Origin of the sequence: Micromonospora sp. WMMD730, from assembly GCF_049178955.1 — a bacterium.
GTDB classification, from domain to species: domain Bacteria; phylum Actinomycetota; class Actinomycetes; order Mycobacteriales; family Micromonosporaceae; genus Micromonospora; species Micromonospora wenchangensis.
In genome coordinates, this window is sequence record NZ_JBMHML010000002.1 from 6,529,433 (window position 1) to 6,585,761 (window position 56,329).

59 protein-coding genes, 1 tRNA gene and 1 pseudogene (2 of these 61 cut by a window edge) are annotated in these 56,329 nt (G+C 74.6%); 25 read left to right on the plus strand and 36 right to left on the minus strand.

The annotated features are described in order from the left end of the window. Window positions 1–266, minus strand: partial view of a methionine--tRNA ligase gene (gene metG / locus ACN265_RS27730; protein ID WP_421410555.1) — the 5' portion only. 1,537 nt of this gene lie to the left of the window's left edge; only the first 266 of its 1,803 coding nucleotides appear in the window; its start codon is at window positions 264–266; its stop codon lies off the left edge, out of view. Window positions 267–409: 143 nt separating this feature from the next. Here metG and ACN265_RS27735 point away from each other — a divergent pair, with 143 nt between their 5' ends. Then, entirely contained in the window at window positions 410–1,273 is an 864-nt protein-coding gene (locus ACN265_RS27735; RefSeq protein WP_372444634.1) for a hypothetical protein, read from the plus strand. A gap of 13 nt (window positions 1,274–1,286) precedes the next feature. Here ACN265_RS27735 and rsmI read toward each other — a convergent pair whose 3' ends face one another. Beyond that, window positions 1,287–2,126 (minus strand): 16S rRNA (cytidine(1402)-2'-O)-methyltransferase, encoded by an 840-nt coding sequence (rsmI, locus tag ACN265_RS27740; protein WP_421410557.1) that lies wholly within the window; start codon window positions 2,124–2,126, stop codon window positions 1,287–1,289. 92 nt (window positions 2,127–2,218) lie between these two features. Here rsmI and ACN265_RS27745 point away from each other — a divergent pair, with 92 nt between their 5' ends. The 6 genes from ACN265_RS27745 (at window position 2,219) to ACN265_RS27770 (ending at window position 9,573) form a co-directional block, all read left to right on the plus strand. Further along, entirely contained in the window at window positions 2,219–4,015 is a 1,797-nt protein-coding gene (locus ACN265_RS27745) for a dolichyl-phosphate-mannose--protein mannosyltransferase (RefSeq protein WP_420118723.1), read from the plus strand. 583 nt (window positions 4,016–4,598) lie between these two features. Then, window positions 4,599–5,879, plus strand: a complete 1,281-nt coding sequence (locus ACN265_RS27750; protein ID WP_420118724.1) for a VWA domain-containing protein — start codon at window positions 4,599–4,601, stop codon at window positions 5,877–5,879. Further along, the gene (locus ACN265_RS27755) at window positions 5,879–6,658 is read left to right on the plus strand and encodes a peptidase (RefSeq protein WP_421411658.1); all 780 of its coding nucleotides are present in this window, start codon (window positions 5,879–5,881) and stop codon (window positions 6,656–6,658) included. The genes ACN265_RS27750 and ACN265_RS27755 overlap by 1 nt, the downstream gene beginning before the upstream one ends. 167 nt (window positions 6,659–6,825) lie before the next feature. Continuing rightward, a complete protein-coding gene (locus ACN265_RS27760; RefSeq protein WP_421410558.1) occupies window positions 6,826–7,482 on the plus strand; it encodes a 4'-phosphopantetheinyl transferase family protein in 657 nt (218 codons plus the stop codon). Window positions 7,483–7,536: 54 nt separating this feature from the next. Next, window positions 7,537–8,550, plus strand: coding sequence for a hypothetical protein (locus ACN265_RS27765; protein ID WP_421410560.1), 1,014 nt, complete (start codon window positions 7,537–7,539; stop codon window positions 8,548–8,550). Window positions 8,551–8,697: 147 nt separating this feature from the next. Then, complete coding sequence (locus ACN265_RS27770; protein ID WP_420118726.1) at window positions 8,698–9,573, plus strand: S1 family peptidase; 876 nt, start codon at window positions 8,698–8,700, stop codon at window positions 9,571–9,573. 76 nt (window positions 9,574–9,649) lie between these two features. Here the strand turns inward: ACN265_RS27770 and ACN265_RS27775 are convergent. The 6 genes from ACN265_RS27775 to ACN265_RS27800 all read right to left on the minus strand — a co-directional run bounded on the left by ACN265_RS27775 (window position 9,650) and on the right by ACN265_RS27800 (window position 16,239). Then, window positions 9,650–9,726, minus strand: a tRNA-Ala gene (locus ACN265_RS27775). 236 nt (window positions 9,727–9,962) lie between these two features. Further along, window positions 9,963–10,766: a hypothetical protein gene (locus ACN265_RS27780; protein ID WP_204927382.1), complete on the minus strand. Its 804-nt coding sequence runs from the start codon at window positions 10,764–10,766 to the stop codon at window positions 9,963–9,965. A 178-nt stretch (window positions 10,767–10,944) separates the two neighbouring features. After that, window positions 10,945–11,547, minus strand: coding sequence for a GNAT family N-acetyltransferase (locus ACN265_RS27785; protein WP_421411660.1), 603 nt, complete (start codon window positions 11,545–11,547; stop codon window positions 10,945–10,947). 91 nt (window positions 11,548–11,638) lie between these two features. Beyond that, window positions 11,639–12,931: a gephyrin-like molybdotransferase Glp gene (glp, locus tag ACN265_RS27790; RefSeq protein WP_204927381.1), complete on the minus strand. Its 1,293-nt coding sequence runs from the start codon at window positions 12,929–12,931 to the stop codon at window positions 11,639–11,641. Then, window positions 12,928–13,929 carry a UTP--glucose-1-phosphate uridylyltransferase gene (locus ACN265_RS27795; RefSeq protein WP_357928963.1) on the minus strand — a complete coding sequence of 334 codons (1,002 nt, stop codon included), beginning with the start codon at window positions 13,927–13,929 and terminating at the stop codon, window positions 12,928–12,930. Before ACN265_RS27795 ends, glp begins: the two co-directional genes overlap by 4 nt. 9 nt (window positions 13,930–13,938) lie before the next feature. After that, window positions 13,939–16,239: a diguanylate cyclase gene (locus ACN265_RS27800; protein ID WP_421410564.1), complete on the minus strand. Its 2,301-nt coding sequence runs from the start codon at window positions 16,237–16,239 to the stop codon at window positions 13,939–13,941. Window positions 16,240–16,324: 85 nt separating this feature from the next. On the opposite strand from ACN265_RS27800, the gene ACN265_RS27805 reads away from it, so the two are divergent. Next, the gene (locus tag ACN265_RS27805; RefSeq protein WP_420118221.1) at window positions 16,325–16,969 is read left to right on the plus strand and encodes a 5-formyltetrahydrofolate cyclo-ligase; all 645 of its coding nucleotides are present in this window, start codon (window positions 16,325–16,327) and stop codon (window positions 16,967–16,969) included. A gap of 130 nt (window positions 16,970–17,099) precedes the next feature. Continuing rightward, window positions 17,100–17,240: pseudogene (locus tag ACN265_RS27810) on the plus strand (FmdB family zinc ribbon protein); the annotation flags it as partial. Between the two features lie 14 nt (window positions 17,241–17,254). Here the strand turns inward: ACN265_RS27810 and ACN265_RS27815 are convergent. Next, window positions 17,255–17,503, minus strand: a complete 249-nt coding sequence (locus ACN265_RS27815; protein WP_421411745.1) for a hypothetical protein — start codon at window positions 17,501–17,503, stop codon at window positions 17,255–17,257. Window positions 17,504–17,788: 285 nt separating this feature from the next. Between ACN265_RS27815 and ACN265_RS27820 the strand changes: the two genes are divergently transcribed. Further along, on the plus strand, window positions 17,789–18,337 hold the full coding sequence (locus ACN265_RS27820) for a flagellar biosynthesis protein FlgA (RefSeq protein WP_421410566.1): 549 nt from the start codon (window positions 17,789–17,791) through the stop codon (window positions 18,335–18,337). A gap of 140 nt (window positions 18,338–18,477) precedes the next feature. On the opposite strand, the gene ACN265_RS27825 is transcribed toward ACN265_RS27820, so the two are convergent. Together ACN265_RS27825 and ACN265_RS27830 are read right to left on the minus strand one after the other, a co-directional pair. Then, window positions 18,478–18,669 carry a hypothetical protein gene (locus tag ACN265_RS27825; RefSeq protein ID WP_372444632.1) on the minus strand — a complete coding sequence of 64 codons (192 nt, stop codon included), beginning with the start codon at window positions 18,667–18,669 and terminating at the stop codon, window positions 18,478–18,480. Between the two features lie 1,150 nt (window positions 18,670–19,819). Further along, complete coding sequence (locus ACN265_RS27830; protein ID WP_204927522.1) at window positions 19,820–20,302, minus strand: DUF2231 domain-containing protein; 483 nt, start codon at window positions 20,300–20,302, stop codon at window positions 19,820–19,822. Between the two features lie 166 nt (window positions 20,303–20,468). On the opposite strand from ACN265_RS27830, the gene ACN265_RS27835 reads away from it, so the two are divergent. Continuing rightward, complete coding sequence (locus ACN265_RS27835) at window positions 20,469–21,323, plus strand: oxygenase MpaB family protein (protein ID WP_421410568.1); 855 nt, start codon at window positions 20,469–20,471, stop codon at window positions 21,321–21,323. Window positions 21,324–21,359: 36 nt separating this feature from the next. Here ACN265_RS27835 and ACN265_RS27840 read toward each other — a convergent pair whose 3' ends face one another. The 10 genes from ACN265_RS27840 to ACN265_RS27885 form a co-directional block, all read right to left on the minus strand. Next, window positions 21,360–22,196: a RecB family exonuclease gene (locus tag ACN265_RS27840; protein ID WP_421411662.1), complete on the minus strand. Its 837-nt coding sequence runs from the start codon at window positions 22,194–22,196 to the stop codon at window positions 21,360–21,362. A 126-nt stretch (window positions 22,197–22,322) separates the two neighbouring features. Next, on the minus strand, window positions 22,323–22,937 hold the full coding sequence (locus ACN265_RS27845; RefSeq protein ID WP_421410570.1) for a MarC family protein: 615 nt from the start codon (window positions 22,935–22,937) through the stop codon (window positions 22,323–22,325). Window positions 22,938–22,977: 40 nt separating this feature from the next. Next, window positions 22,978–23,844, minus strand: coding sequence for a PHP domain-containing protein (locus ACN265_RS27850; protein ID WP_421410572.1), 867 nt, complete (start codon window positions 23,842–23,844; stop codon window positions 22,978–22,980). Between the two features lie 24 nt (window positions 23,845–23,868). Continuing rightward, window positions 23,869–25,059 (minus strand): TolB family protein, encoded by a 1,191-nt coding sequence (locus ACN265_RS27855; RefSeq protein ID WP_421410574.1) that lies wholly within the window; start codon window positions 25,057–25,059, stop codon window positions 23,869–23,871. 56 nt (window positions 25,060–25,115) lie between these two features. Continuing rightward, on the minus strand, window positions 25,116–25,949 hold the full coding sequence (locus ACN265_RS27860) for a SigE family RNA polymerase sigma factor (RefSeq protein WP_421410575.1): 834 nt from the start codon (window positions 25,947–25,949) through the stop codon (window positions 25,116–25,118). Between the two features lie 103 nt (window positions 25,950–26,052). Further along, window positions 26,053–26,919 carry a PH domain-containing protein gene (locus ACN265_RS27865; protein ID WP_204927372.1) on the minus strand — a complete coding sequence of 289 codons (867 nt, stop codon included), beginning with the start codon at window positions 26,917–26,919 and terminating at the stop codon, window positions 26,053–26,055. Window positions 26,920–26,925: 6 nt separating this feature from the next. Next, the gene (locus ACN265_RS27870; protein WP_165942702.1) at window positions 26,926–27,084 is read right to left on the minus strand and encodes a hypothetical protein; all 159 of its coding nucleotides are present in this window, start codon (window positions 27,082–27,084) and stop codon (window positions 26,926–26,928) included. A 116-nt stretch (window positions 27,085–27,200) separates the two neighbouring features. Then, window positions 27,201–27,902 (minus strand): DUF6758 family protein, encoded by a 702-nt coding sequence (locus ACN265_RS27875; RefSeq protein ID WP_421410576.1) that lies wholly within the window; start codon window positions 27,900–27,902, stop codon window positions 27,201–27,203. A gap of 151 nt (window positions 27,903–28,053) precedes the next feature. Then, window positions 28,054–28,677: a TrmH family RNA methyltransferase gene (locus ACN265_RS27880; protein ID WP_204927371.1), complete on the minus strand. Its 624-nt coding sequence runs from the start codon at window positions 28,675–28,677 to the stop codon at window positions 28,054–28,056. A 97-nt stretch (window positions 28,678–28,774) separates the two neighbouring features. Beyond that, the gene (locus ACN265_RS27885; protein ID WP_421410577.1) at window positions 28,775–29,266 is read right to left on the minus strand and encodes a hypothetical protein; all 492 of its coding nucleotides are present in this window, start codon (window positions 29,264–29,266) and stop codon (window positions 28,775–28,777) included. 669 nt (window positions 29,267–29,935) lie between these two features. Between ACN265_RS27885 and trxA the strand changes: the two genes are divergently transcribed. The 4 genes from trxA (at window position 29,936) to ACN265_RS27905 (ending at window position 32,761) form a co-directional block, all read left to right on the plus strand. Then, window positions 29,936–30,298, plus strand: coding sequence for a thioredoxin (gene trxA, locus ACN265_RS27890; protein ID WP_088647038.1), 363 nt, complete (start codon window positions 29,936–29,938; stop codon window positions 30,296–30,298). Between the two features lie 85 nt (window positions 30,299–30,383). Then, a complete protein-coding gene (locus ACN265_RS27895) occupies window positions 30,384–31,430 on the plus strand; it encodes an Rv2578c family radical SAM protein (protein WP_204927369.1) in 1,047 nt (348 codons plus the stop codon). A gap of 96 nt (window positions 31,431–31,526) precedes the next feature. Then, window positions 31,527–31,934 carry a CoA-binding protein gene (locus ACN265_RS27900; protein ID WP_421410578.1) on the plus strand — a complete coding sequence of 136 codons (408 nt, stop codon included), beginning with the start codon at window positions 31,527–31,529 and terminating at the stop codon, window positions 31,932–31,934. Window positions 31,935–32,050: 116 nt separating this feature from the next. Then, window positions 32,051–32,761: a DUF4190 domain-containing protein gene (locus ACN265_RS27905; RefSeq protein WP_421410579.1), complete on the plus strand. Its 711-nt coding sequence runs from the start codon at window positions 32,051–32,053 to the stop codon at window positions 32,759–32,761. On the opposite strand, the gene ACN265_RS27910 is transcribed toward ACN265_RS27905, so the two are convergent. After that, window positions 32,762–33,598: an SDR family NAD(P)-dependent oxidoreductase gene (locus tag ACN265_RS27910; RefSeq protein WP_194823078.1), complete on the minus strand. Its 837-nt coding sequence runs from the start codon at window positions 33,596–33,598 to the stop codon at window positions 32,762–32,764. A 185-nt stretch (window positions 33,599–33,783) separates the two neighbouring features. Between ACN265_RS27910 and ACN265_RS27915 the strand changes: the two genes are divergently transcribed. Continuing rightward, window positions 33,784–34,344, plus strand: coding sequence for a DUF4190 domain-containing protein (locus ACN265_RS27915; RefSeq protein WP_363791383.1), 561 nt, complete (start codon window positions 33,784–33,786; stop codon window positions 34,342–34,344). A 126-nt stretch (window positions 34,345–34,470) separates the two neighbouring features. Next, window positions 34,471–35,295, plus strand: a complete 825-nt coding sequence (locus ACN265_RS27920; protein WP_421411665.1) for an SDR family NAD(P)-dependent oxidoreductase — start codon at window positions 34,471–34,473, stop codon at window positions 35,293–35,295. Between the two features lie 25 nt (window positions 35,296–35,320). Here ACN265_RS27920 and ACN265_RS27925 read toward each other — a convergent pair whose 3' ends face one another. From ACN265_RS27925 to ACN265_RS27940, 4 genes are all read right to left on the minus strand, one after another. Then, window positions 35,321–37,537, minus strand: coding sequence for an APC family permease (locus tag ACN265_RS27925; protein ID WP_421410580.1), 2,217 nt, complete (start codon window positions 37,535–37,537; stop codon window positions 35,321–35,323). A gap of 106 nt (window positions 37,538–37,643) precedes the next feature. Continuing rightward, window positions 37,644–38,606 carry a DMT family transporter gene (locus ACN265_RS27930; protein ID WP_204927362.1) on the minus strand — a complete coding sequence of 321 codons (963 nt, stop codon included), beginning with the start codon at window positions 38,604–38,606 and terminating at the stop codon, window positions 37,644–37,646. A gap of 128 nt (window positions 38,607–38,734) precedes the next feature. Beyond that, the gene (locus tag ACN265_RS27935) at window positions 38,735–39,268 is read right to left on the minus strand and encodes a hypothetical protein (protein WP_421411667.1); all 534 of its coding nucleotides are present in this window, start codon (window positions 39,266–39,268) and stop codon (window positions 38,735–38,737) included. Between the two features lie 61 nt (window positions 39,269–39,329). Next, window positions 39,330–40,199: a PhzF family phenazine biosynthesis protein gene (locus tag ACN265_RS27940; protein ID WP_421410581.1), complete on the minus strand. Its 870-nt coding sequence runs from the start codon at window positions 40,197–40,199 to the stop codon at window positions 39,330–39,332. Window positions 40,200–40,232: 33 nt separating this feature from the next. Between ACN265_RS27940 and ACN265_RS27945 the strand changes: the two genes are divergently transcribed. From ACN265_RS27945 to ACN265_RS27955, 3 genes are all read left to right on the plus strand, one after another. Next, window positions 40,233–41,537, plus strand: a complete 1,305-nt coding sequence (locus tag ACN265_RS27945) for a magnesium transporter MgtE N-terminal domain-containing protein (RefSeq protein WP_204927359.1) — start codon at window positions 40,233–40,235, stop codon at window positions 41,535–41,537. After that, window positions 41,530–42,153: a DUF1003 domain-containing protein gene (locus tag ACN265_RS27950; RefSeq protein WP_204927358.1), complete on the plus strand. Its 624-nt coding sequence runs from the start codon at window positions 41,530–41,532 to the stop codon at window positions 42,151–42,153. Before ACN265_RS27945 ends, ACN265_RS27950 begins: the two co-directional genes overlap by 8 nt. Window positions 42,154–42,287: 134 nt before the next feature. Continuing rightward, complete coding sequence (locus tag ACN265_RS27955) at window positions 42,288–43,436, plus strand: Mrp/NBP35 family ATP-binding protein (RefSeq protein WP_204927357.1); 1,149 nt, start codon at window positions 42,288–42,290, stop codon at window positions 43,434–43,436. Between the two features lie 161 nt (window positions 43,437–43,597). On the opposite strand, the gene ACN265_RS27960 is transcribed toward ACN265_RS27955, so the two are convergent. After that, window positions 43,598–44,023 carry a preprotein translocase subunit TatB gene (locus ACN265_RS27960; RefSeq protein WP_204927356.1) on the minus strand — a complete coding sequence of 142 codons (426 nt, stop codon included), beginning with the start codon at window positions 44,021–44,023 and terminating at the stop codon, window positions 43,598–43,600. Window positions 44,024–44,096: 73 nt separating this feature from the next. After that, the gene (locus ACN265_RS27965; RefSeq protein ID WP_421411669.1) at window positions 44,097–45,446 is read right to left on the minus strand and encodes a S1C family serine protease; all 1,350 of its coding nucleotides are present in this window, start codon (window positions 45,444–45,446) and stop codon (window positions 44,097–44,099) included. A 329-nt stretch (window positions 45,447–45,775) separates the two neighbouring features. On the opposite strand from ACN265_RS27965, the gene ACN265_RS27970 reads away from it, so the two are divergent. Beyond that, complete coding sequence (locus ACN265_RS27970; RefSeq protein ID WP_204927355.1) at window positions 45,776–46,384, plus strand: O-methyltransferase; 609 nt, start codon at window positions 45,776–45,778, stop codon at window positions 46,382–46,384. Window positions 46,385–46,479: 95 nt separating this feature from the next. Here ACN265_RS27970 and ACN265_RS27975 read toward each other — a convergent pair whose 3' ends face one another. Both ACN265_RS27975 and ACN265_RS27980 read right to left on the minus strand, forming a co-directional pair. Next, complete coding sequence (locus ACN265_RS27975) at window positions 46,480–47,949, minus strand: leucyl aminopeptidase family protein (RefSeq protein WP_421410582.1); 1,470 nt, start codon at window positions 47,947–47,949, stop codon at window positions 46,480–46,482. Between the two features lie 142 nt (window positions 47,950–48,091). Beyond that, on the minus strand, window positions 48,092–48,259 hold the full coding sequence (locus ACN265_RS27980) for a DUF3117 domain-containing protein (RefSeq protein WP_007455245.1): 168 nt from the start codon (window positions 48,257–48,259) through the stop codon (window positions 48,092–48,094). 191 nt (window positions 48,260–48,450) lie between these two features. Here ACN265_RS27980 and ACN265_RS27985 point away from each other — a divergent pair, with 191 nt between their 5' ends. Beyond that, window positions 48,451–49,269, plus strand: coding sequence for a PaaX family transcriptional regulator C-terminal domain-containing protein (locus tag ACN265_RS27985; RefSeq protein WP_088647021.1), 819 nt, complete (start codon window positions 48,451–48,453; stop codon window positions 49,267–49,269). Between the two features lie 4 nt (window positions 49,270–49,273). Next, complete coding sequence (locus ACN265_RS27990) at window positions 49,274–50,065, plus strand: enoyl-CoA hydratase/isomerase family protein (protein WP_204927353.1); 792 nt, start codon at window positions 49,274–49,276, stop codon at window positions 50,063–50,065. Window positions 50,066–50,100: 35 nt separating this feature from the next. Here ACN265_RS27990 and ACN265_RS27995 read toward each other — a convergent pair whose 3' ends face one another. From ACN265_RS27995 to ACN265_RS28015, 5 genes are all read right to left on the minus strand, one after another. After that, window positions 50,101–50,853 (minus strand): SDR family NAD(P)-dependent oxidoreductase, encoded by a 753-nt coding sequence (locus ACN265_RS27995; RefSeq protein ID WP_357928912.1) that lies wholly within the window; start codon window positions 50,851–50,853, stop codon window positions 50,101–50,103. Window positions 50,854–50,917: 64 nt separating this feature from the next. Then, on the minus strand, window positions 50,918–51,502 hold the full coding sequence (locus tag ACN265_RS28000; protein ID WP_357928909.1) for a hypothetical protein: 585 nt from the start codon (window positions 51,500–51,502) through the stop codon (window positions 50,918–50,920). Further along, entirely contained in the window at window positions 51,499–52,095 is a 597-nt protein-coding gene (locus ACN265_RS28005) for a DNA-3-methyladenine glycosylase I (protein WP_204927350.1), read from the minus strand. The genes ACN265_RS28000 and ACN265_RS28005 overlap by 4 nt, the downstream gene beginning before the upstream one ends. Before the next feature lie 80 nt (window positions 52,096–52,175). After that, window positions 52,176–52,694: an SRPBCC family protein gene (locus ACN265_RS28010; protein WP_204927349.1), complete on the minus strand. Its 519-nt coding sequence runs from the start codon at window positions 52,692–52,694 to the stop codon at window positions 52,176–52,178. Beyond that, a complete protein-coding gene (locus ACN265_RS28015; RefSeq protein ID WP_421410583.1) occupies window positions 52,691–53,305 on the minus strand; it encodes a DivIVA domain-containing protein in 615 nt (204 codons plus the stop codon). Before ACN265_RS28015 ends, ACN265_RS28010 begins: the two co-directional genes overlap by 4 nt. Before the next feature lie 189 nt (window positions 53,306–53,494). Here ACN265_RS28015 and folP point away from each other — a divergent pair, with 189 nt between their 5' ends. Then, a complete protein-coding gene (gene folP, locus ACN265_RS28020; protein WP_420116758.1) occupies window positions 53,495–54,364 on the plus strand; it encodes a dihydropteroate synthase in 870 nt (289 codons plus the stop codon). Window positions 54,365–54,447: 83 nt separating this feature from the next. Here folP and ndhC read toward each other — a convergent pair whose 3' ends face one another. Next, on the minus strand, window positions 54,448–54,825 hold the full coding sequence (gene ndhC, locus ACN265_RS28025) for an NADH-quinone oxidoreductase subunit A (protein WP_145917741.1): 378 nt from the start codon (window positions 54,823–54,825) through the stop codon (window positions 54,448–54,450). 142 nt (window positions 54,826–54,967) lie between these two features. Here ndhC and ACN265_RS28030 point away from each other — a divergent pair, with 142 nt between their 5' ends. Then, on the plus strand, window positions 54,968–56,329 hold the 5' portion of the coding sequence (locus ACN265_RS28030; protein ID WP_421410584.1) for a hypothetical protein. Its footprint extends 84 nt past the window's final position; 1,362 of the gene's 1,446 nt are visible here — the first part of the coding sequence; the start codon lies at window positions 54,968–54,970; its stop codon lies beyond the right edge, outside the window.

Consider the following 56,329-nt stretch of genomic DNA (forward strand, 5'->3'; position numbering starts at 1 on the left):
TACGACAGGCCCAGCGCCAGCAGGTCCTCGGCGATCACCCGGTTGTACCGGTCGGCCAGCTCGCGCGGGGTGACCCCCTCGGCGTCGGCCTGCACCTGGATCGGGGTGCCGTGCTCGTCGGTGCCGGAGACCATGAGCACGTCGTGACCGGCCATCCGCATGTACCGGGCGAAGACGTCGGAGGGTACGCCGAAGCCGGACACGTGGCCGATGTGGCGCGGACCGTTGGCGTAGGGCCAGGCGACCGCGGCGAGAACGTGACTCATGACCAGCAAGCCTAGTGACCCGGGTCGGCGGCCGGCGAACCAATAGGGTCACCGCGCCACGCCGACGTCGAATCGCCGTCGCCGGGAATTGCCCACCGACACGCGGAGTCAGCTCACGGACACCGACCGCCACCCGGTGTCCAATGGCTGACGTGACGGGCAGACGATCGGGGCACGACGAGTCGACGGCGGGCACCCGACGACCACGCCCCGGCCCCGGGGACGCTCCGCCGGCACGCGGCTCGGCCGTCGCGCCGCAGCCGCGCCCCGGCCCCGGCCCGGACGACGCGGCCGTGGAGGTCGAGCCGACCACGGGCGCGCCGGTCGACGCGGTGCCCCGGCGGGTGCCGGTCCGCCAGCCACGGGCCCTCCGGCGGGCCGGGGAGAAGCCGGACGACGACGGGTTCTTCTGGGCACCGATCGAACAGGTGCACTGGGACGGCACCCCGCTGCGCAAGGAACCGAAGCAGCGGCTGCGGACCCCGCGCCGACGTCGCCCCGCCCGTACCCCCGCCCCGCCGGACCCGATCCGGGGGCTCGCCGTGCTGCTGGCGTTGAGCCTGGTCGCGGCGTTCTTCGCCTGGGTGAGCGCGGGGCCGCTCTGGCTGGCCGTCGGGCACTCCACGGCCGGGACGGCGGTGGTCACCGACTGCTCGGGCGGTGGGCTGACCCAGCGCTGCCGGGGCATCTTCACCGCCGACGCCGACCGGTTCCGCACCCACGGGGTACGGGTCAGCGGGGTGCCGGCCGAACGCACCGCCGCCGGCTCGACCCTGCCGGCGCGGGTGACCGGACCGGACGCGGACACCGCGTACGCCGACACCGGGGTGGGCCGGCACCTGCGCTGGCTGCTCGGCCTGCTGGCGGTGGCCGGCTGCGCGGCGGGGATCGTCAGGTGGACCGGGGCGACCCTGCTGGCCGACCCCCGGCAGCGCCGCTGGGCGACCGGCGGCGGCTACGCCGGACCGGTGCTGATCACCCTGGGTTTCCTGGTCGCCGCCTGGTGAGCGCCGGCCCGGCCTACCGGTGCACGACGGCGTAGACGTCCCGGCGGCGCAGCCCGTACCCGGTGGCGACGTCGCTGATCGCGTCCCGGCGGGACATCCCGGTGGCCTCCCGCTCGGCCACCTGGGCCCGCAGGGTGTCGTCGTCGGGGCGTTCGGCGGGGGTCTGCGGCGCTCCGGCGACGACGAGGGTGATCTCGCCGCGCGGTTCCTCCCGGGCGGCCCAGTCGGCCAGCTCGCCGAGCGGCCGGCGGACGACCTCCTCGTAGGTCTTGGTCAGTTCCCGGCACAGCGCGGCCGGCCGGTCCGCGCCGAACGCGGCGGCCAGGTCGGTCAGCGCGGCGGCGATCCGGTGCGGGGCCTCGAAGAACACGAGGGTGCGGGGTTCGGTGGCGAGGGCACGCAGCCGGGCCCGCCGCCCGCCGGGCGAGCGGGGCAGGAAACCCTCGAAGCAGAACCGGTCGCAGGGCAGCCCGGACAGGGCCAGGGCGGTGGTGACGGCGCTCGGGCCGGGGGCGGAGGTGACCGGCACCCCGGCGTCGAGGGCGGCGGTGACCAGCCGGTAGCCGGGGTCGGAGACGCTGGGCATGCCGCCGTCGGTGACCAGCGCGACCAGGTAACCCTCCCGGAGCACGTCGACCAGTTCCGGGGTACGCCGTTCCTCGTTGCCCTCGAAGTAGGAGACGATCCGCCCGCCGACGGTGACGTCGAGGTCGCGGGCGAGCCGGGCGAGCCGGCGGGTGTCCTCGGCGGCGACCACGTCGGCGGTGGCGAGGACGTCGCGCAGCCGGGCGGACGCGTCGGCCGGGTTGCCCAGGGGCGCGCCGAGCAGAATCAGGCGCCCAATCTCGGACATTTCACCCACGTGGCGCGCTCCTTCATCGATACTCGTACCAATCTCGGGGACGACGGGCGCCACCGGGCACCTTCGCAGCCTACGATCGCCGGGTGACGAGTGCGTCGACAGCACAGAGTGCGAGCGCGGACCGGACCGACCCGGAGGCACCCCCTCCCGAGGGTGGAGGGGGCGGCGTGCCGGCGATCGTCCGGCGACGACTCGCCACCGTCGAGTCCCGGCTCGACGTGAACTCGTGGATCGCCACCGCAGTCGTGGTGACGATCGCCGCCGTCCTGCGGCTGCTCGGGCTCAGCAGCCCCAAGGGCAAGATCTTCGACGAGATCTACTACGCCCGTGACGGCTACGGCCTGATCGACAAGGGCGTCGAGTGGAACTACAAGGACAACGGCCCGTCGTACGTGGTCCACCCGCCGCTGGGCAAGTGGCTGATCGGGCTCGGCGAGTGGGCCTTCGGCTACCAGGACGCGGAGACCAACATCTCCGTGCCGGGCCACCTGATGACCACCGCCCCGGAGTTCGGCTGGCGGATCGCCTCGGCGGTCGCCGGCATCCTCACGGTGCTGATGATCACCCGCATCGCCCGCCGGCTGTTCCGCTCCACCACACTCGGCTGCGCCGCCGGCCTGCTGCTCGCCCTGGACGGCTTCCACCTGGTGCTCTCCCGCACCGCGCTGCTCGACATCTTCCTGCCGCTGTTCATCCTGGCCGCCTTCGGCGCGCTGGTGCTCGACCGGGACGCCCGCCGGCGGCGCTGGGCCCGCGCGCTCGACGCCGGCCTCGACCCGACCGCAGCCGGCCGGGCCGGTCGCCCCGCCGGTGGCTGGCGGAACTGGCCCTGGTGGCGGCTGCTCGCCGGGGTGCTGCTCGGCTGCGCATGCGCGGTGAAGTGGAGCGCGATCTGGTTCGTGCCGGCCTTCGGGCTGCTGGTCCTGTTCTGGGAGGTCGGCCTGCGCCGGTCGGTCGGGGTCCGCCGGCCGTGGCGCGACGCGCTCCTGGACGAGCTGCCCTGGCTGGTGCTCGCCGGGCTGCTGGTGGTCGGCACCTACCTGGCCACCTGGTCCGGGTGGCTGCTCTCCGACCAGGGTTACTACCGGATCGCGTCCCGGTACCCGAACGTGCCGGGGCTCAGCGACACCCCCGTCATCGGCGCGCTGACCAATCTGTTCCAGTACCACAAGGCGGCGTTCGAGTTCCACACCGGCCTGGAAACCGCACACAAGTACCAGTCGTGGCCCTGGCAGTGGTTGCTGCTCGGCCGGCCGGTGGCGTTCCACTGGTCCGGCGACGGCGCGTGCGGCGCACCCACCTGCGCGTCGGAGATCCTGCTGCTGGGCACACCGCTGCTCTGGTGGTCGTTCCTGCCGGCCCTGGCCGCCACGCTCTGGCTCGGCATCGCGCGCCGCGACTGGCGGGCCGGGGCGTTCCTGGTGGCCGTGGCCGCCGGACTGCTGCCCTGGTTCTGGTACGCCCTCGACGGCCGGACGATGTTCTCCTTCTACGCCGCCCCGGCACTGCCGTTCCTGGTGCTGAGCGTGGTGTACGTGCTCGGCGCGATCGCCACCCCCACCGTCGGAGAGCGCGCCACCCCGGCCGGTCGGGTCGGCACCGCACCGGACGATGCGGCGCGCGACGGCACGGGACCGGACGGCAGTCCACCGGACACCGGCGAGCCGGCCGAGCCGAAGGCCGTCGTGGTCGTCGCGGAGGCTGACGCGGCGGCGGCGGAACAGCTCGCCGACCGGCGACTGGTCGGCGGGGTCATCGTCGGCGCGTACGTGCTGCTGGTGGCGCTCTGTTTCGCCTACTTCTACCCGATCTTCGTGGGCAACATCCTGCCCTACGACGACTGGTCCGCCCGGATGTGGCTGGACGGCCGCTGGATCTGACCGGCCCCCGCACCCGCCGCCCGCCCCACCGTCCCTGCCGCCCGGGTTCCCAACCCCGTCGGCAGGAGCCGGTGGGGCGGACGTCTTTCCGGGCACCCCCGCCGTCGCGGCTCCCCAGTGGACGCGACGCGGGTTGCCGGCTCCGACCCGGGGCCGGGCAGGGGGAGCGGGAGCGGGAGCGACGCCGGCAGGGGCTCTCAGGGGGCCACGCTGACGGGGGCGGGGAGCCCGACCGTGGGCGGGGGATCGACGACGCCGGGAGGTGTCCCACGCGCGTGCCGGAACAAAAGGGCGCGCCCCGATCGCCTGCCACGGGGGAAGCGGGCGATTGGGGCGCGCAAGGAGAGCTTAACCACGTTGTGCCACCGGCACAACGGGTCGACTTGGGTCAGATTTCCGACCGATGCATCGCGCGGCAAATGGTTTACATCTAGCATCTAACGGACGGTCACGACCCTCGTCCGAACGACGGGCCGGGCGGTCGACCGAACACCCGGGGTGCCGGCTGGTTGATCCCGTCGTCGAGACTCCCACCGCCGCACCCCGGTGGGGCTCCACTATGGATCTCACTACACTTCGCCCGGTGATCAACACGAGACGACGATCGACGGCCGTCCTGATCGGAGTGTTGGCGGCGACCACGCTGACCGGCCCCGCACCCGCCCGCGCCGAAGGTGAGGAGCCCACCGAGCCGCCCAAGGTCGAGCTGGTGCTCGACGTGAGCGGTTCGATGCGGGCCAACGACATCGACGGACGCAGCCGGATCTCCGTCGCCCAGCAGGCGTTCAACGAGGTGGTCGACGCGCTGCCCGAGGAGACCCAGCTCGGCATCCGGGTGCTCGGCGCGACCTACCGGGGCAAGGACAAGAAGCAGGGCTGCCTGGACACCCAGCAGATCGTGCCGGTCGGTCCGGTCGACCGGACGGCGGCCAAGGCGGCCGTGGCGACGCTGCGCCCGACCGGCTTCACCCCGGTCGGGCTGGCCCTGCGCTCCGCCGCCAGGGACCTCGGCACCGGTACGACCGCCCGCCGGATCGTGCTGATCACCGACGGCGAGGACACCTGCGCCCCGCCCGACCCGTGCGAGGTGGCCCGGGAACTGGCCGCGCAGGGCACCAAGCTGGTGGTCGACACGCTCGGCCTGGCCCCGGACGAGAAGGTCCGCCGGCAACTGCTCTGCATCGCCACCGCCACCGGCGGCACCTACACGGCGGCACAGAGCGCCGACGAGCTGACCGGCCGGATCAAGCAGCTCGTCGAACGGGCGAAGGACACCTACACCGCCGCCCCGACCGTCGTCACCGGGCGGGGCGAGTGCGCGGACGCGCCACTGCTCGCCCCCGGCGTCTACGCCGACCGGGAGGCGTTCTCCGAGCACCGGTGGTACCGGGTGCCCGTCCGGCCGGGGCAGGAGCTGCGCGCGTCGGTCAGCGTGGCGCTCGACCGCCCGGTGAACCCCGACCACGCCGTGCTGCTGCGGGCCACCGCCACCGACGGGCGGGAACTGGTCCGGGGCGTCGACGCCGGCAGCGGCCGTACCGACGTCGTGTCGGCGGGGCTGCGCTGGTCGCAGACGGAGGACGGGGCGTCACCGAGCCCGTCGGCGACCGACACGCCGGTGCCGGCCACCACCGTCTGCCTGGTGGTCAGCAACGCCTTCGCGCCGCGTCCGGGAACCCGGGCCGAACCCGGCATGCCGATCGAGTTGACCATCGACGTGGTCGCCTCGTCACCCGCACCGACCGCACCGGACCTGGGGCGCGGCTGGGTGCTGCTGCTCCTGCTCACCCTGGCCGGCCTGCTCACCGGCCTGGTCGTCGGACTGCTCACCCGCTGGTGGGTGGCGACGTGGAGGACGAACTGATGCGTACCCCGATCATCCGGGGCGGCGCGGCGCTGGCCGCCGCCGGCCTGACCCTGCTCGCCGCCCCGGCCACGGCCACGGCCGCGCCCACCCCCTCCCCCGGGGCCACCCCGGTCACCCGGGCCGGGACGTCGTTCCTGACCGCCACCGGCATCACGGCCGGCCAACCGGTCCGGGTCGACGCCTCCACCGGCGACTTCCTGTACTGGTCGTTCCCCGCCTCGGCCGGGCAACGGCACGAGATCGTTGCGACGGTGTCGCTGCCCAAGGCCCGCACCGGCGCATCCACCTGGACGGTGGAGGTGTTCGACGGGCTGCGCCGCCGGCAGGCGTGCACGGCCGGGGCGCAGACCCCGACGGTCGCCGCCTCGGCGGGCAGCGTGGCGCTGGGCTGCACACTGCGGCAGGTGCGCTCCTGGGCGGAGCCGTGGTCGGCCGACCCGCTGCCGGGCACCTACTACGTCCGGCTGTCGGTGACCGACCTGCCCGAGGCCGACCTGGGGCAGCCGGTCGACGTCGAACTGCTGCTCGCAGCCGACGGCGAGGGTTCCCGCGACGACGGTGAGCTGAAGGCGCCGCTGGTGCCGAACACCCGGGCCGGTGCCGTGCTGACCGGCGACCCGGCGGCCGCCCCCGCCGAGGCCGACGACGACTGGTTCGACGGCGACTGGCTGCCCGCGCTCGGCTCACGCTGGGCGTGGAGCACCATCGGTGGCGCGCTCGCCGCCGTCGCCGGGGTGGTCGGTTTCGCGCTGACCCGCCGGCCCCGCCGACCCTGACCCGCCCGGTGCCCGGTCCCGTCGGGCGTGGCCGCCGCCGCGCCGGAGGGGACCGGGCCGCCACGGGACCCTGCCGTGTCGCCCGGTTGCGGTACGTTCACCAGCCATGGCCGTTGGTCCGCGCACCGGGCGGACCGGGCGTGGTCGTACCGGAAAGGGGTGGGTTCATGCGTGACCTGCTGCCGGCGGCCGTCTCGGTGGCGGTCGCCGGGACCGCCGACTGGGTCGGTGAGCTGCTCCCGGAGGAACGGGCCGGGCTGGGCGAGCGGGCGGTGGAGCGCCGACGGCGGGACTTCACCGCCGGTCGGGTCTGTGCCCGACGGGCGATGAGCGCCCTCGGCCTGGCACCCACGCCGGTCCCCTCCGCGCCGAGCCGGGCACCGGTCTGGCCGGCCGGGTTGGTCGGCACCATCACCCACACCCGGGACTACTGCGCCGCCGCGGTCGCCCGCAGCAGCGACCTGCGCGCGGTCGGCATGGACGCCGAACGGCAGCGCGACCTCGACCCGGGGGTACACCGGATGATCCTGCACCCCGAGGAGAAGGACCGGCTGGCCCGGCTCCCCGGCGGGGTGAGCTGGCCGATCGTGGTGTTCAGCGCCAAGGAGACCGTCTACAAGGTCTGGCATCCGGTGGTGGGCTCCTGGTTGGACTTCCTGGACGCCACCGTCGACCTGGACCCGGACGCGGGGGTCTTCACCGCCCGGATCGCCCCGGCCCGGGTGTCGGCGGCCACCGTGGCGGACCCGCCCACCGTGGTCACCGGCCGGTTCGCGGTCGAGGACGACCTGGTCCGCACCGCGGCCGTGCTGCACCTGCCCTGACCCGTTGCCGCCACCCCGCCTTCCCCGAGTGCCGACCGTCGAACGAGGAGTACGGTGAACCAGCCCCAGCCCCCCTACGGGCCCCAGGACCCGCACCAGCCGCCCCCCGGGGCTCCGCCGCCGTTCCCGCCGGCACCCGGGCAGTACTACCCGGTCGACCCGACCGCACCGCCGCCCCCGGTCCCCGACCCGTCCTACTCCGACCCGTACGCCCCGCCGTCGCCGTACGCGCCGCCGCCGGTGTCGGGGGCGCCGCAGCCGTCGTACGAGCCCGGGGGCACGCCGCCGGTCTCCGGTGCGGGCTACCCGCCGGTGTCGGGCGCGGGCTACCCGCCGGTCTCCGGTGGCGGCTATCCGCCACCGCCCGGCGGGGGTTACCCGCCGCCCGGCGGGGGATATCCGCCACCGCCCGGTGGGCCCGGTTATCCGTTGGGTCCGGCGAAGCCGGCCGGTTCGTCGACCAAGAACGTCTGGATCGTCGTCGGCCTGGTGGTCGCCCTGGTGGCGCTGCTCTGCTGCGGCGGCATCATCGCCCTGGTGGTCGCCGGCGGCAGGCAGGCCGACGACGCGGCCCGGGAGTACCGGCCCTCGGTGCCCACCCCCGGTGTCACGGCGGCGCCGGGGCTGCCCGGTGACCCGCCGTCGGCGGCGCCGTCGTCCACCGACCAGGCGTTCAACCTCAGGGCCGGCCAGACGCTGGTGATCAGCGACGACGACGGCACCATCGAGATCACCCTGCGGAGCTTCAGCACCTCGACGAAGGGCTGCCGCTCGTTCGCGCCGCCGCCCAACAAGGGCATGTACCTGATCGCCGACGTCACCGCCACGGTGACCAAGGGCACCTCGTCGATCAACCCGTTCTACTTCCAGTGGGTGGCCGACGACGGGACCACGGTGAACGGCCTGGCCGGCGCGTTCTCCGGCTGCGGTGGCGACCTGCTCGACTCGGGCAGCGGCATCCCGGCCGGCAGCAAGCGTGCCGGCTCCGTGGTGTTCGACGTGGCCGACAAGAACGGCGTGGTCGAGTACCAGCACAAGTTCAAGGCGGCCGGTTCCTGGAAGCCCTGATCACCGATCTGTCCGACGGGCCGGCCCCTGGCAGGGGGCCGGCCCGTCGGCGTCGCGGGGCCGGGATCGCTGCCGTGTCTTGAATCGGGTCCGGCACCGGCGGATGCTTGACGCATCGACCCACAGCGATCGATTTGGAGGTGGGGGATGCGTCGTCTCTCGCTCGTCGCCCTGACCCTGGCCGTCACCCTGCTGCCGGCGACCCCGGCCGCCGCGTACACCGGCGTCGACCACCAGGCTGCCGCCCACCCCGGCGTCAGCGGCCCACCCGTCCCGGCGGGGCTGGCACAGGTGCGCACCGTCGGCACCGCGTGGGGCCCGGACCCGACGACCGGGCGGCCGACGCTCACCGTCGACGACACCGTCGCGCCGGAGCAGCTACGCGCGCTGCGCGCCCTCGCCGCACGGGAAGGCGCGGACGTGCGCCGTGAACCCGGCCGGCTGCGCCTGCTCATCGCCGGTGGGCAGAGCATCTACGGTGGCGGTGCCAAGTGCTCACTGGGCGCGAACGTGCACAGCGGCAGCACGTACTACTTCCTCACCGCCGGCCACTGCACCGCCACCGCCACCACCTGGTACGCCGACAGCGGTCAGACGACCGCGCTGGGCACCCGGACCGGCAGCAGCTTCCCGGTCAACGACTACGGCCTGGTCCGCTACACCGGCAGGGTCAGCCACCCGAGCGCCGTCTACACGTATCCGGGGCTGCTCACCCTCAACGGCGTCGGCACCGCGTACGTCGGGCAGGCCGTCTGCCGCAGCGGTTCCACCACCGGCGTGCGGTGCGGCACCGTCACCGCCCTCAACCAGACGGTCAACTATGCCGAGGGCAGCGTGTCCGGGCTGATCCGCACCAACATCTGCGCCGAGCCGGGCGACAGCGGCGGCCCGCTCTACGTCGCCGCGACCGGGGTGATCATCGGCATCCTCTCCGGCGGCAGCGGCAACTGCACCAGCGGGGGCAGCACCTACTACCAGCCGGTCGCCGAGATCCTGGCCGCCTACGGCGTCACCCTCCCCTGAGCGGCCCCGTCGACCCGGGATACATGATCAAGGGCGGGCCCCCTGCTCGGAGACCCGCCCTTGATCATGAACTTCCTGGTGGAGCTGTGGGGATTCGAACCCCAGACCCCCTCGATGCGAACGAGGTGCGCTACCAGACTGCGCCACAGCCCCTCCGCCGGTGGACCGGCTTCGGTCCCACCCGGCTTTCACCGGGCGGGCCGGCGCCAAGACTAACAGCCCACCCGCCCCCCGGGCGAATCACCCCTCCCGCCACGTCCCCCGGCGGTCGGCCCGCGCCTGTGGGCCCAGGTAGCGGCATCCGACCGCCCGGAAGCCGCTGTTTCGGCCCCGGCGAGTCGATCATCCGGACGCCCGGTCGATCACCGGGGCAGTGGCCCGGGGCGGGGTCAGCGGGGGTCGCGGCCGGACTGGTAGGGGCGGCCACGCAGGCCGCCGGAGCGGCGGTACGACACCGAGCCGCCCCCGCTGGCCGCAGCCGGCAGGTCGGTCGGCCGGTCCAGGCCCATCGCGGTACGGCGTACCGCCTCGCGTTGCGCGGCGAGACGGCGCTGCGCCTCCCGGCGGGCCGCCGCCCGACGGGCCTGCTCCCGGCGCACCTCGGCCTGCCGGGCGGCCAGCCAGGCGGCCTCCCGGGCCCGGATCCGCCGCCGCCGACGCTCGGCCAGCGCCCGCCGCCGCAGGTGTACGACGTACACCACGAGCAGGGTGGCGGTGACCGAGAAACTGATCCAGAAGCCGGGGCTGACCACGACCACGCCGACCAGCTCGACGAAGTTGAGCAGCAGCAGCGCGGCGAGCACCCGACGCCGCCGGTAGACGGCCGGGGTGTGGTGCCGGGGCGGACGGCGGCGGGCCTGCCGGGCGGTGGGCGGCACGGCCCGCAGGCGACCCGACCGACGCTTGGCGGGCGGGGCGGCGCGGCGGGCCGGCGGCGCGGAGACGGGGACACCGAGGTTCCCGGTGGCGGCGTCCTCGGCCAGGGTGACCACGAGCGCGCGGGGCTGGTTGACCGGCCGCCGCCCGGGGACAGTACGACGCCGCCGGCGGCGCTGGAGCACCCGCGCCGTCGACTGCGCCCGCTCCGCCACCAGCCGCTCGGTGGCGTCGTACCGGCGGACCAGCGCCGGCGCGAGGGCGAGCAGACCGGCGGCGGCGAGGACGGCGAGGAGCACCGAGGTCGGCACCCTCACCCCTCCCGTCACCGAATTCGGGGCAACCGCCGTTCGACAGCAGGATCTTCCCCGAAATCTCGCCCTGGGCGCAGATCCTGCGGCCGGGCAGCGCTTGCCGCAGCTTGCAGTTACTTGAGGTTACGGGCCGCCGACCGGGATGCCGACACGCCGCGCCGCATCCCACGCGTGGGACGATTCACCCGGCGTCGTGACGCATCCGGTGCCAGCGGGCCAGCAGACCGCCCTCGGCGGCCACCTCCTCGCTGGTCATCGCGTATCCGATGTGGTCACGCCAGGCACCGTCGATATGCATGTAGCGGACGTGGTACGCCTCCTCACGGAAGCCCAGCTTCTTCACCACCCGCCGGGACGGCTTGTTCTCCGGCCGGATGTTCACCTCGACCCGGTGCAGTCCACCCGCGCCGAACGCGTGGTCGACGGCGAGCGCCATCGCGGTGGGGATCACCCCGCGCCCGGCCACCCGGGAGTCCACCCAGTAGCCGACGTACCCGGAGCAGAACGCCCGCCGGACGATGTTGCCCACGTTCAGGTGCCCCACCAGCTGCTCCCGGCCGTCCTCACGCAGGCAGACCGCGAACGGCATCCCCTCGCCGGTACGCGCCGAGCGCCGCTGGTCGGCGTGCACGTAACGGAACGCGGCAGGCGAGTTCGTCTCGTCCCAGTTGCCCGGCAGATGCGACTCCCAGGGTGCCAGCCAGGCCCGGTTCGCCCGGCGCACCGACGACCAGGCGCCGGCGTCGGATCGGCGGTACGGCCGCAGCACCACCGGACCGTCCATCAGCACCACCGGCCATCCCGGTGCCCGCCCGAACCAGCTCACCGCGCCGACCTCCCGTCCGCCACCGGGGCGTCGGCACGCCCGGGCCGGCTCACCGCCGCCGGTCCAGCAGCAGCACGTCCACGGTGGAGCCGGCCGCCGCGGTGGTCACCCGCTCGCCGAGCACCATCAGGCCGTTCGCCTCGGCCAGCCCGGACAGGGTGTACGGCCCACCGCTGAGCGGCTGCACCGTGTAGCCCCCGCCGCGCCGCTCGGCCACGTGCGCGGGCCGGAACTCGCGCAGCCCACCGGGGGACGAGATGGTCTCCAGCAGGTGCGCCCGCACGCTCGGCCGGAACACCGGCTCCGCGCCGGCCAGCAGCTGGATCGCCGGCCGGGCCAGCACCTCGAAACCGATCAACGCCGCACCGGGCTCACCGGGAAGACACACCACCGGCACCTCCTCGGCGCCGACGGTACCGAACCCGAGGGCCGTGCCGGGGTACAGCGCCACATCGGTGAACGTCACCGGCCCGGCCCGGCCGCCCTCCCGACGGGACAGGATCCGCCGGACCATGTCGCCGGGGCCGGTGCCGGTGCCGCCGGTGGTGATGATCAGATCGGCCCGCAGGGTCTGGTCCTCCAGCAGGCCGCGCAGCCCCTCCGGGTCGTCGTCGCAGATCCCCACCCGGTACGCCAACGCGCCCACCTCGGCGGCGGCGGCGGTCAACGCGTGCGAGTTGGCGTCCACCACCTGACCGGGCTGGCTGCCCCGGCCCACGTCGACGAGTTCGTCACCGGTGGCCACGATGACCACCCGGGGGCTGGGCCGGACCACCACGTGCCCGATGCCGGTGGCGGCGAACACGGCCACCAACGCCGGGGCGACGTAGGTGCCGGCGCGGGCGAGGACGGTGCCGGCGGGCAGTTCCTCGCCGGCGCGGCGGACGCCGTACCCCCGCTTGGGGGTACGGAAGATCTCCACCGCGGCCATGCCCTGGTCGGTCCACTCCACCGGCACCACCACGTCGGCGGCGATCGGCATGGGCGCACCGGCGGCCACCGAGAAGCACGAGCCGGGGGTGAGCCGGACCGGTCGCCAACTCGCCGCCCCCAGGTCACCGACCACGTTGAGGCGTACCGGACGGCCCGGCCCCTGCGTGGGGACCGGGCCGTACCCGACGAGGTCCTCCCAGCGCGCGGCGTACCCGTCCACCGCCGCCTGGTCGAAGGCGGGGAACGAGTGCGGGGCGACGACGTCCGAGGCGAGGACGTTGCCGTACGCCTGGGTGAGGTCGAGGTCGAGTGGAGGCAGCGCGCGCAACCTGCGCAGCACGCTGCCCAGGTAGTCGGCGAGCGGCGTCAACTCGTTCGCGGCCGCCTCGGCGTCGGCCGTCGAGGTCATGTACCGGAGCCGCCCGCCGCGTCGCGTACCCCGTTGAGGACCGCCGCCGTGACCGTCTCGTCGCCGTTGTTGACGAACTCGGTCAGCCAGGCGCGGAACTCGGTGCCGAGGTCCTCCCGCTCGGCGGCGATCTGCACGACTGTCTGGAGGTAGCCCAGCGGCATGCCGGTGTCGTAGCGGGTGCCCCGGTAGACGATCGCGTGCACCGGCACCCCCTCGCTACGCAGCAGTTCCATCGCGTCGGTCAGCTGGATCTCCCCGCCGCTGCCCGGTTCGGTACGCCGGATCGCGTCGAAGATCCGCCCCGGCAGGACGTACCGGCCGAGGACGGCCAGGTTGCTCGGGGCGTCCTGCGGCTGGGGCTTCTCCACCATGCCGGTGACCTTCACGACCTCGCCGATGTCGGTCAGCTCGGCCTCGGCCGGGGCGACCGAGGCGATGCCGTACCGCTTGGTCTCGGCCGGGTCGACCTCGAAGAAGGCCAGCACCACCCCGCCGGTGCGGGCCTGGAGCTCCAACATGGCCGGCAGCAGCGGCTCGGACGGCTTGACGAACTCGTCGCCGAGGAGCACCGCGAAGGGCTGGTCGCCGACGTGCGACTCGGCGTAGCCGACGGCGTGGCCGAGACCGAGCTGCTCCGGTTGGCGGCAGGTGTAGATCTCGGCCAGCTCGCTGGGGCGCTTGACCGCGGCGAGCCGGTCCGCGTCGCCCTTGGCCTCCAGCCGGGCCTCCAGGTCGGGGCGACGGTCGAAGTGGTCCACCATCGACGTCTTGCCCCGGCCGGTGATCAGCAGCACGTCACCGATGCCGGCCTGGGCGGCCTCCTCGACGATGTACTGGAGCACCGGGCGGTCGATCACCGGTAGCAGCTCCTTGGGCACCGCCTTCGTGGCCGGCAGGAACCGGGTGGCCAGGCCGGCGGCCGGGATCACGGCCTTGACCGCGCGGGCGCGACCGGTCGCGGCGGTCGTTGAGGGGTTCGCTGAGTGCTCCGACATGCCGCGAGACTATCGGCCACGGCTCTGCCGCGGCGGGTGAGGACCGGAAGACGCGCCGCCCGGCTGCGTCACACCGGGAGCGCCGACGGCGTGCCGACCCGTCGACCCGTCGACCGGCAGGCCGGTCGGCAGGTCGTCGACGGGAGCCCGGTCGGCGGGCGGCCGGCGGGCGGATGGCTCGTCGATGGAGGGCGGGTCGGTGGGAGGCGGGTCGGTGGGAGGGCCGGCGCGGGGCAGGCCGTCGGCCGGGCTGGTCGCCCCCGCCGGTACGACGATCTCCTCGACCGCACCGTCCCCGACCGGCGTCGGTCGGGGCCGCGCGGTCGCCACCCGGTAGCCGTCGCGGCCGGCGCCCTTGGCCGCGTACAACGCCTCGTCGGCGGCGTCCAGCACCTCCACACCGGTGCTGGCGTGGTCGGGATAGACGGCGATGCCGATGGAGACCGACACCGCGATCGTCGTCGGGCCGCCCGCATGGCCCGGCACCACGACCGGGGTGTCCCGCACCGCCGCGCCCAACCGCTCGGCCACGGTCGCCGCGCCCCGGGCGTCGGTCTCCGGCAGCAGCACCACGAACTCCTCGCCGCCCTGCCGGAAGGCGAGATCCACCTCGCGGATCTCGCCCCGCACCCGGCGGGCGAACTCGGCGAGCACCGCGTCCCCGGCGGCGTGTCCGTAACTGTCGTTGACGGTCTTGAAGCGGTCCAGGTCGAGAACGAGGATGCTGAGCATCCGACCGAACCGGCTGGCCCGCTCCACCTCCCGACGCAACGACTCACGCAGGTAGCGGTAGTTCCACAGCCCGGTCAACGGGTCGGTCAGCGACAGCCGCTGCGCCTCCTCGTGCACCCGGACGTTCTCCACCGCCACCGCCGCGTGCCCGGCGAAGGTCCGCAGGGTGGCCAGGTCGTCGTCGTCGAACTCGTCGCCGCCCAGCCGGTCGTAGAGGACCAGCACGCCGACCGCCGGCTCCCGACCGGTGGCGTCCCCGCCGGGTGCGGTGAACGGCACCGCCACGTACGTCTCGCACCACGGTTCGCCGGGCGGCGTCGCCCCGGGCGACACCCGGCCCCGCTGCGGTTCGCCCGTGGCGGCGACCGCACCGACCACCCCCGCGCCGACCGGCACCCGCAGCTCCTCCGGCTCGGTGCCCGCCGGGCAACGCCCGGCCAGCCCCTCCGCGCACCGCCCGACGAGCGTCGCCGCGTCGTCGCGCAGCAGCACCGCCCCGGCCCGCGCCCCGGTCGCCGCGATGGCGCTGTGCAGGATCACCCGCAGGATGCGTTGCAGGTCGTGGGTGCTGGCCAGGGTGTCCCCGAGCACCCCGAGATGCCCACGCAACTGGTCCCGGCTGCTGGTCAGCGCGGTCACGTACCCGGCGGTCTCCCGGATCATCCGGTTGAACGCGGCGGCGAGCCGGCCGATCTCGTCCCGGCTGCGCACCGGCACCCGGGTGGTCAGGTCACCCTGGGCCACCCGGTCCACCGCCCCGGCCAGCTCCACCAGCGGCCGGGTGGTGACCCGGGCCAGTCGCCACGCGGTCAGCACGGCCAGCACGGCGGCCAGCAGCACCGCCCCGACCAGCGCCGCCGGCAGACCCGACGGCCGCTCACCGGCGACCGAGAGCACCAGCGGCAGCGGCTGCCCGGGGGCCGGCCCGAGCCGCCTGACGTACCGGCCGTCGGGGGTCGCGGTGACCCGGTCGCCGTCGAGGGAGCCGGCGGCGGCGAGCACCGCCTCGCGTACCCGACGGGTCTCGGTGGTGTGGGTGATCCGGTCGGGGCCGTCGGTGTCGTCGAGCAGGGTGACCGCGACGCCGGTCGCGGCGGCCAGTCGGGCCACGAACGCCGGGTCGACCACCTCGGCGGCGGCCACTGTGCCGAGCGGCGTGCCGGCCGGGTCACGCAGGTCCACCCGGGCGCTCAGCGCCCGCACCGGTCCGCCGCTGCGGGCCGTCCCCGTGCAGTCCTGCCAGGGGGTCGCCGGTCCGCCCGGGGTGGCGTACGTGGTGCTGCCGGCAACGTCGGTGACCAGCACGGCGGCGGCCAGGCCCCGGCTGACCACCTGACCGGCCGTGCCCGCCCGGGTCGCCGGGTCGGGGCGCAGGGCCACCGCGTCGGCGGCGGCCCGCAACTGCTGGCAGAGCGCGTCGATCGAGGTACGCACGGCGGACGCGGCCAGGCCGAGGCGCTCGGTGGACCGGCTGCGGTCCACCGTCGACAGCGTGGTGCCGACGAAGACCGCGCCGAGCAGCACCGGGCCGAGCACCACCGTGAGGAAGGCCGCCGTCAACCGCCCGCGTAGCGTCAACGCTGTCCCCCCGGAAGTTCCAGGCCCGTTCCTGCGATGCTGACACAGAGCAACCGTGTTGACAGCGTTGCGTCAGGAGTGTTGCGTGCCCGATTTTTCTGATGAAGCGGAAGCCGTCCACGCGGCGAAACGCGAGACGCGGGTCGCGCTGCTCGCCCGCCGTCGGGCGCTCACCGCACCCCGGCGGGCCGCCGCCGCGGCGCGCGTCCAGGCCGAGCTGACCGCGCTGGTACGCCGGCTGCGGCCGGCCCGGATGACCGGGTACGTGCCGGTCGGCTCCGAGCCGGGCGGTCCCGACCTGCCCGACGTGCTGCGGGCTGCCCTGCCGGCCGGGGCGGAACTGCTGCTGCCGGTGCTGTGCGACGACCTCGACCTGGACTGGGCCGCCTACGCCGGGCCGGGCACCCTGGTCGCCGCCGGCCGGGGCATGCGCGAGCCGGACGGCCCCCGGCTCGGCCGGACGGCGATCGTCGGAGCCACCCTGGTGGTGGTGCCCGCGGTGGCGGTGGACCGGCGCGGCCTGCGGCTGGGGCGGGGCGGCGGCTCCTACGACCGGGCCCTGGCCCGGGTGCCGGCGGCCACCCTGACCGTGGCGCTGCTGCACGACGGCGAACTGCTCCCGGCGCTGCCCGCCCGGCCGCACGATCGACCGGTGGGTGCCGCGCTCACCCCGTCGGACGGGCTCCTCGCGCTTCCGGCACCGACCTCCGTTGATCATCCGGCGGGTTGACGCTGCGGTCCGGGGACGCCCGGTGGACGGAGGACGATCACGTCCGCTGGACGAATCCGGGTCCGATGACGCACCATTGGCACTCGAATACGTCGAGTGCCAACCGGCCGTACCAGATCCGGAGGAGAACGTGCCCACGTACCAGTACGCCTGCACCGCGTGCGGCCACCAGCTCGAGGCGGTGCAGTCGTTCTCCGACGAGCCGCTGACCGAGTGCCCCGCGTGCGAGGGGCGGCTGCGCAAGGTCTTCAACTCGGTCGGGGTCGTGTTCAAGGGCTCCGGCTTCTACCGCACCGACTCCCGGGCCTCCGGCAGCGAGGGCAAGAGCGGCGCGGCGAAGTCGCCGAAGTCGGAGGGTTCCTCGTCCGGCGGAGACTCCTCGGGTTCCGGCTCGTCGTCCAACTCGGGTTCGTCGTCCAGCTCGGGCGGGTCGTCCGGCTCGGGCGGGTCCTCGGCGTCCGGCTCGGGTTCGTCGTCCGGCTCGGGCGGGTCCCCGGCGTCCGGCTCGTCCAGCTCCACCAAGTCCCCCGCCACCAGCACCTCCTCCTGACCCCCACGCCCAGCACCCACCCCCGCCAGCCCGGGTTGATCAAGAGATTCGCGTCAAGTGGATCTCTGCGGATGACGCGAACCTCTTGATCACCGCCCCCGGGTCCCGGCCGGGGGCGGTCGGGGCGGGCCCGGGGCGGGTGGGTTTTCCACAGGGCGAGCCGTTGTCCACAGGCTGTGGACAACGGCTCGTAAGGTGTGTGGTTTCCGCCTAGCCTGCTGAGCCGGGACGCCACCGGGGCATCCCGGTGGAACAGGTGGAGGTGGGTCATGGCGGCCAGGGGCACGGGCGGCGACGGCTCGCTACGACCGTTCCGCTGGCCGCGTCGTCCGGGTGGGGCGACCCTGGTGCGCGCGGTACTGGTCGCCGTTCTGCTGGGTCTGGCGGTGATCGTCCTGGACGCGGGCCGGCCCGACCCCACCACATCCCACGGGCGTACGGCTGCCGACGGGATCGCCACCCCACACGGGCAGGACGCTGACCGACCCGATCCAGCTCGTGATCGAGCCGCCGACGGGAAGGCTCCAGGTGCGCTGCCACTGCCGAGCGGCTTCGTCGGAGTGCCCGTACGCCTGGCCGAGCCGGCCGCCCTCGCGGTCCTGCGCCCCGGCGCGCGGGTCGACCTGCTCGTGCTCCCGGCGGGACGGAACGCCGGTGAGACGGTCCTGTTGGCAGCCGACGCGCTGGTGCTCGACGTGGTGGGTGGGAACGCGGTCGACGGCTCGTCCGCGCTCTACCTGGCGGTCCGACCCGATCAGGCGCAGCGCTCGGTCGGCCAGCCGGAGGGCAGCCGCTTCAGCGTCGTCATCCGAGGATGATCCCGTCGTCGTCGTCGACGGCGGTTCGGGGCGCGCAGCGGGGCCGATGTTGCGGCATCGCCCACCCCGGATACCGCAACATCGGCACCCTTGAGTGGATCTTGCCGACGACCGTGCCCGGTCGGGCGGGCCCCGGGGGGTCAGCTCCAGTGCGGGGGACGCTCGGCGAGCAACCAGTCGTCGTTGCCGCCCCGGCGCTCACCCCAACCGAAATCGGTGTCGTCGGTGGTCTGCTCGGGCAACACCACGAAGTCGTCGCTGAGGTCGACCGTGCGGTCGTCGTCGCCGGGCACGCCATGCCCGGCCGGGTCCTCGGGGATCACGATCGGCAACACTACCCCGCGCCGGTCCCACCCCGGCGCACCACCGAAGGCGCTTCTCCGGCACCCACCCGGACCGCAGCGGGCGGGGTGCAGCCGACCGAACCGTCACCAGCGCCGGGGGATGCCGGTCGAAGATCGCCGCGTCGGACCGGCTGACGGGCTCCTCGCGTTGGTAGCGTCGGACGGCGTGACGACGCCCAGCGGTGCCAGCCCCGAGGACGAGTACTGGCGACGCCCGCCCACCCCCTCCCCCACCGGACCGACGCCCCCGTCGAGCGACGCGGAAACGGCGGAACAGGCGGACGCGGCCCCGCCACCCGCTTCCTCCCAGCCGCACCCGCCCGTCACGGACGGGTCGAGTGAGGCCGGCGCGGGAAGGGGAGCGGAAGCCGGCACGACAGAGACAGAGCCCGCAACCGGCCCGGGAGGCGTAACTGCCGAAGCCGGCCCGGGAGAAGGAACGGGAGCCGGGTCCTCAGCCGGCCCGGGGGAGGGAACGGAAGCCGGGTCCGCAGCCGGCCCGGGGGAGGGAACGGGAGCCGGGTCCGCAGCCGCGACGGATGCGAGGGCCTCGCCGGTACCGTCGCTCTGGGCCAGCCCGGCCGACGGGTCGGCGTCGGGCCTTCCGGCTCGGTCGTCCGCTGCACCGCCCACCCAACCCGGACAGCCCGGCCCACAGCCCGGCCAGCCCGCTCCGCCACCCGCCCAGCCCGGCCAGCACGCTGCGGGCGCGCCCTCCGGTGCGGGACCCGGCCCGGGGGCGTCCGGGCCGGCAGCAGGCCCGGCGGCACCGGAAACGGGCGGGCCCTTACGACAGACGGGCGGGCCGGTACCGCAATCGGGCAGGCCGGCGTCGAATACGGGCAGGGCGGCATCAGGCCCGGGGTGGGCGGGCGCGGGGCAGGCGGGGACGGCCGGTTACGCCGGGCCGCCGCCGACCACGCCCCCGCCGCCGGGCTGGCGTCCTCCCGTACACCTGGCGGCGACCCCGGCCCGCACCCTGCCGGCGCAGGACATGGAGGCGATGGACGCCGCGGAGCAGCAGGCGCAACGGATCACCTGGAGCGTCGGCGCGGTGGTCGGGGTCGTCCTGCTGGTGTTGCTCTGCCTGCTCTGCTCGCGGGCGCTGTTCTGACCGCCGCCCGACGGGGGTCACCGGTCAGAACGTGTTACTCCACACCGAGGCGGCACCGCTGTCCCCGGTGAGATAGACGTAGACCAGGGCGAACACGGCCAGCACCACGGTGATCGCGGTCAGCACCCAGGGCGTCCAGGCGGGCAGGTCCGGGGTACGCACCCGGTTGCTGGTCACCGCCAGCAGCAGCAACGCCGCCACGGCCAGGCCGATGGTGAACCACTGCAGCGTCTCGCCGTACTCGGAGTGCTCGTGGATCTTGGCGAGCAGTTCGGGCGAGTAACCCTTCGCCCGCAGCGCCTCCTCGAAGGCCTCCCCCGACTCGGTCGCCACCCAGGCGAGGACCGGGGTGATCACGGCCAGGACGGCCACCGCCCAGTCGAGGCGGGGCCGCCAGCGGGGCATCAGCCCGTAGGCGCTGGCGAGCAGCGCGAGCAGCGGCACGAAGACCACCACGGCGTGGACCACCAGGACGTGACCGGGCAGACCGTTGATCTCCTTGAACACCGACACCTCCGAGGGTGGAATGCGGGTTGCGGCAGACAGCGTACGTCGCGACGTGCCCCGCAGGAGTACACGCGGCGAAGACCGCTCAGGTTCATCCCGCCCGGTGGCGTCCCGGGCAGCGCCCCGACGACCGGCGGTTCCCGGCCGGGCGTGGCACTGTTGACGGGTGGACACCGACGATCTCGGCCTCTTCGGTCCCGGTTCGGTCACCTGGAAGGTGCACGACGAGCCGATCCTGATCGTCGCCGGCCTGCGTTCCCTCTACCTCCAGACCCTGCACCCCCGGGCGATGGCCGGGGTGGCCCAGAACAGCAACTACCGGTCGGACGCCTGGGGGCGGCTGGTCCGCACCGGCACGTACATCGACACGGTGAACTACGGCACCACCGCCGAGGCCGAGGCGGCCGGCCGGCGGCTGCGGGCCCGGCACGCCCGGCTGCACGCCACCGACCTGTTCACCGGGGAGCGGTTCCGGATCGACGAGCCGGACCTGCTGCGCTGGGTGCATGTCACCGAGGTCGAGTCGTTCGTGAGCACCGCCCGCCGGGCCGGCCTGGCGCTGACCGACGCCGAGGTCGACGGGTACTACGCCGAGCAGCGGCGGGCCGCCGCGCTGGTGGGGCTGGACCCGGCCGGGGTGCCGGGCAGCGCCGCCGAGGTGGCCGACTACTACCGGGCGGTCCGGCCCGAGCTACGGATGACGAAGGAGGCGGCCGAGACCGCGCTGTTCCTGACCGCCCCGCCGATCCCGTGGAAGCTCAGCCGACCGGCCCGCCTGGGGCTGAATCTGGGGCCGCCACGCTGGGCGTACTTCGGGGTGGCCGGCACGGCGCTCGGGCTGCTGCCGCCGTGGGCGCTGCGGCTCTACGGCGGCCTGGGGCTGCCCACCACCGCGCTGTCGGCCGACCTGAGCGTCCGGACGTTGCGGCTCGCCCTGGCGGCGCTGCCCCGCAACTGGCGGGAGAGCCCGATCCAGCAGGCGGCGAAGACCCGTGCCGCCCGCCGCACCGCCGCCGCCTGACCACCCCGGACGGGTCGCCCCGACGCGGACGGCCGGTCAGTCGGCCACCGGAGCGGCGGGACGGTCGATCGCCGACCACGGCTCACGGCCGGGGGTCTGCGCGCCGACTGGGCAGGTACGGCGGTAGTCGCACCAGCCGCAGCGGGGCCCGGCCACGGTGGGGAACGCCTCGTCCGGGTCGGCCCCGTCGGTGACCGCCCGCTCGGCGGCCATGATGTCCCGGGCGGTGTCCTCGGCGCGGCTGAGCTGCCGGGCCAGCGACTCCTCGCTGTGGTCGTGCCCGGCGACGGTGCCGGTCGGCAGGTGGTGCAGCTCCACCCGGCGGCAGGGCCGACGGAACGTCCGCTCGGCGGCGTACGCGTAGAGGGCGAGTGCCTGCGAGCCGCGTGCGTCGTCGGCGTCCAGCCCGGTACGGCCGGTCTTGTAGTCGACGATGACCAGTTCGGGGCCGTCCGGGCCGGGGCGGGAGTCGATCCGGTCGGCGCGCCCGTTGAAGGCCAGCACTGCCGTCTTGACGGCGACCACCCGTTCCACGCCCAGCGGGTCGTCGCCGGGGTCGAGGGTCGCGACGTAGCCTTCCAGCCAGCCCAGCGCCCGTTGGTAGGCCGCGCGCTCCTGCTCGTCGTCGCGGTAGCCCTCGCGGACCCAGGTGCCCTTGAGCAGGGCTGGCAGCGCCTCGGGACGCCGACGGTCGGCAGGCAGCGCATACCAGTTCTTCAGGGCGGTGTGCACGCTCGCGCCGAGCGAGTTGTGCGCCCACGGCGGGCCCTTCGGCGGGGCGGGCCGGTCGACGTAGGCGTAACGGTAGCGCCGGGGGCAGTCGGCGTACGCGCCGAGTTTGCTGGGTGTGCAGGTGAAGAGCCGTTCGGGCATGCCGGCGAAGCCGAGTTGCTCGGGTTGGCCGGAGCGGGACCGGGGAGTACCGGCGGAGGAGGCTCGTCGCACCCCGGTGATCCTGCCAGCCCGGTACGACAGCCCGCCGGCGGCACGACGGGCGGATCAGCTCATGTTCACGTACTGGGTGACAAAGGCGGCCACCGCGTCGGCGATGAGCTGCACGGCGATGGCGGCCAGCAGCAGGCCGGCGATCCGGGTCAGCACCTCGATGCCGCCCGGCCGCAGGATCTTGACGATCCCGCCCGAGAACCGCAGCACCACCCAGACCGCCAGCATCACCGCGACGATCGCGGCGGCGATCGCCGAGACCTGTCCCAACCCGTCGGCCTGCTGCACGAACAGCATGGTCGCCACGATCGCGCCGGGCCCGGCCAGCAGCGGAGTGCCCAGCGGCACCAGGGCGATGTTGGAGGTGGCCTGCTGGCTGGGGTCGTCGGCCTTGCCGGTGAGCAGTTCCAGCGCCACCAGGATCAGCAGCAGGCCGCCGGCCGCCTGCAAGGCCGGCAGGTCGACGTGCAGGTAGGCGAGGAGGGTCTGGCCGGCGACGGCGAAGACCACGATGACGCCGAGCGCCAACGCGACCGCCTGCCAGGCGGCCCGGTTACGGTCACGGGCCGGCAGGGGTCCGGTCAGGGCGAGGAAGATCGGCATCATGCCCGGCGGGTCGACGATGACCAGCAGGGTCACGAAGACCTCACCGAAGAGCTTGAGATCCACCGGACGAGGGTAGCGGTGCCGCTGGCAGGCGAAACGCGGATCACCCGGAAGCGACGCCGGTCACTCCGCAGGACGCCGCGACGATCCGCTCGTACGCCTCCGGCGCGGTGGTGTGCGCGCCCAGCCGGACGGTCTTGTGGCTGCCGTGGAAGTCCGACGAGCCGGTGACCAGCAGGCCCAGGTCGGCGGCGAGCCCCCGGACGTGCGCCGCCTCGGCGGGGGTGTGGTCCTCGTGGTCGGCCTCCAGGCCGGCGAGCCCCGCGTCGGCCAGCTCGGCGATCAGCGAGTCGGGGACGATGCGCCCCCGCCGGCTGGCCCGGGGGTGGGCGAACACCGGCACGCCGCCGGCCGCCCGGACCAGGGCGACGGCCCGGAACACGTCGATGTCCTCCTTGGGCAGCCGGTACCGCTGCCCCAGCCACTGCGGGCCGAACGCCTCGGTGGTGGTGGCGACCAGGCCGGTCCGGATCAGCGCGGCGGCGATGTGCGGGCGACCCACCGTGCCCCCGTCGGCGGCGGCCATGATCTCCGGCCAGCTCACGTCGATCCCGTCGGCCCGCAGCAGCTCGACGATCCGTTCCCCGCGTGCCTCCCGGGCCCGCCGTACCCGGGCCAGCTCGGCGACCAGCTCGGGGTGTTCCGGGTCGAACAGGTAGGCCAGCAGGTGCAGCGGCAGCGCCGGTTGGGCGCCCTGCCAGCGGCAGGACAGCTCCGCGCCCCGTACGAGGCTGAGCCCGGCCGGCAACGCGTCGACCGCCGCCGCCCACCCGGCGGTGGTGTCGTGGTCGGTGATCGCCACGACGTCCAACCCCGCGTCGGCGGCGGCCCGGACCAGTTCGGCCGGGCCCAACGTGCCGTCGCTGGCGGTGGAGTGGGCATGCAGGTCGATCAACGGGCGCGCGGGCATGATCCCGACGCTACCCGGGCAGGGTCACCCCGGGTCGGTGCCGGTCACCAGCACCGGCCGGACGCCGTCGGCGACCCCGGCGACCGGGGTCGAGGCAGCCCGCTGGCCCGCCAGCGCCTCGGCGGGGCGCAGCCGGACCAACGCGCCGTCCCGGTCGACGTACCCCGCCGTCCGGGTGTCCGTCCAGGTCACCACTCCGTCGATCACCGGGCCGGCGGTCCGCGACGGCGGGGCGGTGCCGGTCAGGTCGACCAGGACCGCGCCGTCCACCCCGGCGACCCGGCTGTTGACCAGCAACCAGCGCCCGTCGGGAGAGACCGCACCCCGGCCGTCGGCGGCGGGCGTCGGCGTTCCCCGGGTGGTGGCCGGGGTGAGGTCGGGGTCGAGCAGGGCCAGGTCGCTCCGTGCCCCGGCACGCACCCGGGCGGCCAACCGGCCGTCCGGCATGATCCCGTAGACATCGAGGACGTCCGGGGCGACGGGCCCGGGCGACCCGCCCGGCGTCGGCCGCCACCACCGGTGACCACCTGCGGCACCGGCCCGCAGCAGCACCCGGTCGCCGACGAACCGGACCGGCACCGCGTCGGCGGGCGGTCCGGTCACGGGGGCGATGAGCTGACCGGCGACGATCACGGCGGCGAAGAGCCGGCCGTCGTCACGCCAGGCCACCTGCCGCCCGTCGGGCGACAGGGCGATCTCGTCCGCCCCGGCGAGCAACGCCCGGGGCTCACCCCCGGCGGGCACCACCCAGAGGGTACGGCCGGCCGCAGTGACCGCCCCGGTCAGCAGCCAGCCGCCGTGGTCGGGTAGCCGCTGCGCGCGTTCGACCGGCCCGACGCCCAGCTCGTACCGTTGCCCGGCGGCGGTGACCAGGGTGCCGGCGACGACCAGGTCGACCCCGCCGTCGGCGGGTTGCTGCGGCGGGGCGGGCGCGACCGGCCCGGCGGACAGGCTGGCCACCCCGCGCGGGTCGCCGAGCACCACGGTCGGCGTGGTGGGGCGGTCCGGCTGCCCTCCGAGCTGGGTCATCCCCCCGGTGACCAGGGCGGTCGCCACGCCGGCCAGGGCGAGCCCGGCGACCGTACGCCGTCGTCGCACCCGACGGGCCCGCCCGAGCGCCACCCCGGCCGGGTCGGCGGGCAGCCGGTGCGGTACGGCGACCCGCTGGACGAGGGTCTCCCGCAGCGCCTGCTCCAGCGGCTCGTCGTGCGTCACGGCGAATGGACGCTCGGGGGCACCCGTCTGGTTGTCCGACCGGGGTGAGGAGGGTTTCATCGGCTCTCCGCAACGACCGCGGTGGTCGGGTTCGGTCGGGTGCCCGCGCCGACCGGCTGGGCCGTCGCCGGATCGTCGCCGGTCCCGGCGGGTGCCGCTCCCCGTGGGGAGGCTCCGACCCGGGTGGGCGGCCCATCGGCGAGGGCGGGCGGCGGGCCGGCGCGCCGCCCCCCACGGACCGGGGTCCGGCCCGGCGCGGGTGTCCGGGTTGTGCCGGTGGCCCGGTCGGGCGTCGGCGTACGGGCGGCGAGGGAGGGCCGGGCGGTGGCGGCCGGGCGGGCCGTCGGGACGGCCGGGGCGGGGCGGCCGGTCGGGTCGGCGGCGAGGTCGTGCAGCCCTTCGGCGGCGAGCCGGCGGCGCAGGGTGTTCAGTGCGCGCGACGTCTGGCTCTTCACCGTGCCGGGGGAGATCTCCAGCAGGGCCGCCGTCTGGGCCTCGGACAGGTCCTCGTAGTAGCGCAGCACCAGCACCGCCCGCTGCCGGGCCGGCAGCATGCGCAGGTGTCGCCAGAGGGCGTCCCGGTCGAGCTGCTGCTCGATCTCGTCCACCCCGGCCCGCTCGGGCAGCACCTCGGTGGGGCGCTCACCGTGCCATCGACGCCGCCACCAACTGGTGGACGTGTTGACCATCACCCGTCGGGCGTACGGCTCGACCGCCTCGATCCCGCCCAACCGCCGCCAGGCCAGGTACGTCTTGGTCAGCGCGGTCTGGAGCAGGTCCTCGGCGGTGGCCCAGTCCCCGGCGAGCAGGTACGCGGTACGCAGCAGGGCGCCGGAGCGCGCCGCGACGAAGTCGCGGAACTCGTCCTCCAGCGGATCCCGGTCGGCCACCGCTCACCTCCGCACCCCGTCCTGTCTGGCAGGCTGTCACGCCGGGCAGGGTCCGGTCGACGGCGGAAGGTGGGCAGTTCGCCCGACGTACGGACGAAAACGTTCAGGCGCCGTCGTCGGCCTTCGCCTCGTCGGCCTCCTTGCCCAACCGGGCCTCGACCGCCTGCGGCTCGTACATCTCCTCGACGACCCGCAGGTAGAGCTCGTTCGGGTTGGGCAGGTTCTTGATCTCCCGTAGCGCCTGCTCCTGGCCGGCGGACTCCAGCACGAAGGTGCCGTAGTTGAGTGCCCGACCGGTGGGGGTCTGCTCGTACTTCATGTCGGTGACCCGGGCCAGCGGCATCATGGCGACCTTGCGGGTGACGATGCCGTTGACCACCATGACCCGCTTGTTGGTCAGGATGAACCGGTCGTACCACCAGTCGGCGACCTTCCACGCGACCCAGCCCATCACCGCGAACCAGAGCAGCACGGCGATGGTGGTGAGGGCGCCGACGTCCTGCCCGGCGAGGAAGCCGGAGAGGTAGCCGAGAATGAAGGTGGCCGCCACACCGACGACGATCGGGGTGCCGAGGTGGATCCAGTGCCGCTTCCACTCGCCCCGGTAGCGCTCGGTGGGGAAGAGGTAGCGGGCGACCAGGGAGCTGGGCTCGTCCTCCAGGGGGAGCACCCGGCGGGGTGTCATGCCCTGGGCGTCGGACCGCAGGCCGGCCAGTTCCTCTTCGGAGATGACCGGCTGCTGGTAGCCCTCCTCCGGGTCGCGGACCCAGGTGCGCCCCTGGCCACCGAATCCCGGGGCGTCGCCGTAGCCGGCGTCGTCCGAGAAGGACGGTCCGCCGGTGGGTCCCGCCCCGGACCCGTAGGCCGGCCCGTCGTCGGGTCGGTACCTCGGGATCGGCTCGGTGTCCCGCTCCCGGCGGTCCCGGCCGGGATCGTCCGGGTCGAACGGGGGTCCGGAGGGGCTGCCCATCGGGGGTTAGGCGACGAGGCTCGTGAAGAAGTCGCCGAAGCCCTGGGCGATGTCCACGATGCCACCGCCGAGCGACTTGAAGACGTCCGCTGCCGAGTTTGGCCGGTAGGCAACGAAGAAGATCAAGAATGCGATACCGGCCCAGGTGAGGACCTTCTTGACCATAGCGGGCCATCCTCTCGCGCGGCGCCGGGTCCGTTTACCGCAGCGGCACCCAGAGTATCAGCATGATGTCGTAGCGTGAATATCTGCGTCCCATCTCCGACTCGCCCGGAGGACCGTCAGGCCTTTCCGTGCAGGTACGGGGACGGAGCGCCGTACACGAGCTCGGGCGGAGTCCACTCGGTGAGGTCGTGCAGGACGACATCTTCCGCGAGGAGGTGACCCGCGCTCGCCGGCCAGGCTATCGCATGGAGCCACATTCCCCGAGCCTCACCGGCGTACGCGCTTCGATCCGTTGCCGAATTGATTAACCACAGTGGAGTCGGATGGCCGCCGACCCTGATCCGCGCCGGCTCCACATGCTCGGGGTGACCAGGGCCGGGACCGGGCCCGGCCAGCACCTCCGTCAACTCTGGACCGGGGTCCGGGCCGGCCACCCCGGCGAACCGGGTGCCCAGTCCCACCCCCGGCTCCTCGGCCACGAGGACCAACTCGGCCGGTCCACCGCCGAGCGGCGCCGGCCCGGCGCACGCGACGGCCGTGGCGCGGACGCCACCGGCCTCGTCGCCGGCCCAGGCCACCCCGGTCACCGTCCAGCCGGACGGCAGCGGCCACGGGCACCACAGCGGCGGCGCGGGCCGCTGCGGGTCGTTCGCGGCGGCCACCCGGTCCACCACGCTCGCCACGATGTCGGCGTCGATGTGCTCGGGCACGTGCAGCGGGGCCACCGGCCCGCACCTGACGCACCGCGACTCACCGTGCATCAGGTCCGGTGGGCGTACCTGACCCGCACACCTCGGACAACTCACCACGACACTCACATCCCCACCGTGGCCCGGTGACCGCCCGCCGTCAAGCCGCCGCCACGGACGTGCCGCCCCTTTCCCCACCTCAGCGCCCGTACGGCGATTTCCTGCGGTCGGCCTCCACCCGGTGGAGGTGGCGGCCCGGCACGGCGCGGGCGGGCAGGGGTCAGGCGGGCGGGGCGGCGGCGTGGGCGCGTACCCAGGCGTGCATGGCGATGCCGCTGGCCACCCCGGCGTTGATCGACCGGGTCGAGCCGTACTGGGCGATCGAGAAGAGCTGGTCGCAGGCGGCGCGGGCGGCGGCGGACAGCCCCGGTCCCTCCTGGCCGAAGATCAGCACGCAGCGCCGGGGCAGGGTGGTGGTCTCCAACGGCCGACTTCCGGGCAGGTTGTCGATGCCGACCACCGGAAGCTCCCGACCGGCGGCCCAGCCGACGAACTCCTCGATCGTCGGATGGTGCCGGACGTGCTGGTACCGGTCGGTGACCATGGCGCCCCGGCGGTTCCACCGGCGTAGCCCGACGATGTGCACCTCGGCGGCGAGGAAGGCGTTGGCGTTGCGGACCACCGTGCCGATGTTGAAGTCGTGCTGCCAGTTCTCGATGGCCACGTGGAACTCGTGCCGCCGGGTGTCCAGGTCGGCCACGACGGCCTCCCGCCGCCAGTAGCGGTAGCGGTCCACCACGTTGCGCCGGTCGCCGGCGGCGAGCAGCTCCGGGTCGTAGCGCGGGTCGTCCGGCGGGTCGCCCGGCCACGGTCCGACACCCACGTCGAGCTGGTCCTCGGTCACGGTTCCAAGAGGGTACGGCCGCTGCGGCGAGCCCCGTGCGCCACCCCGACCGGCGCCCTCCGGGGCGCCCGCCCGGGTCCGCCGGACCGCCGCGCCCTCACCGCCCGCGCAGGCCCAACGCGTCGCCGAGGCGGTCCAGGAACCGCTGGTCGGTGGGGTCGGGGACACCGGTGCGGCAGACCCGGACCGCCACCGACTCCACCCACTGCCGGTACGCGGCGGAGTCTGCGGGGTCGGCGCGGCGGCGCAGCACCCGGACGGCGGCCCGGCAGGCCGGCGGCAGGTCCGCCGGGCCGGTGGGCCCGCCGACCGCAGCGGTCGCGCCGTCGTGCCGGGCGTAGATCGCGGCGACCACGGCGCGGACGAGGTCACTGTCGGAGGCCCGGCCGGCGGCGAGCGCGTCCAACCCGACGAGGCCGGCGGTGACGTCCCGGGGCGGGCGACCGGGACCGGGTGAGGCGGCGGCCACCAGCACCCGACCGGGCAGGGTGGTGAGCAGGTCCCACTCGGTGGCGGAGTAGACGGCGCTGGTCAGCGGTGCGGCACGCCGTCCGGCAGAGGGCGGCTCTCCGGCGAGGGAGTGGCTCATCAGGACCTCCGCCGTCAGCATAAGCCCGCCGGACGGGTGACGGGCTCGTCCCGGCGCGATCCGCGCCCGCCGCCACCCGGGGTCGCGGTACGGGCACCCGCGCGTCGCCGTCGGCGGGCAGCGGTGAGCACGACTCGACATGCCTTACCGGTGGTTGACTCAACCTGCCTTACCGCTGGTTAAGGAGACACCGGGCGGCGGGTGACGGCGAAATGTCACTCCCGGGCCCACCCGGGGGGAGACGCAATGAGCGGCGGGGCCCTCCCCGGCACCCGCCGCCCACGCTCTGATGTCGAAGATTCTGCCCCACCACGACGATGAACGGACAGAGACGGAGGTCACATTTATCTTTTCGTAACAATACTCAGAGTCACTAACGATCAACGAGAGAGCGATCTCCGCAGGTGAAGTAGTACCTTGTCAGGCGACAAGTTGATGCATGTTGGCTGCTCCGGGCGGCGATCTCCCTGGAAACGCTCCCATCACGGGCCGTCACGCAAATGCGTCGTGCAAGTGCAGTCCGCACGCGCGCATCGACAGATGCAGCTCGATGAGCGTGATCGGCGCTTCGGAGTGGGCCGGTTTCGGCGCGCCCCACCCGGGAATTTGCCGGGGTACCACCTGGTTCTACCGGACGGAAAAAGCAATCCGCGCTGATCGGAGAGTCCAATGGCAACCGTTGAGCTGACCACGGCCAACTTCGACGAGGTGACCGAGAGCAGCGGCATCGTGCTGGTCGACTTCTGGGCCGAGTGGTGTGGCCCGTGCAAGCGGTTCGCCCCGGTCTACGAGCGCTCGTCGGAGAAGCACCCCGACATCACCTTCGGCAAGGTCGACACCGAGGCGCAGCAGGAGCTGGGCGCCAAGTTCGACATCCGCTCGATCCCGACGATCATGGCGATCCGGGACGGCGTGATCGTCTTCGCCCAGCCCGGCGCGCTGCCCGAGTCGGCCCTGGAGAACCTGATCGAGCAGGTCCAGGCGCTGGACATGGACGACGTCCGCAAGCAGCTCGCCAACCACCAGCACTGACCACCGCCGCCGGCGGTCGGGCCCGACGGCCCGGCCGCCGGCGTTTCACTTGCGCCACGCTCGCACACATGTTCGAATGGACGGCATGCGCTGGGACCACCTCTCCGCTCCCCCGGACGAGGAGCGTCCCGACCGGGCAGCGCCAGCGACGCCACCCCTGCCGCTGGCGCTGCCCGGCGCGGTCACCCGCACGTTCGACACCCCCGACTTCGCCGGCATGACGTTCTACGAGGTGCAGGCCAAGTCGATCATCAACCGGGTGCCGGGCGGGTCGCAGGTGCCGTTCAGCTGGACGATCAACCCGTACCGCGGCTGCACCCACGCCTGCGTCTACTGCTTCGCCCGCAACTCGCACACCTACCTCGACCTCGACGCCGGCGCGGACTTCGACCGCAAGGTGATCGTCAAGATCAACGCCGGGGAGCTGGTCCGCCGCGAGCTGGCCGCGCCGCGCTGGCGCGGGGCGGCCATCGCGATGGGCACCAACGTCGACTGCTACCAGCGCGCCGAGGGCCGCTACCGGCTGCTGCCGCCGATCCTCACGGCACTGCGGGACTTCGCCAACCCGTTCTCGATCCTCACCAAGGGCACGCTGATCCTGCGCGACCTGCCGCTGCTGCGTCAGGCCGCCGAGGTCACCCGGGTCAGCCTGTCGTTCTCGGTGGCCTTCGTCGACGAGGCCCTGTGGCGGGCGGTGGAGCCGGGCACCCCGAGCCCACGCCGCCGGCTCGACGCGGTCCGCCGGCTCACCGACGCCGGCTTCGAGGTGGGGGTGCTGATGGCGCCGATCCTGCCCGGCCTCTGTGACGACGACGCGTCGATCGACGCCACCCTCGCGGCCATCGCCGCCGCCGGTGCCACCAGTGTCACCCCGCTGGCCCTGCACCTGCGCCCCGGTGCCCGCCAGTGGTATGCGCACTGGCTCGGCCGGGAGTTCCCGCACCTCGTCCCCCGCTACCGCGAGCTGTACCGGTCCGGGGCCTACCCGCCGCAGGCGTACCAGCGGGAGCTGACCGCCCGGGTGCGGATCGCTGCCCGCCGGCACGGCCTGCACCGCAGCGAACCCGGCGACACCCGTCGCGTGTCGGCCCCGCCGCCCGCACCCGCCCCCGAACAGCTCGCCCTGCTCTGAGCGGGCCGGTCGGGCGCGCGGCGTGCGGGCAGAGCCGTCCCCGGGCCCGGTGGCCGGGCCGGTCCCACCCGCCCGGAATCGGGCTAGGCTCGGCGGATGCGGACCGCACAGCAGCTCCTCGCCGACTCCGCCGTGATCGCCGTCGTGGGCGCGTCCCGCGACCCGGGCAAGGCCGCGCACCGGGTGCCGGCGCAGATGCAGCGGTACGGCTGGCGGATCATTCCGGTCAACCCGACCGTGGACGAGTTGTTCGGCGAGCGGGCCTACCCGTCGCTCGCCGACATTCCGCACCCGGTGGACCTGGTGAACGTCTTCCGCCCGGCCCGGGACGCCGTCGAGGTGGTCCGACAGGCGGCGGCGATCGGCGCGCCGGCGGTCTGGCTCCAGCTCGGCATCGTCTCCGCCGAGGCGCGGCGGATCGCCGAAGCGGCCGGCATGGACTACGTGGAAGACCGCTGCCTGATCGTCGAGCGGGCCGCCGCCGGCCTGTCCCGGCTTCCCTGACCGTCCCCGACCCGCCCCGACGAGGTGACCCGGCGTCAACCGGGTGAAAAGCCGCACCGCGCGCCGGTAGCGTCCGCTGGAGAGAGGCCACTGACCTGCGGCGGAGGGCGGGCACCGTGAGTACGCCACCGGGCGAGCCGGAGCAGCCACCGTCACCGTACGAGTCACCCGGCGAGCCGGCCGCCCCGCCCGCACCCGTCCCGCCGGAGGGACCGTGGAGCCCGGCTGCGCCCGAGCCGTCGGCGTGGGCCCGACCATCCGAGCCGTCCCCCTGGGCGCAGCAGTCCGAACCGTCGGCCCCGCAACCGCCGGCGGAGGCGGGTCCGGCCGGTGGCTCCCCCGGCATCGGTCAGCCGGGCGGGTCAGCCCCACCGTCCGGGTCACCCGGCTGGACGGGGCCGCCGTCGGGCGAACAGCCGGCCGTCACCCCGCCGGGCGGACCGGCATGGGAACAACCACCGGCCTGGGGGGAGCCGACCCCCGGCGGACCGGCCTGGGAGCAGCCGCCGCCGTGGGGGCAGCCGCCGGGCGAACAGCGGTGGGGATACCCGCCACCCGGGCCGTACGGACCACCGGGTGGCGGCGGGACCAACGTGCTGGCGATCCTGTCCCTGGTGTTCGCCATCGTCTTCGCCCCGGCCGGCATCGTCCTCGGCCACCTGGCGAAACGGCAGATCCGTCGGACCGGCGAGGAGGGCGACCAGCTCGCCACCTGGGGGCTGGTCCTCAGTTACGCGTTCACCGCGATCGGGGTGCTCGTCTGCTGCGGCTGGCTCGCCCTCGTCGTGGTGGCCGGCGTCGGCAGCAGCACCGGCACCGGTTACTGATCAGCGGAACTGCGCCTCCCGGACGCTGTTGCCGCCGTCCACCACCAGCATCTGCCCGGTGATGTACGACGCCGCCGGCGAGCAGAGAAAGCTGATCGCGGCGGCCACCTCGTCGGGGGTGCCGGGGCGGCCGACCGGGGTGCCGAGCCCCTGCTTGATCTCCGCCATCGTGGAGGCCGCCGTGTAGATGGTGCCGGGGGCCACCGCGTTCACCGTCACCCCGTCGGCGATCATCTCCATCGCCAGGGCCCGGGTCAGCCCGACCACCCCCGCCTTGGCCGCCGCGTACGCCGCCTCGGTGGGTAGGGCGTTGACCGGGCCGGCGGTGGCCGAGAGGTTGACGATCCGCCCCCAGCCCCGCTCGGCCATCCCACTGATGAAGGCCCGGCTGCACAGGAACGCCGTGGTCAGGTTCCGGTCGATCTCGCCGCGCCACTCGTCGTAGCTGAGCTGGGCCACCGGGCGGAGCACCTCGGGGCTGGCCCGGCTGGCCAGGCCGGCGTTGTTGACCAGCACCTCGACGTCACCGAGCTGTTCGGCGACCGCGTCGGCGAGCGCGCCGACCTCGGACTCGTCGGTCAGGTCGGCGACGAAACCCGTCACGCCCAGCTCACCGGCCCGCTCGTGGATGCGGCGGGTGGTGGAGACGATCGCCACCCGGGCGCCCAGGTCGGCCAGTCGGCGGGCGGTGGCGTACCCGATGCCGTCGGCGCTGCCCGCGCCGGTGACCAGGGCGACCCGGCCGTCCAGCCGCATGGTCACCGGGTCCGGCAGCGGCACCGGCTCGTCCTGGCCGGGTTGGCTGCCACCGGTGGTGGCGCGGGTGCGCCGGGCCAGGCCGGGGCGGCTCACGTCCCGCCTCGGTCGGCTGCCGGATCGGTCGGCCCCACGCGCGTCGATAGCCATGCCGGCATCCTGCCCGCTCGACCGGGTGCGGGCAACGAGCCACCACGGGGCCGACCTCGCCACTGTGTGGTCCTGGCTACCCTGACGGCGCACCTACATGCGACGGAGAAGATCAGATGACCTATCCCCCGCCCTCCGACGGCTGGTCGGACCCGGCCTGGTCGGCCCAGCAGCCCGACCCGACACTGCCGGCCAGTGGCCCGCCGATCTCGGCGGCACCGGTCGGGAAGGACCCGTACGCCCCGGCCGACCCGTACGCGGGCGCGCCGGGCATCCCCGCCCAGGCCGCCCCGGTCGACCCGTACGCCGCCGCTGCCGCCTACCCGCAGCCCGGCTACCCGCAGCCGATGGGGTACGCCGGTTACGGCGGTTACCAGCCCCCACCGCCGCAGAACGGCCTCGCCATCGCCTCGATGATCGTCTCGATTATCGGCGCGATCGGGCTGTGCGGTTACGGGCTCGGCGGCTACATCGGCCTCATCGGCGCGATCCTCGGCCACGTGGCCCGGCGGCAGATCAGGGAGCGGGGGGAGGGCGGCGCGGGCTTCGCCACCGCCGGCATCGTCGTCGGGTGGATCTCCACCGTCATCGCGGTGCTGGCCACCATCGCCATGGTGGTCTTCTTCGTCTGGCTGGCCAACCAGGAGTCGACGACCGGCTACGGCACCTCGTACTGAGCGGTGGGGCCGCCCCGGGCACCCTGGGCGGCCCACCCGGTCACCCGCACGTGACGAGAACCCGACGGCCCCCGTGACGTGGTGACTCCACGGTAACCTCGTGCCGTGACCGGGGTGGATGGACCTGTGGAAGACGTCGCCGGGCGGCGGACCGTGGTGGTGACCGGGGCCAGTTCGGGCATCGGCCTGGCCGCCGCGGTGGCGCTGGCCCGACGCGGCGACCGGGTGGCGCTGGTCGGCCGGGACCCGGCCCGCCTCCAGGCCGCCGGTGACCGGGTACGCGAGGCGTCCGGCGAACGCCCCGAGCTGTTCCGCGCCGACTTCGCCGTGCTCGACGACGTACGCGGGCTCGCCGAGCGGCTGCGGGCGGCGTACGACCGGATCGACGTGCTGGCGAACAACGCCGGGGCGATCGTGTTGCAGCCGCTCAGCACGGTCGACGGGTTCGAACTGTCGATCCAGGCCAACCACCTGGCCCCGTTCCTGCTGAGCAACCTGCTGGTCGACCGGGTCGGCCGGCTGGTGGTGACCGCCTCCGGCGCGCACCGCAGCGGGACCCTCGACCCGGACGATCTCAACGCCGCGCTGCGCCGCTACCGGCCGATGCGCGCGTACGGCACCAGCAAGCAGGCCAACATCCTGTTCGCCGCCGAGGCGGCCCGGCGCTGGCCCGACGTGCCGGCGTACTCGTTCCATCCGGGGGTGGTGCGGACCCGGTTCGGCGCGGACAGCCGGCTGGTCGCCCTCGGCATGCGGGTGATGCCGTTCCGCAGCCCGGAGAAGGGCGCGGAGACGCTGGTCTGGCTGGCCAACCAGCCGGCGTCCCGGCTGGTCGACGGCGGCTACTACGCCGACCGGCGACTGCGCCGACCCTGGCCGCGCGCCACCGATCCGGCGCTTGCCGCGCGCCTCTGGGCCGCCAGCGCCGCCGCCGTCGGCCTCGACACCTGACCCGACCGGAGCCATCGGGGCCGTGCTAGTCGACGACGTGGACGGGGACGGTGGTGACCACCACACCGGGCAGGGCACGCAGGGCCCGGCGTAGCCGTTGGCCGGTGCGGCTGTGCAGCAGGCGGTGCCACGGCCGGCGCAGCACCACCTCCGGCACCACCACGGTCAGTACCAGTTCCGGCGCGGCGGCCTGCAGCGCCTCCAGGTAGTGCGCCAGCGGCCCGACCACCGCCCGGTACGGCGAGACGATCGTCTCCAGCCGGACGTGATCCCCCCAGGCCCGCCACTGCTCCCGGAACCGGTCCGCCTCACCGTCCTCCGGGGCGAGGTGCACCGCCAGCGTCGGCCGGCCCAGCGACACCGCGTACGCCAGGGCGCGCATCGAGGCGCGGTTGAGGCGTACCACCGGGACCACCACCAGGTGGCGCAGCTCCTGCGGCAGCTCCCCGCCCTCGACGGGCCTGTCCGCCGGTGCGGCGGCGGGTTCCGGCGGCCCGGCGGCGGGTCCGCAGACGACGGCCGGCGGGGCGGGGTCGGGAGATGGGGGGCGCAGGGCCAGGGCGGCGTGCAGGGTGCGGTAGTGCCGGTGGATCCGGTCGAAGAGCAGCACCAGCAGCGGCACCGCGACCACCACCGCCCAGGCGCCCTCGGTGAACTTCGCCACCGCCGCGGTGAGCAGCACCAGGCCGGACAGGATCGCACCCACCCCGTTGACCAGCGCCCGCCGCCGCCAGCCGTCGCCCCGGTGCCGCCGCCAGTGCACCACCATGCCGCTCTGCGACAGGGTGAAGGCGAGGAACACCCCCACCGCGTACAACGGGATCAGTTTCCCGGTGTGGCCGCCGAACGCGACGAACACCACGACCGCCGTCGCGGCCAGCGCGACCAGGCCGTTGCCGAACGCCAGCCGGTCGCCCAGGTGCAGGAAACGGCGGGGGGCGTGACCGGCGCGGGCCATGAAGAACAGCAGTCGGGGAAAGTCGTTGAACGCGGTGTTCGCCGCCAGCAGCAGGATCAGCGCGGTGGTCACCTGGACGACGGCGTACCACGGGCCGGTGGGGAAGGTGACCCGGGCGAGCTGGGACAGCAGCGTCTCGCCGGGACGGGGCACCAGGCCCGCCAGGTGGATCAGCAGGGTGAGCCCGGCGAACAGGACCACCAGCATCGCCACCATCCAGGCCAGCGTGGTGCGCGCGTTGCGCCACTCCGGCGTCCGGAACGCCGGGACCGCGTTGGAGACCGCCTCGATGCCGGTCATCGACACCGCCCCGGAGGCGAACGCCCGCAGCACCAGCAGCAGCCCCAACCCCTGGGTCGCCGGCACCACCGGCGGGGCCACCGGCGCGAACCCCCGACCCGCCGCCCGCAGGTAGCCGACCACGAGCAACCCCAGCACGGCGGCCACGAACGCGTACGTGGGCAGGACGAAGAGGTTGCCGGCGGCGCGTACCCCGCGCAGGTTGCCGGCGAGCAGCAGCAGGATCACCAGCACCCCGAGCGGCACGGTGAACGGCGTCAGCCCCGGCAGGGCCGAGGTGATCGCGTGCACGCCCGCCGCGATCGACACCGACACGGTCAGCACGTAGTCGAGCATCAGCCCGGCGGCGGCGGTCAGCCCCGCCCCGACCCCCAGGTTGTCCCCCGCCACCAGGTACGACCCGGCCCCGTGCGGGTACGCCGGGATGGTCTGCCGGTACGAGATCCCGACGGCGACCATCAGCAGCACCAGCCCGGCCGACAGGGGCAGGGCCAGGCCCAGCGCCCCGCTGCCGGCCAGCACCAGCACGGTCAGCAACGCCTCCGGCCCGTACGCGACCGAGCTGAGCAGGTCGGAGGAGAGCACCGGCAGGGCCACCAGTTTGCGCATCCGCTCGTGCAGCACGGCGGCGCTGGCCAGCGGTGGGCCGAGAAGCACCCGGCGGACCCGGCCCAGCCGCCGGCCCAGGGGGGAGTCCGGCTGGTTGGCCGGTTCGGCGGCGACCAGCCCGTCCCGTCCGGCCGGTGCCCCCGGTGCCGGCCGGAACAGCGCGATCGGGGCCAGCCGGCTGAACCGGCCCGGGGTGGGGCGGTGCCGGTAGCGGTCCAGGGTCGGGTCGACCGGCAGGGCGGGCGGCACGCCGACCCGCCAGTGCGCGCCGACCCGGCGCAGGGCGTCCACCTCCGCCGGCGTGAGCGGTGGGAACTCGGCCGACGGGGTGACCACGGTGCCGCCACGGTCGTCGTCCGCGCTGCGCCCCGCCATCGCCCACCTCCCCCCGCACTCTCACGTGCGGACGGGTCCCGTGCCCGCCGTTCGGGCGGAATCGCGACGAACGGATCTGCGGCGGGCACCCGGGCCGGGTAGGCGGTCAGGGTGCCGGTGGGGCGGCGTCGGCGGGCAGCGCCGCCGGGGTGGCACGCCGGCCCGTACGGGCGCCGCCGAGCACCACCACGACCACCCCGGCGAGCAGCAGCGCCAACCCGGGCAATGCGTACGGGCGGGGTAGCTGCCCCAGCCAGGCCCAGGCGATCAGCGCGGCCCCGGGGGCCTCCAGCAGGATCAGCACGCTGATCGTGGTCGCCGACACCCGGCGCAGCGCGTGGTTGAACATCGAGTGGCCGAGCAGTTGGGCGCCCACCGCCAGCCCGACGATCGCCACCCAGGTGCTGGTGGCGTAGCCGTGCAGCCGTACCCCGCCGACCAGGCAGCCGACCAGCAGGATCGCCGCGCACACCCCGTAGCAGATGGTGGTGTAGGTGGCGGTGCTGATGGTGGCTCGGGCGCGTTCACCGAACGCGGTGTAGACGGCGGCGAACATCCCGCCGACGACCGCGAGCAGGTCACCGGCGAGGGCGCGGCCGGAGACGCCGACGTCCGCGCCGGTCGCCAGCACCGCGCCGGTCACCGCCACCCCGATGCCGACCCAGACGGGGTACGACAACCGCCGGCCCTGCCAGCGGGCGATCAGCCCCTGCCAGACCGGTTGGGTGGCGCCCAGCGCGGTGGCCGCCGCGACCGAGGTGAGCTGGGCGCTCGGCATCCAGGTGGCGAAGTGCGCGGCCAGCGCCACCCCGGACAGCACGCAGTACCAGCCCTCGCGGCGGCCCGCCCCCACGGTCAGGGCACGCAGTTCGGCCCGGCGGCGGGCCAGCGTGAACGGGGCGAGCACGGTGACCGCGAGCAGGTTCCGCCAGCACGCCACGGCCAGCGCCGGTGCCGCCGCGAAGGCGATCAGCGGGGCCGACGACGAGACCGACGCGACGGCGAGCACGAGGATGCCGACGGTGAGCGGGTCGACGGGCGGACGCGGCGGCGGTGCGGCGGAGGACACGGTGGGTCATCCTCACACGGACGGCGGCGCTCAGGTGGACGCCGGGCGGCGGGTCGGCGCTGCCCGGCGGTGACCCGGCATGACGGCGGGGCGCTGGTCAGTGGTGCCCGGCGGCGACGGCCGGTGGGTCAGCGGCGGCGCACCCGGTGCAGGCGGAACGGCTTGCGGGTGGCCCGGACCACGGCCGCGCCCCGGGGTTCGGCGGCCAGCGAGGTGTCCGGCAGGGCGTCCCCGGCGTCCGGCGTGCCGTCCGGGACGAGCCGGGTCAGCGCGCAGCCGTCGGCCACCCAGCGGGCCACCAGGTCGGCGGTCGGACCGGAGGCGTTGAGCCGCTTCGCCGCCACCAGCGGTGCGGAGGTCTCCCACTCCGGGCTGCCCGGGGCCAGCCGGGTCACCCGCGCCGGCCAGGTCACGATGCGCCCGCCGTGGTCGCCGCGCAGGGTCACCCGGGCGGTGGCGGCGTCGGCCAGCCCCGGCGCGGTCTGCTCCCCCGGCCCGCTGACCACGAACAACGACCCCTCCAGCGGTACGCACCACAGCGCGACCGCCGGTCCGTCGCCGACCCCCACCCAGGCCACGGCGGCCTTCTTGATCGCCTCGTCGACCAGTGGCGTCGACCGGGAGGCGTCCACCTCGTCCGTCACACCCGCATCCTCTCGCAGCTACCACCCGGTCGGCACCCGACCGTCACCACCGGCCCGGACGGTGACGGCGGTGGCCCGGTCACCCGACGAACGGCGGGACGAGGATCTCGCCCCGGGCGACCGGCATCACCTGACCGGTCACCGTCGTGCCGACCACCGTCCCGTCCTCGGCGGTCACCGTGCAGGCCAGGGCGGACGGGCGGCCCATCTCCACGCCCTGGCGTACGGCGTACCCGCTGCGGCCGACGCCGGGCAGCAGGCCGCTGGCGACCAGCCACACGCCCAGCCCCAGGGCGGCCGAGCCGGTGGCCGGGTCCTCGGGCACCCCGAGCCCCGGCACGAAGACCCGGGCGTGGGCGGTACGCGTGTCGGCGTCCCAGGAGAAGACGCTGACGTGCTCCACCCCGTACCGCTGCGCGGCGGCCGTGTTGACCCGGGCACGGGCCACCGCGTCGGGGTGCACCGGCAGGTAGGGGAACTCCAGCCCGCAGCCGGCCACCCGGGGGGCCGGGCCGGCGTGGTCGGCCGCGGTGAGCCCGGCCATCTCCAGCAGCGGTTCCGGGTCGAGTTCCGGCCCGAGGGTGGGGGTGCCGCCGGTCAGGGTGGCACCGGTCGCGGTCACCTCGATCGGCAGCACGCCGGCGTGGCACTCCTGGCTGACCGACCCGGCGGGGAACAGGCCCCGGCGGCTGGCGGTCACCGCCGCGCCGACGCTGGGGTGGCCGGCGAAGGGCAGCTCCCCGGTCGGGGTGAAGATCCGGGCCCGGTAGGTCGCGCCCACCTGGGTCGGCGGCAGCACGAACACCGTCTCCGACAGGTTGAACTCCATCGCCAGCACCTGCATCTGCTCGGTGGCCAGCGCTTCGGCGCCGAACACCACGGCCAGGGGGTTGCCGGCGAACGGGCGGTCGGTGAAGACGTCCACGATCTCGTAGGCCAGGGTCGACATGGTGATAAACACTAGGCGCTTAGGCTGGTGGCCGTGAGCACGCCGAACCGGGTCTACATCGCTCGACTCGCCGGAGTCGCCGTCTTCGACCCGAACGGCGACCAGGTGGGGCGGGTCCGCGACGCGGTCGCCCGGATCCGGCCGACCCAGCGTCCGCCCGAGGTGGTGGGTCTGGTGGCCGAGATGCCGATGCGCCGCCGGATCTTCCTGTCCATCAACCGGATCACCTCCATCGACGCCGACGCGGTGGTCCTCGGCAGCGGCACCCTCAACCTGCGCCGCTTCTCCAAACGCCCCAACGAGCTGCTCGTCCTGCAGGAGCTGCTGGACCGGCGGGTGCAGCTCGACCCGGGCGGCCAGCCCGGCGCGGTGGTGGACGTGGCGATGGAGTGCAGCCGGGGCGGCGAGTGGTCGCTGTCCCGGGTCGCCGTCCGCGAGCAGACCAGCCGGTTGACCCGCCGTGGGCACCTGCACCAGGTGGACTGGGACCGGGTACGCGGACTGAGCGGCCTCGCCGACAACCGGGGTACGGCCAACCTGCTGGCCGTGCTGGAGGACATGCGCCCCGCCGATCTGGCCAACGCGCTGCAGGATCTGCCCGACGCGCGACGCAACGAGGTCGCGGCGGCCCTCGACGACGAACGTCTCGCCGACGTGCTCGGCGAGCTGCCCGAACGCGACCAGGTGGAGATCCTCGCCGCGCTGGACCGGGAACGGGCCGCCGACGTGCTGGAGGAGATGGACCCGGACGACGCCGCCGACCTGCTCAACGAGCTGCCCCCGCCGGAGCAGGACGTGCTGCTGGACCTGATGGAGCCGGACGAGGCCGACCCGGTCCGTCAGCTGCTCAAGTACACCTCCGGTACGGCGGGCAGCGTGATGACCTCCGAACCGGTGATCCTGCCGCCGGACGCCACGGTCGCCGAGGCGCTGGCCCGGATCAGGGAGGAGCAGCTCTCCCCGGCGATCGCCGCGCAGGTCTTCGTGACCCGTGCCCCGATGACCACCCCGACCGGCCGCTACCTGGGCATCGTGCACTTCCAGCGGCTGCTGCGCGAACCCCCGGCCGACCTGCTCGGCGGGGTGGTGATCAACGACATCGACCCGCTGCGGCCGACCACCCCGCTGCCGGAGATAACCCGCCGGATGGCCACCTACGACCTGGTGGCGATGCCGGTGGTCGACCGGAACAACCGGCTGGTCGGCGCGGTCACCGTCGACGACGTGCTCGACCACTCGCTGCCCCGGGACTGGCGGGACCGCGACGCCGTGTCCACCCCGGGCGCGGACGAGGCGGAGCCGGACACCACGCCGGTAGGCGGTGACTCCGATGGCTGACCAGCGGCGGACCGAGCGGTTGGACCAGCCGCGTGAGCCCCGGGGCGTCAAGCTGCCCCGGTTCGACCCGGAGGCGTTCGGCCGCTGGTCGGAGGGGATCGCCCGGGGCATGGGCACGGCGAACTTCATCGTCTACATGACGGTGGTGATCGCGCTGTGGTTCGGCTGGAACACCCTGGCCCCGGCGGACCTGCGCTTCGACCCGTACACGTTCACGTTCCTGACCCTGGTGCTGTCGCTGCAGGCGTCGTACGCGGCCCCGCTGATCCTGCTCGCGCAGAACCGGCAGACCGACCGGGACCGGGTGGCGCTGGAGGAGGACCGTCGCCGGGCGACCATGCAGAAGGCGGACACCGAGTACCTGGCCCGGGAGGTGGCCGCGCTGCGGATCGCCCTGGGCGAGGTGGCGACCCGGGACTTCCTCCGCTCGGAGCTGGCCCGGCTGGCCGAGGAGCTGGACGCGGCGGCGCAGCGGCGGCAGAAGCGGGAGTTGCGGCAGCCGGAGCGACCAGTCGGGCGGGGTGAGGGCCGTTCCGGGGGCGAACCACCGCTCGACGAGCCGCGCGACGATCTGGACGGCGACTACGTCCGCGACGGTCACCGCCCGGAGAGCTGAGCGGGCCGGGGTGAACCACCTGATCGTCCGGCTTTGTCCGGTAGGGCGGGGCGGCCCCGGCCGGTCGATCGATTCGCTCACACCCGGCCCCGCTGTTGGCGGACGCCCCGGCCGCCCGACGTAGCATTGCCCGCATGTCAGCTCCTGTCAGCACCCTCTCCGACGCGATCCAGGCCGCGCTGGCCACCGTCAACGACCCGGAGATCCGTCGGCCCATCACCGACCTCGGCATGGTCCGCTCCGCCGAGATCGGCGAGGACGGCGTGGTCCGGGTCGGGCTGCTGCTCACCGTGGCCGGCTGCCCGCTGAAGGACAAGCTGCGCGGGGACATCACCGCCGCCGTCGGCGCGGTGCCCGGGGTGAGCGGCGTGGAGATCGAGTTCGGGGTGATGAGCCCGGAGCAGCGGCAGGAGCTGCAGGGCAAGCTGCGTGGCGGGGCCGCCACCGACGAGCCGGTGATCCCGTTCGCCCAGCCGGGCTCCCGTACCCGGGTCTACGCGGTGGCCAGCGGCAAGGGCGGTGTCGGCAAGTCCAGCGTCACGGTCAACCTGGCCGCCGCGCTGGCCGCCCGGGGCCTGTCCGTCGGCGTGGTCGACGCCGACATCTACGGCCACTCGGTGCCCCGGATGCTCGGCGCGGAGGGCAAGCCGACCCGGGTCGAAGACATGATCATGCCGCCGCAGGCGAACGGCGTGAAGGTCATCTCGATCGGCATGTTCACCCCGGGCAACGCGGCGGTGGTGTGGCGCGGCCCGATGCTGCACCGGGCGTTGCAGCAGTTCCTCGGCGACGTCTACTGGGGTGAGCTGGACGTCCTCCTGCTCGACCTGCCCCCGGGCACCGGTGACATCGCCATCTCGGTCGCCCAGCTGCTGCCCAACGCCGAGATCCTGGTGATCACCACCCCGCAGGCCGCGGCGGCCGAGGTCGCCGAGCGGGCCGGCGCGATCTCGTTGCAGACCCACCAGCGGATCGTCGGCGTCATCGAGAACATGTCCTGGCTGGAGCTGCCCGACGGGTCCCGGATGGAGGTCTTCGGTGCCGGTGGCGGCCAGGAGGTGGCCGATTCGCTGAGCCGGACGATCGGCGCGCAGGTGCCGTTGCTGGGGCAGATCCCGATGGACAGCCGGGTCCGGGAGGGCGGCGACGCCGGCACCCCGATCGTGCTGTCCGCGCCGGACGCGCCCGCCGCGAAGGCGCTGCACCAGGTGGCCGACCGGCTGGCGGTACGCCGCGAGTCGCTGCTCGGCAAGTCGCTGGGCCTCAAGCCCGCCGGACGCTGACCACCGGCCCCGCGCCACGGACCTGATTCACTCGTCCGGGCCCGCGCCACGGGCCTGATTCACTCACGTGAGCCGATGATGCGGTATCCCCGGCAGGGGATACCGCATTTGGCGCTCCATTGCGGCAGCCCGCCCGGCGGTGGTCCAGACCGGACGCGGGGTCAGGTGGCGTCGTCGTAGCTGGGGCGGGGGGCCGGGGCGGGCGCGGAGGCGGTGCTCGTCGCGGTGCCCTTGCGGGCGGCCGCCCTCGGGTCGATCCGGTCGGCGACACCCTTGAGTTCCTCGTGCACCCCGGTGACGTCCGCCCGCAGGTCGTCGTAGACGCTCTGCAGGGGCTTGCGGATCGCCTGCTCGTCTTCCTCGCTGAGCAGGTGCTTGCGGATGAACGCCTTCGGGTGAAGGTCCTCCAGCTGGATGTCGGTGCCCAGCTCACGGCTCAGGTCACCGGTGGCGTTGCGGGCCATCGCGCGCAGGTTGCGCACCAGCCGCAGGCCGTCGCTGATGACGTTGGGCAGCCGGTCCCCGAAGATCAGCAGTGCCAGGAGCAGCAGGACGCCGATCTCCCACCAGTTCAGGTTGTCGAGCACCGCAGGGCCTCCTCGTCACGTCGACCCCAGCGTACGCACGTCAGGGCCCGGTCCGGGAGGGGGTGAACGGCCCTCACTTGGCGTCCGCGGCGAGCGTCACCGAGGCGTTCTGCCGGGTCGACCCGCGCCGGTACTCCACCGTCACCACCGACCCGGGGGCGAACTTGCGGACCAGGGCGATCAGGTCGGTCGGCTCGTTCATCGGCCGGCCGTTGAGCCGGAGCACGACGTCCCCGGCCTTCAACCCCGCCCCGGCGGCCGGACCGGCCGGTTCCACGGCCGCCAGGCGCACCCCCACGCCGGCCCGGGTGGCCGTACCGGTCCCGGCGACCTGGGCCCCGATCACGGTACGTCGGGCCTTGCCCGTGCCGATGATGTCCTGGGTGATCCGTTTCGCCTGGTTGATCGGAATGGCGAAGGCGAGCCCGATGTTCCCCGCCTCCTGCCCCTCCGCCACCAGCGACTTGATCGTCGAGTTCACCCCGATCACCCGACCGGCCGAGTCGACCAGCGGGCCACCGGAGTTGCCGTGGTTGACCGCCGCGTCGGTCTGGATCGCCGCGTAGTAGCGGACCGGCCCGCCCGGCTCCCCCGCCTGCATGGTGCGGTCCAGCGCGCTGATGATGCCGGCGGTGACCGTGTTCGCCAGGGACAGCGGCGAACCGATGGCCAGCACCGGGTCCCCCACCGCGAGCGCGTCGGAGTCACCGAACTCGATCGGCCGCAACCCCGTACGGTTCACCTTGATCACCGCGATGTCCGACTCCGGGTCCTGCCCGACCACCGTCGCCGCAGAAGTGCTGCCGTCGTTGAAGGTCACCGACGCCCGGCCGGTGCCGTCGGCGACCACGTGGTCGTTGGTGACCACGTAGCCGTCGGTGCTGACGACGAACCCGGACCCCTCGCTGGTGCCGGCCGGACCGGCCACCCGGATCGTCACCACGCTGGGCAGGACCCGGCCGGCGACCCCGGCCAGCGAGTCCGGGCGACGCTGGGCCAGCGCGGGCCCCTCGGCCGGGCCGGCCCCCAGGGTGACCCCGCCGCCGACACCGCCACGCACCGCGAAGGCGTACCCGAGGGCACCGCCCAGGGTGCCGGCGAGCAACGCGACGATCAGCGGGACGAGCAGCAGTTGGCGCAGCCGTGGCCGGCCAGGCGCGTCCGGGTCGGTGACCGGCTCCGGCGCGGCACCGGTGGCCGGCACGCTCGGCAGCACGACCGCCGCCGGGGCGTACGGGTCCCGCCAGGGGTCGGCGAGCGCGTCCGACCACCACGGCGACGTCGACCCGCCGTACGGTGCAGCCGACCCGCCGTACGGCGTCGTCGGGGCCGTCTGCGGCGGACCGGGCGGCGGTCCCGCCGAACCCGGAGTCCCGCCGGGCGCTCGCCACTCCCAGCCGTCGGTCACGTCGGTGCCTCCCAGTCGTCCCCCGGTGCCCCGGACCACGACCGGGGGTGGCGGTCACGGCGCAGGGGGCACCCCGTCCAGGATTGCACGGATGCGCCGGGCGGAGTCAGCTCTTGTCCGCCCGCACCCGCGCACCGCCCGGCCCCGCGCCACCCGGACCGGTGCGCCTACCCCGTCCACACGCCAGCGCCGCCGCGCCACCCGGGCCGTCACGGGTGGACTCGCGGCCGAAGGAGCCTCGCCTCTAGGCTCATAGCGCCCACCCGCTCCGCACAACCATCGCCACCGCCCGGAGGTGTCCCATCGCCACGGTCGCCAGTTCCGGCAGCCCGACGGCGCAGTCGTTGCAGTTCGCCGAGTCGTACGTCGGCGAGGACATCGTCCTGGCCACCGCCCGCAGCCTCGCCCGGGAGGTCGGCCTCGACGCGGTCACCCCCGGTGCCGGGGCGGCGCTGCGCCTGCTCGCCGCCGCCGGCAACGCCCGCGCGGTGGTGGAGATCGGCACCGGCACCGGGGTCAGCGGGGTGTGGCTGCTGCGCGGCATGCGCGCCGACGGGGTGCTCACCACCATCGACGTCGAGGTCGAGCACCAGCGGATCGCCCGGCGGATCTTCGTCGAGGCGGGCTTCCCGTCCGGCCGTACCCGGATCATCACCGGCCGGGCGCTGGACGTGCTGCCCCGGCTCGCCGACGGCGCGTACGACCTGATCTTCGTCGACGGTGAGACGACCGGCTCGGCCGCGTACGTCGACGCCGCTCTGCGGCTGCTGCGCCCCGGTGGGGTGCTCGCCCTCAACGGCGGCTTCGCCGGCGGCCGGATCGGTGACCCGGCCGCCCGGGACGCCGAGACGGTGACCATGCGGGAGACGGTCAAGGCGATCCGGGAGGCCGAGCAGTGGATTCCGGCCCTGCTCCCGGTCGGTCACGGCCTGCTGGCCGCGGTCAAGTGCTGACCACGACCGGGCGCTGACCGGCGGCCGGAAACCGGCCACGGCCGGGTGCAGACCGCGTCGGGACGCAGGGCGCGGGCACCCGGCCGGGCGGCCGCTCAGTCCAGCGTCGCCAGCCAGCGCAGCAGGCCCCGCACGCCCCAGCCGGTCGCGCCCCGGGTCAGCTCGGCGTCGTCGCCGTCGGCCCAGGACGGCGCGGACATGTCGATGTGCAGCCAGCGGTCCCGCAGCTCGCCGGTGAACTCGCGCAGGTAGAGCGCGGCCATCACCGAGCCGGCCCCCCGGTCCGGGGAACTGTGCCGGTCGGCCAGGTCGCTGCCGAGGTGTTCGAGGTAGTCGGCGGGCAGCGGCATCCGCCAGGCCGCCTCGCCCGCGTCGGCGACGGCGGCCAGCACGGCGGCGGCCAACTCGTCGTTGTCGCTGTACAGCGCGCCGGTCCGCTTGCCCAGCGCCACCGCGTTCGCGCCGGTCAGGGTGGCCAGGTCGATCAGCAGGTCGGGACGGAGTTCCCGGGCCGCGTAACCGAGCGCGTCGGCGAGCACCAGCCGCCCCTCGGCGTCGGAGTTGGTGCTCTCGCTCGTCGTCCCGTCGTAGTGCCGGATGACGTCGCCGGGGCGGAACGCCGACCCGCTGACCATGTTCTCGGCCAGCGGGGTCAGGGCGGTGACCCGGACGGGCAGCCGCAGCGCCGCAGCGCCCAGGGTGGCCGCGACCACCGCCGCCGCGCCGGCCATGTCCTTGCGCATCAGCTTCATCGCCGGCACCGGCTTGATCGAGATGCCACCGGTGTCGAAGGTGATCCCCTTGCCGACCAGGACGACGTGCTGCCGGGCGTCGGCGGGCCGCCAGTCCAGCTCGACCAGCCGGGGGCCGCTGGCCGAGCCGGCACCGACGGCGAGGATGCCCCCGAAGCCCTCGTCCGCCAGCTCCTGCGGCCCGCGTACCCGCAGGTGCAGGTCGGGGTGGTCGGCGGCGGCGTCGGCGACCTGGGCGGCGAACCACTGCGGGGTCTTCACCGCCGAGGGGGTGTTGGTCAGGTCCCGGGCGAGGCGGGTCATCGCGGCGGTGGTCCGGGCCGTCTCGACGGCCCCGGCGTACGCGTCCGGCGTGGTGGTCAGCAGGGTCACCGCGGTCAGCGCGGGCGTCGTCCCCGCCCCGGTCAACCGGAACCGGTACGAGGCGAGCAGCAGCCCCTCGACGACGGCCCGGACGACCTCGGCGGACGCGTCGACCGGCACCGCCAACGTGACATGTGTCTCAGCTACGGCGGCACGGGCCAGGGCGGCCCCGGCCGTCCGCCAGGCCCGTTCCCCGCCGTCGCCCACACCGAGCAGCAGCAGCCGGGCCGGGGAACCACCGGGGCGGAGCTGGGTCAGTGTCTCGCCCGCCCGCCCGGTCAGCCGGGTCACCGGCAGCAGCTCCCGCGCCTGCGCCCGCACCTCGTCGGTGGGTGGCGACGCGGTGGCGACCAGCGCCGGCGCGGCGTCGTCCGGGTCGGTGGCGGCGCGGACGGGCAGGACGAGGACGTCCGACCCGTCGGGGGTGGCGGCGAGACTGATGGCGAGCACGCTGGACCGTACCTCCGGAGAAGTTGGCGGTGCGGGACCTCGACGACCCGCTGGGGACAGACGAAGTCCCTGAGTCACCGGCGGTGCCGGTGACTCAGGGACCAGGGACCTTCCGCGCGGCACCGCGCGGAGCGTCGGCCGATCAGCCGGCAGCCGCCTTCAGCGCGTCACCGAGTGCGTTGGCCTCGTCGGGAGTCATCTCGACGACGAGCCGGCCACCGCCCTCCAGCGGGACCCGCATGACGATGCCCCGACCCTCCTTGGTGACTTCCAGCGGACCGTCGCCCGTCCGCGGCTTCATCGCCGCCATGTTGTCTCCCCTCAGACCTATACATCAGGGTCGGTGTACTGCCCCACAGCCACTTCGTGTCGACCACCCGCAAGGTACGCGGGGGCGTCGACCACGATTTTCCCTGATGAACACCGCCGGACCCAAACCGGAGCAGCATTGATGTAACAGCATCTAGCTTATCTTGAGAAGGCCTGTCACAATGTGCGGTCATGCAGGCACGGTCGGCACTCTTCGACCTGTACGGCGACCATCTCCGCACGCGGGGTGGGCGCGCACCGGTCGCCGCCCTGGTGAAGTTGCTGGCCCCGCTCGGCGTCGCCCCGCCGGCCGTCCGGACCGCCGTGTCCCGGATGGTGCGCCAGGGCTGGCTGGAGCCCCTGCGGCTCGCCTCCGGCCCGGGGTATTCGATCACACCGAAGGCGGTCCGTCGGCTCGACGAGGCCGCCGCCCGGATCTACCGCACCGGCCGGATCACCTGGGACGGGCGGTTCGACCTGCTCGTCCTGTCCACCCCGACCGCCCGGCGCGACCGGCAGCGGCTCGCCGCCAACCTCAGCTTCCTCGGCTACGGCACCCTCGACGAGCACACCTGGGTGGCGACCCGGGCCAGCGAGGACGTCGACCTGCTGCTGGAGGAGGCCGGGGTGCGCTACGAGCGGTTCACCGCCGCGCACGCCGCCGGCACCCCCGGGGCGATGGGCGTGGTCCGTCGCGCCTGGGACCTCGGCGAGATCGGGCACGCCTACGAACGGTTCGTCGCCGAGCAGCGCGCCCAACTCGCCGGGGTGACCGTACGCAGTGGTGACGAGGAGGCGTACGCGGCCCGGTTCCGGCTGGTGCACGCGTGGCGTACCTTCCTGTTCCAGGACCCTCAACTCCCTCCGGCACTGCTACCCGAACGCTGGCCCGGCACCGCCGCCGCCAGCTTCTTCGACCGGCACGCCGCCCGGCTCCGGCCGGCCGCCGACCGGTACGTCGAGCAGTGCCTCGACGCCGGCAACCGGGTCCCCCGACAGAAGGGCCGTTAGAGACGTGACCGAGCCGCTGCTCGTCGACCGCACCGATGGCGTGGTCACCCTGACCATGAACCGCCCCACCGCGATGAACGCCCTCGACGTGGCGCTCAAGGAGGCGCTGCGGGACGCGCTGGCCGCGCTGGAGACCGACCGGTCCTGCCGGGCGGTGGTGCTGGCCGGGTCGGGCGGCTCGTTCAGCGCCGGGCAGGACCTGCGCGAGCACGTGCAGATCCTGGAGTCGCCGGGCCGCGACCCGCTGGACACCGTCCGGGCGCACTACAACCCGATCGCCGCCCGGCTGGCCAACCTGCCCAAGCCGGTGGTCGCCGCCGTCCGGGGCATGGCCGCCGGGGCGGGCGCCTCGCTGGCGTTCCTGGCCGACTTCCGCATCGGCGGGCCGAAGACGAAGTTCCTGATGGCGTTCGCCGGGGTGGGCCTGGCCGCCGACACCGGGGCGTCCTGGACGCTGCCCCGGCTGGTCGGCCACGCCAAGGCCGTCGAGCTGCTGATGCTCGCCGAGCCGGTCTCCGCCGACGAGGCGTGCCGGTTGGGCCTGCTCACCCGGCTGGTCGACGACGACGAGCAGGTGCTGCCCACCGCGCACGAGCTGGCCGCCCGGCTCGCCGCCGGCCCGACCGTCGCGTACGGGGCGATCAAGCGGCAGCTCTCCATCGCCGACGCGGGCACCCTCGCCGACGCCCTCGCCGCCGAGGCGCAGGCCCAGTCGATCTGCGGGGGCACCGCCGACCACCGGGCCGCCACCATCGCCTTCGTCAACAAGCAGAAGCCGGTCTTCCAGGGCAACTGAGCCGCCCGGCCGGGCGCACGGGGACATGCCGGCCGTCAGCGGGCCACGTACCCGCCGTCGATGGGCACCGTGTGGCCGGTGATCCAGGCCGCGTCGTCGGAGCAGAGGAAGAGCACCACGCCGGCCACGTCGTCCGGGCTGGGGATGCCGGGTTTCGGGTTGAACGACTCCATCCGGGCCCGCATCTCCGCCGGGTCCGGCGCGCTGTCGATGAAGTGCTGCACCAACGGGGTCATCACCACCGTGGGGGCGACCGCGTTGACCCGGATGTTGCGGGCCGCGTACTCCACCGCCGCCGAGCGGGTCAGCCCGACGATGCCGGCCTTGGTGAAGGTGTACGGGGAGATGTTCTCCTGTGCCGCCAGGCCGGTGGTGGACGAGGTGTTGACGATCGCGCCCCCGCCGCCGCGCAGCATCGCCTCGATGCCGTACTTGAGCACGTGGAACACGCCGTCGCCGTTGATCCGCCGGACCTTCTGCCAGTTCTCCACGTCCATCTCGTGCAGGGGCTGCTGCCGGCCGTCGATGCCGGCGTTGTTGAAGATCAGGTCGATCCGGCCGTAGCGCCGCACCGCGTCGGCGACGCCCTGCTCCACCGCGTCGGCGTCACCGGTGTCGACGGTGACCGCGAGGGCGTCGGGCAGGTCGGCGGCGAGCCGCTCGGCACCCTCGGTGTTGATGTCGGCGACCACCACCCGGGCCCCCTCGGCGGCGAACCGCCGGGCGGTGGCCTCGCCGAGCCCGGAGGCACCACCGGTGACGAATGCGACCTTGTCCTGGAACCGCATCGGCCCTCCCTCGACCGGCCGACCGGGCGTCGGCACCGGTGCGCCATACCCGGTGGGTGGGCGGCTAGTCGTCCTCCTCCGGGTCCTGGTTAGCCTCGACGCCCAGCACGAACGCCTGCATGGCCAGCTCGTCGCCGCTGGGCGAGACGAACGCGGGCAGCTCGGCCGGGCCCAGCTCCTGCACATACGACCAGAAGAGCCGGACCGCCTCGGCCCGCGACTCGGCCTCGATCGGCAGGTCGAGGCTGACCAGCCAGGTCCGGCGCGACGGCGGCGGGCCGAGCCGGTCGACCAGCTCCCGGTAGGTGCCCGGTTCGAGCGGGGTGACCGGGCCGGCGACGGCCACCTGCCCGGCCGGCACCGGCGCGTCGAACGACCGTCGGGTGTAGGTCACCAGCAGCGCCCGCCCGTCGTGGCGGGCCACCCGGCCCAGCGCCACCAGCCGGGGCGGCCCGTCGGCCAGCACCGCCACCCGGTCACCGGGACGCGGGGCGGGCCCACCGGCCGGGACGGCCAGCTCCAGGGTCTCGTGGTGGACGAGGCGCTCGGCGTCGTGCCGCCCGGCCGGGAGCAGCACCGCCCAGGCGTCGCCGTCCGGCCCGCCGTCGACGTCCGTCGGGCCGGTGCTGCGGTGGTCGGTCACTGTCATGCCCCCATCTGATCACGGGCCACGGCGGTGCCGGCGTGGCAGCCCGCGAGATGGTCGTCGACCATGCCGGTGGCCTGCATCAGCGCGTACGCCGTGGTGGGGCCGACGAAGCGGAAGCCCTGTTTCTTGAGTGCCTTGGCCAGCGCGACGGACTCCGGCGTCGACGCCGGCACCTCGGCGAACGACCCGAGCCGGGCCGGCCGGGGCGGTGGCGCGTACGACCAGAGCAGCGCGGAGAGCCCGTCGGGCAGGGTCAGCGCGGCACGGGCGTTGGCGATCGCCGCCTCGATCTTGGCGCGGTTGCGGACGATGCCCGCGTCGGCGAGCAGCCGGGTGACGTCGGCGTCGCCGAAGGCGGCGACCCGCTCGATCCGGAAGCCGGCGAAGGCGAGCCGGAACGCCTCGCGTTTGCGCAGGATGGTCAGCCAGGACAGCCCGGACTGGAACGCCTCCAGGGTGAGCCGTTCGTAGAGGGCGTCGTCGCCGCGCAGCGGGCGGCCCCACTCGGTGTCGTGGTAGATCGCGTAGTCCGGAGTGCTCGCCCCCCAGGCACAGCGGGGCAGGCCGTCGGGGCCGGTCACCAGGTCAGTCACCCGTCACACGCTAGGCCAGGGCCCTGACACGCGGCGTCGGGGCCGGGGTGGTGCGGCCCGGCCGATCCCGCTCCGCAGCGTCAGCGGGTGGACGGGCGGGGCAGCCGGCCGGACTCGACCAGCCGGGCGAAGCGTTTCAGGGCCAGCGTCAGGCTGGCCTTGGAGCCCGGCCAGAGCAGCGGCCAGGCGACCCGGCCGGCCGCGCCGCCGGGCAGGTGGAACCACTCGTGCCAGACCACCTGGGTGCGGTCGTCGGCCAGCGGGGTGCAGCGCAGCACCCCCGGGCCGCGCAGGAGCTTGCCGCAGTGCACCACGCCCACCTCGTAGGGGGCGTCGACCCGGACCACCCGCATCTCGTCGCGCAGCGCCGCCGGGCCGAGCGCGGTGACCGCCTCGACGAGGCTGCCCTCGCCGCCGTCGCCCTCGACCACCCGGACCCGGGTCAGCGGGATCCAGTCGGACTGCCCCTCCCAGTCGGTCAGCGCGGCGAAGACCCGCTCGGCGGGGGCGTTGACGATCACCGTGGCGGTGAACTCGCCGGCTCCGGGCTGGGCCGCCTCGTCGGCCAACCCGCCGCCCGCCGGGTCCGGTCCGGTCACACCGGCTCCGAGCGGACCGCCGCGCCGCCGGGACGGTCGGCGTCGGTCTTCCCGGCCGGCTCCCCCGACCGGTCGTCCCCGGGACGGTCGTCGGTCGGGGTGACCTCGTCGGTGGCGTCAGCCGACGGGTCGGCGTCGGCGTCGGCGGTCGGGTGGACACCGGCGGTCGCCGGCTCCGTCGGCGCAGCCCCGGTGGTCGGCCCGTCCGGGTCGGCGGGCACGTCGGCGGGCGTCGGGGAGGCGTCGGACGCGGTGCTCGCGGCCTCCTCCCGGGTGCGGCGCAGCGCGTCGGCGTCGGCGGTACGGCCCTCCCGCAGCGCGACGATCTCGGCCTCCAACACCCCGATCAGCTCGGTCTTGTACCCGATGTCGTAGCCGGCCCGGCGCATCGCCTGGTCGACCTGGTCCATCCGGTAGCCGCGCAGGGCGGTGTCGAAGCGCAGCGCGCCGACGTCGGACTCCCGCAGCGGGCGGCCGCCCGGCAGCGGGACGGCTCTGCCGTCGGGCTCGGCGGGCGCGAGGCCGTCCCGACCCGAGATCAGCACCGTCACGCCGAACACGACCGCCGCCACGGTCAACGCGACGACCAGAATGAGCAGAGTCTGACCCATGCAGAGATCGTGGCACGGGGACACCCTCCGGAGCGACCCCAACCACCATCATCGTCACCGATCTTTCGGCCGGGACGGCCCGGCGACGGGCCGGGTCGTCGGGGTCGTACCGCCCCGGGGGCGGGTCGGGCGACCGGATAGCGTCGGCGTCGGCCGGGTCGTCCGGCCGGTGACCTGCGGGAGGCGGAATTGGCCGGGGCGCTGCGACTCGGGGGGCGGACCTTCGCCCCGGGCGAGCCGGTGGTGATGGCGATCGTCAACCGGACGCCGGATTCGTTCTTCGACCGGGGCGCCACCTTCGCCCAGGACAGCGCCCTGCGCGCGGTGGAGCGGGCGGTCACCGAGGGCGCGGAGATCATCGACATCGGCGGGGTGAAGGCCGGGCCGGGCGACGAGGTCGACGTGGCCGAGGAGATCCGCCGGACGGTGGACACGATCGCCGCCGTCCGGGCCGCGTTCCCCGAGGTGGTCATCTCGATCGACACCTGGCGGGCCGAGGTGGCGGTGGAGGCGGTGGCGGCCGGCGCCGACCTGCTCAACGACACCTGGTCCGGGGCCGATCCGGCGCTCGCCCGGGTGGCCGCCGAGACCGGCGTGGGGCTGGTCTGTTCCCACGCCGGTGGGCTGACGCCCCGGACCCGGCCGCACCGGGCCGCCTTCACCGACGTGGTCGCCGACGTGGTCGCGACGGTGACCGGGCTCGCCGGGCGCGCGGTGTCCCTGGGGGTACGCCCCGACGGCATCCTGATCGACCCGGCGCACGACTTCGGCAAGAACACCAGGCACTCGTTGGAGATCACCCGCCGGTTGGCCGAGCTGGCCGGCACCGGCTGGCCGCTGCTGGTGGCGTTGTCGAACAAGGACTTCATCGGCGAGACGCTGGACCTGCCGGTGCCGGAGCGGTTGGAGGGCACCCTGGCCGCGACGGCGGTGTCGGCCTGGCTCGGCGCGCGGGTGTTCCGCGCCCACCAGGTGCTGCCCACCCGGCGGGTGCTGGACATGGTGGCCTCGATCCGGGGCGACCGGCCGCCGACGCTCACCCGCCGCGGCCTGGCCTGAGACCGGTCACCGGGTGACCCGACCCGCTGCGGTGGTCAGGCCCGGCCGGTGCGGTGGTCGGCCCGGCCCCGCCGGCACGGTGGTCAGGTCCAGTGCAGGATGCGCTTGCGCCAGGCGTAGAGGATGCCGAGCGCGACCACGGCCACGAAGACGCCCATCTCGGCGACCGTGACCGCGCCGAACCCGGGCCGGTCGAAGACCATCGCCCAGGGGAAGAGGAAGACCGCCTCGACGGCGAAGAGCACGTAGAGGTACGCGTACACGTAGTAGCGGATCTGCATCTGCGCCCAGTCGCCGCCGACCGGGTCGAGGCCGCACTCGTAGCCGGTCCGTTTGCCGACCGGATCGGCCGGCCGGCCGGGACGTAACACCCGGTTGGCCGAGAACGCCGTAACGAAGAAGAGGACGGCAGCGAGCAGCAGCAGCCCGAGCGTCGCGTACGAGCCCAGGTAACCGGTCACGGTGGCTCAGCCTACCGGGCGGCGGGCCGCACCGGAGGAGGCGAGGGCGGGCCGGCCGTCACCGAATATTTTCCGCCGGTACTAGTGCCCCGCCGCAACTGTTGCCGAATAATGAACTCTCACCCAGGGTCACGGAGGTCAGATGCCCGGCGTGGACGCGCGTACCGTCCGACGGTCCCTCGCCCGGCGTACCCCCGCTCTGGTCGTGGCGACCCTGGCGGCCGGGCTGGCGGTCGCGCTCGGGGTGACACCGGGCCTGGCGGCCCCACCCACCGTGACCCTGGCGGTGACCGACCCGACCGACGTCGGGACCCCGGGCGGCGACCCGACCGACTCGACCACGCCCCCGGTCGAGCCGACGGCGACCGGGGCCGGCCCGACCAGCGCGCCGCCGACGCTGCCCCCGGACCCGGAGCCGACCACCGCCGCCCCGGAACCGACCGGCACCCCACCGGCGACCACCGCACCCCCGCCGACGGCCACCACCGCGCCGCCCGCCCGGCCGCCGCTGCCCGGCCGACCCACCCGTCCCGGCCTGCCGGGCGGCGACCGGGTCGAGGTCCGGGTGGGCACCGGGGACGTGACCCTCGACGACGGTTACTGGGCGGCCGGCAGCACGGTCACCGCGCTGCGGGTCACCGTCACCAACACCGGGGCCGTGCCGGCGCGGCTGCGGCTGGCCTACACGTTGCCGGCCGGGCTCACCGACGCCGGGACGCCGGGCTGCGCGGCCAGCGGCGACGGCGGGTGGCACTGCGGCGAGTGGGCCACCGCGCCGGGCGACCGGTTCGACAGCATGATCCGGGTACGGGTCAGCGGCACCGCCTGGCGGCAGATGCCCCTCAGCGGCGCGGTACGGGTCACCGCGACCGCCCCGGACGGCGGCACCGCGCAGGACGACGAGGGGTTCGCGGTGCTCTTCCCGCCCGGCCCGCCGGTGCCCGGGATATTCCTCGACGCCGACGAGGTGGCCTTCGACATCAGCGGCGGACCCACCGTGCTGACGGCCCACCTGGGCAACACCGGCCGGGTGCCGGCCGCCGGACGGGTCGAGGTGGCGCTGCCGGAGGGGGTCAGCGTGCTGGACCCGCCGGCCGGCTGTGCGCCGCTGGCTCCGACGCGTACCCGCTGCGACCTCGGCGTGCTGCCGGCGGGGCGGACACAGCCGCTGCGGTTCACGGTCGCCGCCACCCCGGACGCCCAGCGCGAGGCCCCGCTGGCCGGGGCGCTGACCGGCCGGTTGACCCCGGAGAGCGGGCCGGCCCGGCAGGTCCAGATGAGTTTCCGGATCACCGCCGCCGCCGCGCTGACCACCCCGCCGGTGGGCACGCCCGCGCCGACCGGTTCGCAGGGGTTGATCGCGGCGCAGGGCGGGACGGTCGCGCTGGGCGGGATGTCCTCCGCCCAGCGGACCGCGCTCGCGCTGATCACGATCTCCGTCCTGCTGGTGGTGCTGGCCCTCGTGCTGGCGACCGGTGCGCTGCGCCGACGCTCCGCCGAGGTG

Coding starts and splice junctions, on each gene's coding strand:
- ACN265_RS27755 (WP_421411658.1), top strand. CDS start 5,879: ATGCGTACCCCGATCATCCGGGGCGGCGCGGCGCTGGCCGCCGCCGGC.
- ACN265_RS27995 (WP_357928912.1), bottom strand. CDS start 50,853: ATGCGGTTCCAGGACAAGGTCGCATTCGTCACCGGTGGTGCCTCCGGG.
- ACN265_RS27735 (WP_372444634.1), top strand. CDS start 410: ATGGCTGACGTGACGGGCAGACGATCGGGGCACGACGAGTCGACGGCG.
- ACN265_RS27760 (WP_421410558.1), top strand. CDS start 6,826: ATGCGTGACCTGCTGCCGGCGGCCGTCTCGGTGGCGGTCGCCGGGACC.
- ACN265_RS27940 (WP_421410581.1), bottom strand. CDS start 40,199: ATGTCGACCCTGGCCTACGAGATCGTGGACGTCTTCACCGACCGCCCG.
- ACN265_RS28000 (WP_357928909.1), bottom strand. CDS start 51,502: ATGACAGTGACCGACCACCGCAGCACCGGCCCGACGGACGTCGACGGC.
- ACN265_RS27820 (WP_421410566.1), top strand. CDS start 17,789: ATGGCGGCCAGGGGCACGGGCGGCGACGGCTCGCTACGACCGTTCCGC.
- trxA (WP_088647038.1), top strand. CDS start 29,936: ATGGCAACCGTTGAGCTGACCACGGCCAACTTCGACGAGGTGACCGAG.
- rsmI (WP_421410557.1), bottom strand. CDS start 2,126: ATGTCCGAGATTGGGCGCCTGATTCTGCTCGGCGCGCCCCTGGGCAAC.
- ACN265_RS27785 (WP_421411660.1), bottom strand. CDS start 11,547: ATGGACGGTCCGGTGGTGCTGCGGCCGTACCGCCGATCCGACGCCGGC.
- ACN265_RS27985 (WP_088647021.1), top strand. CDS start 48,451: ATGCAGGCACGGTCGGCACTCTTCGACCTGTACGGCGACCATCTCCGC.
- ACN265_RS27795 (WP_357928963.1), bottom strand. CDS start 13,929: ATGTCGGAGCACTCAGCGAACCCCTCAACGACCGCCGCGACCGGTCGC.
- ACN265_RS27850 (WP_421410572.1), bottom strand. CDS start 23,844: ATGCCCGCGCGCCCGTTGATCGACCTGCATGCCCACTCCACCGCCAGC.
- ACN265_RS27885 (WP_421410577.1), bottom strand. CDS start 29,266: ATGAGCCACTCCCTCGCCGGAGAGCCGCCCTCTGCCGGACGGCGTGCC.
- ACN265_RS27895 (WP_204927369.1), top strand. CDS start 30,384: ATGCGCTGGGACCACCTCTCCGCTCCCCCGGACGAGGAGCGTCCCGAC.
- ACN265_RS27900 (WP_421410578.1), top strand. CDS start 31,527: ATGCGGACCGCACAGCAGCTCCTCGCCGACTCCGCCGTGATCGCCGTC.
- ACN265_RS27865 (WP_204927372.1), bottom strand. CDS start 26,919: ATGGGCAGCCCCTCCGGACCCCCGTTCGACCCGGACGATCCCGGCCGG.
- ACN265_RS28015 (WP_421410583.1), bottom strand. CDS start 53,305: ATGGGTCAGACTCTGCTCATTCTGGTCGTCGCGTTGACCGTGGCGGCG.
- glp (WP_204927381.1), bottom strand. CDS start 12,931: ATGACCTCGACGGCCGACGCCGAGGCGGCCGCGAACGAGTTGACGCCG.
- ACN265_RS27915 (WP_363791383.1), top strand. CDS start 33,784: ATGACCTATCCCCCGCCCTCCGACGGCTGGTCGGACCCGGCCTGGTCG.
- ACN265_RS27840 (WP_421411662.1), bottom strand. CDS start 22,196: ATGCCCGAACGGCTCTTCACCTGCACACCCAGCAAACTCGGCGCGTAC.
- ACN265_RS27870 (WP_165942702.1), bottom strand. CDS start 27,084: ATGGTCAAGAAGGTCCTCACCTGGGCCGGTATCGCATTCTTGATCTTC.
- ACN265_RS27955 (WP_204927357.1), top strand. CDS start 42,288: ATGTCAGCTCCTGTCAGCACCCTCTCCGACGCGATCCAGGCCGCGCTG.
- ACN265_RS27770 (WP_420118726.1), top strand. CDS start 8,698: ATGCGTCGTCTCTCGCTCGTCGCCCTGACCCTGGCCGTCACCCTGCTG.
- ACN265_RS27950 (WP_204927358.1), top strand. CDS start 41,530: ATGGCTGACCAGCGGCGGACCGAGCGGTTGGACCAGCCGCGTGAGCCC.
- ACN265_RS27980 (WP_007455245.1), bottom strand. CDS start 48,259: ATGGCGGCGATGAAGCCGCGGACGGGCGACGGTCCGCTGGAAGTCACC.
- ACN265_RS27925 (WP_421410580.1), bottom strand. CDS start 37,537: ATGGCGGGGCGCAGCGCGGACGACGACCGTGGCGGCACCGTGGTCACC.